The 56,128-nt window shown below is 65.6% G+C and carries 55 protein-coding genes, 1 tRNA gene and 1 pseudogene (2 of these 57 only partly in view); 29 read left to right on the forward strand and 28 right to left on the reverse strand.

Features of this window, described 5'->3' with window-relative positions; all coding sequences use genetic code 11:
• Positions 1-49: the 5' portion of an endonuclease III gene (nth, locus tag ACFFU4_RS02160; protein WP_377066588.1), read on the reverse strand. Its footprint begins 596 nt before the window's first position; the window shows 49 of its 645 coding nt (coding positions 1-49); the start codon lies at positions 47-49; its stop codon lies beyond the left edge, outside the window.
• A 97-nt stretch (positions 50-146) separates the two neighbouring features.
• Here nth and ACFFU4_RS02165 point away from each other — a divergent pair, with 97 nt between their 5' ends.
• Together ACFFU4_RS02165 and ACFFU4_RS02170 are read left to right on the forward strand one after the other, a co-directional pair.
• The gene (locus ACFFU4_RS02165) at positions 147-980 is read left to right on the forward strand and encodes a methylated-DNA--[protein]-cysteine S-methyltransferase (RefSeq protein ID WP_377066590.1); all 834 of its coding nucleotides are present in this window, start codon (positions 147-149) and stop codon (positions 978-980) included.
• 123 nt (positions 981-1,103) lie between these two features.
• Positions 1,104-1,763, forward strand: a complete 660-nt coding sequence (locus ACFFU4_RS02170) for a YiaD family glycine zipper/OmpA-like lipoprotein (RefSeq protein ID WP_377066592.1) — start codon at positions 1,104-1,106, stop codon at positions 1,761-1,763.
• A gap of 62 nt (positions 1,764-1,825) precedes the next feature.
• Here ACFFU4_RS02170 and fdhF read toward each other — a convergent pair whose 3' ends face one another.
• The 6 genes from fdhF to ACFFU4_RS02200 all read right to left on the reverse strand — a co-directional run bounded on the left by fdhF (position 1,826) and on the right by ACFFU4_RS02200 (position 10,798).
• Positions 1,826-4,600, reverse strand: coding sequence for a formate dehydrogenase subunit alpha (fdhF, locus tag ACFFU4_RS02175; RefSeq protein WP_377066594.1), 2,775 nt, complete (start codon positions 4,598-4,600; stop codon positions 1,826-1,828).
• 169 nt (positions 4,601-4,769) lie between these two features.
• Positions 4,770-6,902 (reverse strand): polyribonucleotide nucleotidyltransferase, encoded by a 2,133-nt coding sequence (gene pnp / locus ACFFU4_RS02180; protein ID WP_377066596.1) that lies wholly within the window; start codon positions 6,900-6,902, stop codon positions 4,770-4,772.
• A gap of 171 nt (positions 6,903-7,073) precedes the next feature.
• Positions 7,074-7,343, reverse strand: coding sequence for a 30S ribosomal protein S15 (rpsO, locus tag ACFFU4_RS02185; protein WP_377066598.1), 270 nt, complete (start codon positions 7,341-7,343; stop codon positions 7,074-7,076).
• A gap of 167 nt (positions 7,344-7,510) precedes the next feature.
• A complete protein-coding gene (locus ACFFU4_RS02190; protein ID WP_377066600.1) occupies positions 7,511-8,647 on the reverse strand; it encodes a calcium-binding protein in 1,137 nt (378 codons plus the stop codon).
• Positions 8,648-8,722: 75 nt separating this feature from the next.
• The gene (locus ACFFU4_RS02195) at positions 8,723-9,691 is read right to left on the reverse strand and encodes an NAD(P)-dependent oxidoreductase (protein ID WP_377066602.1); all 969 of its coding nucleotides are present in this window, start codon (positions 9,689-9,691) and stop codon (positions 8,723-8,725) included.
• 81 nt (positions 9,692-9,772) lie between these two features.
• Positions 9,773-10,798: a LacI family DNA-binding transcriptional regulator gene (locus tag ACFFU4_RS02200; protein ID WP_377066604.1), complete on the reverse strand. Its 1,026-nt coding sequence runs from the start codon at positions 10,796-10,798 to the stop codon at positions 9,773-9,775.
• Between the two features lie 119 nt (positions 10,799-10,917).
• Between ACFFU4_RS02200 and ACFFU4_RS02205 the strand changes: the two genes are divergently transcribed.
• Positions 10,918-10,994 (forward strand) — tRNA-Arg (locus ACFFU4_RS02205).
• 216 nt (positions 10,995-11,210) lie between these two features.
• Here the strand turns inward: ACFFU4_RS02205 and ACFFU4_RS02210 are convergent.
• From ACFFU4_RS02210 to ACFFU4_RS02235, 6 genes are all read right to left on the reverse strand, one after another.
• A complete protein-coding gene (locus tag ACFFU4_RS02210) occupies positions 11,211-11,414 on the reverse strand; it encodes a hypothetical protein (RefSeq protein WP_377066606.1) in 204 nt (67 codons plus the stop codon).
• Positions 11,415-11,419: 5 nt separating this feature from the next.
• Complete coding sequence (locus tag ACFFU4_RS02215) at positions 11,420-13,141, reverse strand: SulP family inorganic anion transporter (protein WP_377066608.1); 1,722 nt, start codon at positions 13,139-13,141, stop codon at positions 11,420-11,422.
• Between the two features lie 90 nt (positions 13,142-13,231).
• On the reverse strand, positions 13,232-14,908 hold the full coding sequence (locus tag ACFFU4_RS02220; RefSeq protein WP_377066610.1) for a bifunctional protein tyrosine phosphatase family protein/NAD(P)/FAD-dependent oxidoreductase: 1,677 nt from the start codon (positions 14,906-14,908) through the stop codon (positions 13,232-13,234).
• A gap of 37 nt (positions 14,909-14,945) precedes the next feature.
• Complete coding sequence (locus ACFFU4_RS02225; RefSeq protein ID WP_377066612.1) at positions 14,946-15,830, reverse strand: MBL fold metallo-hydrolase; 885 nt, start codon at positions 15,828-15,830, stop codon at positions 14,946-14,948.
• A 27-nt stretch (positions 15,831-15,857) separates the two neighbouring features.
• The gene (locus tag ACFFU4_RS02230; RefSeq protein WP_377066614.1) at positions 15,858-16,070 is read right to left on the reverse strand and encodes a YgaP family membrane protein; all 213 of its coding nucleotides are present in this window, start codon (positions 16,068-16,070) and stop codon (positions 15,858-15,860) included.
• Positions 16,071-16,245: 175 nt separating this feature from the next.
• Entirely contained in the window at positions 16,246-16,716 is a 471-nt protein-coding gene (locus ACFFU4_RS02235) for an RrF2 family transcriptional regulator (protein ID WP_377066616.1), read from the reverse strand.
• Between the two features lie 178 nt (positions 16,717-16,894).
• Between ACFFU4_RS02235 and ACFFU4_RS02240 the strand changes: the two genes are divergently transcribed.
• The 4 genes from ACFFU4_RS02240 (at position 16,895) to ACFFU4_RS02255 (ending at position 20,335) form a co-directional block, all read left to right on the forward strand.
• Entirely contained in the window at positions 16,895-18,304 is a 1,410-nt protein-coding gene (locus tag ACFFU4_RS02240) for a cytochrome ubiquinol oxidase subunit I (RefSeq protein ID WP_377066618.1), read from the forward strand.
• A gap of 12 nt (positions 18,305-18,316) precedes the next feature.
• Complete coding sequence (gene cydB / locus ACFFU4_RS02245) at positions 18,317-19,321, forward strand: cytochrome d ubiquinol oxidase subunit II (RefSeq protein ID WP_377066620.1); 1,005 nt, start codon at positions 18,317-18,319, stop codon at positions 19,319-19,321.
• Positions 19,322-19,441: 120 nt separating this feature from the next.
• Positions 19,442-19,882: a DsrE family protein gene (locus ACFFU4_RS02250; RefSeq protein ID WP_377066622.1), complete on the forward strand. Its 441-nt coding sequence runs from the start codon at positions 19,442-19,444 to the stop codon at positions 19,880-19,882.
• 66 nt (positions 19,883-19,948) lie between these two features.
• Positions 19,949-20,335 (forward strand): rhodanese-like domain-containing protein, encoded by a 387-nt coding sequence (locus tag ACFFU4_RS02255; RefSeq protein ID WP_377066624.1) that lies wholly within the window; start codon positions 19,949-19,951, stop codon positions 20,333-20,335.
• A gap of 12 nt (positions 20,336-20,347) precedes the next feature.
• Here ACFFU4_RS02255 and ACFFU4_RS02260 read toward each other — a convergent pair whose 3' ends face one another.
• Positions 20,348-21,265, reverse strand: a complete 918-nt coding sequence (locus ACFFU4_RS02260; protein WP_377066626.1) for a hydrogen peroxide-inducible genes activator — start codon at positions 21,263-21,265, stop codon at positions 20,348-20,350.
• A 96-nt stretch (positions 21,266-21,361) separates the two neighbouring features.
• Between ACFFU4_RS02260 and ACFFU4_RS02265 the strand changes: the two genes are divergently transcribed.
• Both ACFFU4_RS02265 and ACFFU4_RS02270 read left to right on the forward strand, forming a co-directional pair.
• Entirely contained in the window at positions 21,362-21,604 is a 243-nt protein-coding gene (locus ACFFU4_RS02265; RefSeq protein ID WP_512700569.1) for a redoxin domain-containing protein, read from the forward strand.
• Positions 21,605-21,680: 76 nt separating this feature from the next.
• The gene (locus ACFFU4_RS02270) at positions 21,681-22,061 is read left to right on the forward strand and encodes an MBL fold metallo-hydrolase (protein ID WP_377066628.1); all 381 of its coding nucleotides are present in this window, start codon (positions 21,681-21,683) and stop codon (positions 22,059-22,061) included.
• A gap of 52 nt (positions 22,062-22,113) precedes the next feature.
• Here ACFFU4_RS02270 and ACFFU4_RS02275 read toward each other — a convergent pair whose 3' ends face one another.
• Positions 22,114-23,298 carry a M24 family metallopeptidase gene (locus ACFFU4_RS02275; RefSeq protein WP_377066630.1) on the reverse strand — a complete coding sequence of 395 codons (1,185 nt, stop codon included), beginning with the start codon at positions 23,296-23,298 and terminating at the stop codon, positions 22,114-22,116.
• Between the two features lie 167 nt (positions 23,299-23,465).
• Between ACFFU4_RS02275 and eutB the strand changes: the two genes are divergently transcribed.
• The 10 genes from eutB (at position 23,466) to ACFFU4_RS02325 (ending at position 36,408) form a co-directional block, all read left to right on the forward strand.
• A complete protein-coding gene (gene eutB, locus ACFFU4_RS02280) occupies positions 23,466-24,467 on the forward strand; it encodes a hydroxyectoine utilization dehydratase EutB (protein WP_377066632.1) in 1,002 nt (333 codons plus the stop codon).
• Positions 24,457-25,446 carry a cyclodeaminase gene (locus tag ACFFU4_RS02285; RefSeq protein ID WP_377066634.1) on the forward strand — a complete coding sequence of 330 codons (990 nt, stop codon included), beginning with the start codon at positions 24,457-24,459 and terminating at the stop codon, positions 25,444-25,446. The genes eutB and ACFFU4_RS02285 overlap by 11 nt, the downstream gene beginning before the upstream one ends.
• Positions 25,443-25,916, forward strand: coding sequence for an Lrp/AsnC family transcriptional regulator (locus tag ACFFU4_RS02290; protein WP_377066636.1), 474 nt, complete (start codon positions 25,443-25,445; stop codon positions 25,914-25,916). The genes ACFFU4_RS02285 and ACFFU4_RS02290 overlap by 4 nt, the downstream gene beginning before the upstream one ends.
• Before the next feature lie 108 nt (positions 25,917-26,024).
• Positions 26,025-27,500, forward strand: a complete 1,476-nt coding sequence (locus tag ACFFU4_RS02295) for an NAD-dependent succinate-semialdehyde dehydrogenase (protein ID WP_377066638.1) — start codon at positions 26,025-26,027, stop codon at positions 27,498-27,500.
• Between the two features lie 79 nt (positions 27,501-27,579).
• Entirely contained in the window at positions 27,580-28,950 is a 1,371-nt protein-coding gene (locus ACFFU4_RS02300; protein WP_377066640.1) for an aspartate aminotransferase family protein, read from the forward strand.
• Between the two features lie 231 nt (positions 28,951-29,181).
• Complete coding sequence (locus tag ACFFU4_RS02305) at positions 29,182-30,285, forward strand: ABC transporter ATP-binding protein (protein ID WP_377066642.1); 1,104 nt, start codon at positions 29,182-29,184, stop codon at positions 30,283-30,285.
• A 114-nt stretch (positions 30,286-30,399) separates the two neighbouring features.
• Positions 30,400-31,512, forward strand: a complete 1,113-nt coding sequence (locus tag ACFFU4_RS02310; RefSeq protein WP_377066644.1) for an extracellular solute-binding protein — start codon at positions 30,400-30,402, stop codon at positions 31,510-31,512.
• 104 nt (positions 31,513-31,616) lie between these two features.
• Complete coding sequence (locus ACFFU4_RS02315; protein WP_377066646.1) at positions 31,617-33,347, forward strand: ABC transporter permease; 1,731 nt, start codon at positions 31,617-31,619, stop codon at positions 33,345-33,347.
• A 3-nt stretch (positions 33,348-33,350) separates the two neighbouring features.
• Complete coding sequence (locus ACFFU4_RS02320; RefSeq protein ID WP_377066648.1) at positions 33,351-34,739, forward strand: ABC transporter permease subunit; 1,389 nt, start codon at positions 33,351-33,353, stop codon at positions 34,737-34,739.
• Positions 34,740-34,788: 49 nt separating this feature from the next.
• Positions 34,789-36,408 (forward strand): GMC family oxidoreductase, encoded by a 1,620-nt coding sequence (locus tag ACFFU4_RS02325; protein WP_377066650.1) that lies wholly within the window; start codon positions 34,789-34,791, stop codon positions 36,406-36,408.
• On the opposite strand, the gene ACFFU4_RS02330 is transcribed toward ACFFU4_RS02325, so the two are convergent.
• A complete protein-coding gene (locus ACFFU4_RS02330; protein WP_377066652.1) occupies positions 36,396-37,013 on the reverse strand; it encodes a TetR/AcrR family transcriptional regulator in 618 nt (205 codons plus the stop codon). The two genes, ACFFU4_RS02325 and ACFFU4_RS02330, sit on opposite strands and share 13 nt — an antisense overlap.
• Before the next feature lie 120 nt (positions 37,014-37,133).
• Complete coding sequence (locus ACFFU4_RS02335) at positions 37,134-37,292, reverse strand: hypothetical protein (protein WP_377066654.1); 159 nt, start codon at positions 37,290-37,292, stop codon at positions 37,134-37,136.
• 167 nt (positions 37,293-37,459) lie between these two features.
• Between ACFFU4_RS02335 and mbfA the strand changes: the two genes are divergently transcribed.
• The 7 genes from mbfA to ACFFU4_RS02370 all read left to right on the forward strand — a co-directional run bounded on the left by mbfA (position 37,460) and on the right by ACFFU4_RS02370 (position 43,331).
• On the forward strand, positions 37,460-38,437 hold the full coding sequence (gene mbfA / locus ACFFU4_RS02340; RefSeq protein ID WP_377066656.1) for an iron exporter MbfA: 978 nt from the start codon (positions 37,460-37,462) through the stop codon (positions 38,435-38,437).
• Positions 38,438-38,555: 118 nt separating this feature from the next.
• A complete protein-coding gene (locus tag ACFFU4_RS02345) occupies positions 38,556-39,290 on the forward strand; it encodes a succinate dehydrogenase/fumarate reductase iron-sulfur subunit (protein WP_377066658.1) in 735 nt (244 codons plus the stop codon).
• Positions 39,283-39,615, forward strand: coding sequence for a succinate dehydrogenase (locus tag ACFFU4_RS02350; RefSeq protein ID WP_377066660.1), 333 nt, complete (start codon positions 39,283-39,285; stop codon positions 39,613-39,615). Before ACFFU4_RS02345 ends, ACFFU4_RS02350 begins: the two co-directional genes overlap by 8 nt.
• Complete coding sequence (gene sdhC, locus ACFFU4_RS02355; protein ID WP_377066662.1) at positions 39,612-39,953, forward strand: succinate dehydrogenase, cytochrome b556 subunit; 342 nt, start codon at positions 39,612-39,614, stop codon at positions 39,951-39,953. Before ACFFU4_RS02350 ends, sdhC begins: the two co-directional genes overlap by 4 nt.
• Positions 39,953-41,707: an L-aspartate oxidase gene (locus ACFFU4_RS02360; RefSeq protein WP_377066664.1), complete on the forward strand. Its 1,755-nt coding sequence runs from the start codon at positions 39,953-39,955 to the stop codon at positions 41,705-41,707. Before sdhC ends, ACFFU4_RS02360 begins: the two co-directional genes overlap by 1 nt.
• Positions 41,704-42,663: a fumarate hydratase gene (locus ACFFU4_RS02365; protein WP_377066666.1), complete on the forward strand. Its 960-nt coding sequence runs from the start codon at positions 41,704-41,706 to the stop codon at positions 42,661-42,663. Before ACFFU4_RS02360 ends, ACFFU4_RS02365 begins: the two co-directional genes overlap by 4 nt.
• Positions 42,660-43,331 carry a fumarate hydratase C-terminal domain-containing protein gene (locus ACFFU4_RS02370; protein ID WP_377066668.1) on the forward strand — a complete coding sequence of 224 codons (672 nt, stop codon included), beginning with the start codon at positions 42,660-42,662 and terminating at the stop codon, positions 43,329-43,331. The genes ACFFU4_RS02365 and ACFFU4_RS02370 overlap by 4 nt, the downstream gene beginning before the upstream one ends.
• A gap of 30 nt (positions 43,332-43,361) precedes the next feature.
• On the opposite strand, the gene dapA is transcribed toward ACFFU4_RS02370, so the two are convergent.
• Positions 43,362-44,237, reverse strand: a complete 876-nt coding sequence (gene dapA, locus ACFFU4_RS02375; protein ID WP_377066670.1) for a 4-hydroxy-tetrahydrodipicolinate synthase — start codon at positions 44,235-44,237, stop codon at positions 43,362-43,364.
• A 116-nt stretch (positions 44,238-44,353) separates the two neighbouring features.
• On the opposite strand from dapA, the gene ACFFU4_RS02380 reads away from it, so the two are divergent.
• Positions 44,354-46,300: a lytic transglycosylase domain-containing protein gene (locus tag ACFFU4_RS02380; RefSeq protein WP_377066672.1), complete on the forward strand. Its 1,947-nt coding sequence runs from the start codon at positions 44,354-44,356 to the stop codon at positions 46,298-46,300.
• Positions 46,301-46,306: 6 nt separating this feature from the next.
• Here ACFFU4_RS02380 and ACFFU4_RS02385 read toward each other — a convergent pair whose 3' ends face one another.
• The 9 genes and pseudogenes from ACFFU4_RS02385 to ACFFU4_RS02425 all read right to left on the reverse strand — a co-directional run bounded on the left by ACFFU4_RS02385 (position 46,307) and on the right by ACFFU4_RS02425 (position 53,551).
• On the reverse strand, positions 46,307-47,422 hold the full coding sequence (locus ACFFU4_RS02385; protein WP_377066674.1) for a transporter family protein: 1,116 nt from the start codon (positions 47,420-47,422) through the stop codon (positions 46,307-46,309).
• A 290-nt stretch (positions 47,423-47,712) separates the two neighbouring features.
• A complete protein-coding gene (locus ACFFU4_RS02390) occupies positions 47,713-48,117 on the reverse strand; it encodes a hypothetical protein (protein WP_377066676.1) in 405 nt (134 codons plus the stop codon).
• Positions 48,118-48,228: 111 nt separating this feature from the next.
• Positions 48,229-49,089, reverse strand: a complete 861-nt coding sequence (locus ACFFU4_RS02395) for a substrate-binding domain-containing protein (protein WP_377066678.1) — start codon at positions 49,087-49,089, stop codon at positions 48,229-48,231.
• Positions 49,090-49,164: 75 nt separating this feature from the next.
• Positions 49,165-49,468 (reverse strand): annotated as a pseudogene (locus ACFFU4_RS02400) (MBL fold metallo-hydrolase); the annotation flags it as partial.
• A 41-nt stretch (positions 49,469-49,509) separates the two neighbouring features.
• Positions 49,510-49,935, reverse strand: coding sequence for a DUF6691 family protein (locus ACFFU4_RS02405; RefSeq protein WP_377066680.1), 426 nt, complete (start codon positions 49,933-49,935; stop codon positions 49,510-49,512).
• 3 nt (positions 49,936-49,938) lie between these two features.
• The gene (locus ACFFU4_RS02410) at positions 49,939-50,379 is read right to left on the reverse strand and encodes a YeeE/YedE family protein (RefSeq protein ID WP_377066682.1); all 441 of its coding nucleotides are present in this window, start codon (positions 50,377-50,379) and stop codon (positions 49,939-49,941) included.
• 137 nt (positions 50,380-50,516) lie between these two features.
• A complete protein-coding gene (locus tag ACFFU4_RS02415; protein ID WP_377066684.1) occupies positions 50,517-52,007 on the reverse strand; it encodes a tripartite tricarboxylate transporter permease in 1,491 nt (496 codons plus the stop codon).
• The gene (locus tag ACFFU4_RS02420) at positions 52,004-52,492 is read right to left on the reverse strand and encodes a tripartite tricarboxylate transporter TctB family protein (protein WP_377066686.1); all 489 of its coding nucleotides are present in this window, start codon (positions 52,490-52,492) and stop codon (positions 52,004-52,006) included. The genes ACFFU4_RS02415 and ACFFU4_RS02420 overlap by 4 nt, the downstream gene beginning before the upstream one ends.
• Before the next feature lie 81 nt (positions 52,493-52,573).
• Positions 52,574-53,551 (reverse strand): tripartite tricarboxylate transporter substrate binding protein, encoded by a 978-nt coding sequence (locus tag ACFFU4_RS02425; RefSeq protein ID WP_377066688.1) that lies wholly within the window; start codon positions 53,549-53,551, stop codon positions 52,574-52,576.
• 142 nt (positions 53,552-53,693) lie between these two features.
• On the opposite strand from ACFFU4_RS02425, the gene ACFFU4_RS02430 reads away from it, so the two are divergent.
• Positions 53,694-54,599 carry a LysR family transcriptional regulator gene (locus ACFFU4_RS02430; RefSeq protein ID WP_377066690.1) on the forward strand — a complete coding sequence of 302 codons (906 nt, stop codon included), beginning with the start codon at positions 53,694-53,696 and terminating at the stop codon, positions 54,597-54,599.
• A complete protein-coding gene (locus tag ACFFU4_RS02435) occupies positions 54,596-55,339 on the forward strand; it encodes a sulfite exporter TauE/SafE family protein (RefSeq protein ID WP_377066692.1) in 744 nt (247 codons plus the stop codon). The genes ACFFU4_RS02430 and ACFFU4_RS02435 overlap by 4 nt, the downstream gene beginning before the upstream one ends.
• Before the next feature lie 3 nt (positions 55,340-55,342).
• On the opposite strand, the gene aroA is transcribed toward ACFFU4_RS02435, so the two are convergent.
• Positions 55,343-56,128: the 3' portion of a 3-phosphoshikimate 1-carboxyvinyltransferase gene (aroA, locus tag ACFFU4_RS02440; RefSeq protein ID WP_377066694.1), read on the reverse strand. It continues 561 nt past the right edge of the window; the window shows 786 of its 1,347 coding nt (coding positions 562-1,347); the start codon falls outside the window, past its right edge — the gene reads right to left on this strand; its stop codon occupies positions 55,343-55,345.

The raw sequence follows: 56,128 nt of genomic DNA on the forward strand, positions 1-56,128 counted from the left end.
AACGGGTAAAGATCTCGCGGATCGCATGGTAATCGAGTTGGCGCGCCATGCCCGCTTAATGCCGGGATTTGGCGGGATGCGCAACATTCGGGTCGCGGGGCGCGCACGGCCTGCCTATCTTGTGGCAAAGCCGTCAGGACATGCCGATGACCGATCTCGAACAAAGCTATCACTACAACGTCATGCGCCGCGCCATCGAGGTGATCGACACGCGGGGCGACTCCCTCACGCTCGAGGGCCTGGCCGCCGCGATGGACATGAGCGCCGCGCATTTCCAGCGGCTCTTCTCGCAATGGGTGGGCGTCTCGCCCAAGCGCTACCGGCAATACCTGGCACTTGATCACGCGCGCCGGTTGCTCGACGAGCGGTTCACCACGCTGGAGGCGGCGCAGGCCGCCGGACTGTCGGGGACCGGGCGGCTGCACGACCTGTTCCTGCGCTGGGAAGCGATGAGCCCCGGCGAGTTCGCCCGCCGCGGCGCGGGGCTGACCATTCGCTATGGCTGGTATCAAAGCCCCTTCGGCGAGGCGCTGGCGATGGGCACCGGGCGCGGGCTGTGCGGGCTGGCCTTTGCCGCCGAGGTGGGGCGCGACGCGGCCATGCGCGACCTGCGCGCGCGCTGGCCCGAGGCGGACTATGTCGAGGACGCCGACGCCATCGCGCCGTGGGTCGCGGCGGCCTTTTCGGGGCGGGGCGAGGCGCGGCTGCACATGATCGGCCCGCCCTTCGGGATCAAGGTCTGGGAAGCGCTGCTCAATATCCCCTCGGGCCATGTCACCACCTATTCCGAGATCGCCCGCGCCATCGGCCACCCGCGCGCCGTGCGCGCCGTGGGCACCGCCGTCGGGCGCAACCCGGTGAGCCTGCTGATCCCCTGCCACCGCGCGCTGCGCAAGTCGGGGGGGCTCGGGGGCTATCACTGGGGCCTGCCGGTCAAGCGCGCGATGCTGGCGCGGGAAAGCGCGCGGGCCGACGGTTAGGCGGAATCCTGCCCGCATGCGCCCGGCTTCCGTTGCGGAAAACGACTTGGGAACGGGTGTGTTATTGCATATCGTCGCATCACGCCCGATGTAGCGGGCAGATCAACCAACGAGGCGAATATCATGATCCGGGCACGCACTCCGATCCTTCTTCTTTCAGGCACGGCGCTTCTGGCGGTGACGGCCTGCACCGATCCGGGCTATGTCACCGGCCAGGACCCCAACCAGAAGACCAAGCAGGGCGCAATTCTCGGCGGCATCCTTGGCGCGGGCACCGGGGCCATCGTCAGCGACGACAAGGGCAAGGGGGCCGTGATCGGCGGCATCCTCGGGGCCGCGGGCGGCGCGGCCATCGGCAACGCGCTCGATCGCCAGGAAGCCGAACTGCGCCAGCAGCTCGACGATGACGTGCGCATCGTCAACACCGGCGACCGCCTCATCCTGACCATGCCGCAGGACATCCTCTTTAACGTCGACAGCGCCACCGTGACGCCGGTCTTGCGCGACGACCTGTTCAAGGTGGCCGACAGCCTGCAGCGCTACCCCGACACCACGGTGCAGGTGATCGGCCATACCGACAGCGACGGTTCTGCGAGCTACAACCAGAGCCTCTCGGAACGCCGCGCCAATTCGGTGGCCGACGTGCTGACGCAGGGGGGCGTGTCCTACCGGCGTATCCAGGCCTTTGGCCGCGGCGAGGATCAGCCGGTGGCCTCGAACCTCACCCCCGAGGGCAAGCGCCAGAACCGCCGGGTCGAGATCGTGATCCTGCCGAACGCCTGAGCCGGGGAGGAATATTTCCGGCAAGATGAAGCGGGGGCGGTCCATCGGGCCGCCCCCGTTGCTTATTCCGCCGCGACCTCTGCGGGTTCGACGCGCACCGCCGAGTATTTGAACTCGGGGATCTTGCCATAGGGGTCGATGGCGGGATTGGTGAGGATATTGGCCGCCGCCTCGACATAGGCGAAGGGCAGGAACACCATGTCCGGCGCAATCGCGCGGTCAGCGCGCGCCATGATCCGGATCGAGCCGCGCTTGGTGGTCAGCCGCACCATGCCGCCCGGCTCCACCCCCATCTTGCGCAGGGTCGCGGGGTGGATCGAGCAGTTGGCCTCGGGCTCCACCGCGTCGAGCACGCTGGCACGCCGGGTCATCGAGCCGGTGTGCCAATGCTCGAGTTGCCGCCCGGTGGTGAGCACCATGGGATACTCGACGTCCGGCATATCGTCCGGCGGGATGATCGAGGCGGGGGTAAATCGCGCCCGCCCCTCGGGGCGCGGGAAACCGTCGCCAAACACCACCGCCTCGCCGGGGCCATCCGGCGTCTTGCACGGATAGGTGACGGCGTTTTCACGTTCCAGCCGCTCCCACGAGATATTGTCGAGCGAGCGCATGTTGATCTTCATCTCGGCGAACACATCCGCCGGGCTGTCATACTGCCATTGCAGGTCCATCCGGTTGGCGAGCGCCATGGTGATGCACCAATCCTCGCGCGCCTCACCCGGAGGGGGGACCGCGCGCCGCCCGATCTGCACCTGCCGGTTGGTGTTGGTGACGGTGCCGGATTTTTCATAGAACGCGCTCGCGGGCAGGATCACGTCGGCATAATTCGCCGTCTCGGTGATGAAGATGTCCTGCACCACCAGGTGTTCCAGCCTGGCCAATGCGTCGCGGGCGTGCTCCACATCCGGGTCGGACATCGCCGGGTTCTCGCCCAGGATATACATACCCTTGATCTTGTCCTCGTGCACCGCATCCATGATCTCGGTCACGGTGAGGCCCTTCTGATCCGAGAAATCGCCCGATTTCCAGACCTCGGTAAAGGCGCGGCGCACGCCATCATCGGTCACCGTCTGGTAATCCGGCAGGAACATCGGCACCAGCCCCGCGTCCGACGCGCCCTGCACGTTGTTCTGGCCCCGCAGCGGGTGCAGCCCGGTGCCGGGACGCCCGACATGGCCGCACATCAGCGCCAGCGAGATCAGACAGCGCGAATTGTCGGTGCCGTGGATATGCTGCGAAATGCCCATGCCCCAGAAGATCATGGCAGCCTTGGCCCCGGCAAACTCGCGCGCCACGTCGCGCAGTGTGTCGGCGGGAATGCCGCAGAGCGCCTCCATCTTTTCGGGCGGGAACTGCGCAAGGTGCTCTTTCTCGGCCTCCCAGTTCTCGGTGAAGGCCTCGACATATTGCTGGTCGTAGAGACCCTCTTCGACGATGACATGCATGATGGCGTTCAACATCGAGACATCCGCGCCGGGCTTGAACTGCAACATATGCGTCGCAAACCGCCGCATCCCCACGCCGCGCGGGTCCATCACGATGAGCTTGCCGCCGCGCTTGGTGAACTGCTTGAAATAGGTGGCGGCGACCGGGTGGTTCTCGATCGGGTTGGCACCGATGATGATCGCCACATCGGCATTCTCGATCTCGTTGAACGTGGCCGTCACCGCGCCCGAGCCGACATTCTCGATCAATGCGGCCACCGAGGAGGCATGGCACAGCCGCGTGCAGTGATCGACGTTGTTGTGGCCAAAGCCCTGACGGATGAACTTCTGGAAGAGATACGCCTCTTCATTGGTGCATTTGGCGCTGCCAAAGCCCGCGACGGTCGCGCCGCCATGGGCGTCCTTGAGCCGTTTGAGGCCACCGGCGGCGATATCGAGCGCCTCGTCCCACTCCGCCTCGCGGAAGAACTGATGCCAGTTGCCGGGATCGACATTGAGGCCCTTCTCGGGCGCGTCCTCACACCGGATCAGCGGCTTGGTCAGGCGGTGGGGGTGGTGGATATAGTCATAGCCGAACCGCCCCTTGACACAGAGCCGCCCCTCGTTTGCCGGGCCGTTGATCCCGTCGACATACTTGACCTTGCCATCCTTGACCTTGAGCGAGACCTGGCAGCCGACACCGCAGAACGGGCAGACGCTCTGCACCTCCTCGTCGTAATCGGCGCTGTCGCCCTGCTGTGCGTCGTCCATCACCGAGGCGGGCATCAGCGCGCCGGTGGGACACGCCTGCACGCATTCACCGCAGGCGACGCAGGTGCTCTCGCCCATCGGGTCGTCCTGATCGAAAACCGGATAGGCATCGTGGCCGCGCCCGGCCATGCCGATCACGTCATTGACCTGAACGTCGCGACAGGCGCGGACGCACAGGTTGCATTGAATGCAGGCATCGAGATTGACGCGCATCGCGACGTGGCTGTCGTCGAGCAGCGGCACGCGGTCACGCTCCACCTTGGGAAAGCGGCTGTGGGTGACGCCATTGGCGTCGGCCATGTCCCACAGGTGGCTGGAGGCATCGTGCGAGGTATCCCGCTCCGGCTGATCGGCAAGCAGCATTTCGACCACCATCTTGCGCGCGCTTGTCGCCCGCGCGGAATCGGTCGTCACCACCATGCCGTCGCGCGCCTCGCGGATGCACGACGCGACCAGCACGCGCTCGCCCTCGACCTCGACCATGCAGGCGCGGCAATTGCCGTCGGGGCGGTATCCGGGCGCCGGTTTGTGGCACAGGTGCGGGATCACCAGGCCGCGGCCATTGGCCACTTCCCAGATGGTCTGGCCGGCCTCGGCCTCGACCTCGCGGCCATCGAGCGTCAATCGGATCGTCTGGGCCATGGCGCGCCTCCCTTGCCTCGCAGCTTATAAAACATGGGTGCGGCAAACCGGGGCTGTCAATCCCGACACAAGCGTGCGGTTTTGCGCCACGGCATCGCGGGACCGCCAAAGCAAAACGCGCCACGGTCTCCCGCGGCGCGCTCTTGCTTTCAGGTTCGGGACGGGCGGCTCAGTCCGCCGCTTCCTCGCTCTTGGCTTCCTCGCCGGTCTCCTGGTCCACGACCTTCATCGACAGGCGCACCTTGCCGCGGTCGTCGAAGCCCATCAGCTTGACCCAGACCTCCTGCCCCTCCTTGAGCACGTCGGAAGGGTGGTTCAGGCGGCGGTTCTCGATCTGGCTCACATGCACCAGACCGTCGCGCTTGCCAAAGAAGTTCACGAAGGCACCGAAATCGACGATCTTGACGACGGTGCCCTTGTAGATCTTGCCCTCTTCCGGCTCGGCCACGATCGAGTGGATCATGTCATAGGCTTTCTGGATGGCATCGCCGTTGGGCGAGGCGATCTTGATGATGCCCTCGTCGTTGATATCGACCTTGGCGCCCGAGACCTCGACGATCTCGCGGATCACCTTGCCGCCCGAGCCGATCACTTCGCGGATCTTGTCGGTCGGGATCTGCATGGTCTCGATGCGCGGCGCGTGGACGCTGAACTCGTTGGCACCCGAGAGCGCCTTGTCCATCTCGCCGAGGATGTGCATCCGGCCCTCGCGCGCCTGCGCCAGCGCGACGCGCATGATCTCGGGGGTGATCCCGGCGACCTTGATATCCATCTGCAAGGACGTGATGCCGTCATGGGTGCCCGCGACCTTGAAATCCATGTCGCCGAGATGGTCCTCGTCACCGAGGATGTCCGACAGCACCGCGTAAGAGCCGTCTTCCTCCAGCACGAGGCCCATCGCCACGCCGGCAACGGAGGTCTTGAGCGGCACGCCCGCATCCATCATCGACAGCGACCCGCCGCAGACCGACGCCATCGACGACGACCCGTTCGATTCCGTGATCTCCGAGACCAGCCGGATCGTATAGGGGAAATCCGTCGCCGCCGGCAGCACCGCCTGAAGCGCGCGCCACGCCAACTTGCCATGACCGATCTCGCGCCGCCCCGGAGGACCGACGCGCCCCGCCTCGCCCACCGAATAGGGGGGGAAGTTGTAATGCAGCAGAAAGTTGGACTTGAAGTTGCCGTGCAGCGCATCGACGAACTGCTCGTCATCGCCGGTGCCCAGCGTCGTGACCACCAGGCCCTGCGTCTCGCCGCGGGTGAAAAGCGCCGAGCCATGGGTGCGCGGCAGCAGGCCGGTCTCGCAGGCGATGGGGCGGATTTCATCCAGACGGCGGCCGTCGATGCGGTTGCCGTTCTTCACCACGTCGCCACGCAGCACCACCGATTCGAGCTTCTTGAGCGCCGCGCCAAGATTGGCATCCTCAAGCTGTTCCTCGCTCAGTTGCGCCTTGATCGCCTCTTTCGCGGCGGAAATCGCATGGGTGCGCTCCTGCTTGTCGCGGATGGCGAATGCGGCGCGCATCTGCTCCTCGCCGGCAGCCTTCACCGCCTCGAAAAGCGCGCTGTAATCCGGCGGGGTAAAGTCATACGGTTCCTTGGCGCATTCCTCGGCAAACTCCACGATCAGGTCACAGACCGGCTTGATCTGCTCATGGGCAAAGGTCACGGCGCCGAGCATTTCCTCCTCCGACAGCTCATAGGCCTCGGATTCGACCATCATCACCGCGTCGCGCGTGGCCGCGACCACCAGATCGAGCCGCTGCTCGGGGTTGTTGCGCAGATCGTGCATGTCGTCGATCTCGGGGTTGAGGATGTATTCGCCATCCGCAAACCCGACGCGGCAGCCGCCGATCGGGCCGCGGAACGGCGCGCCGGAGATCGTCAGCGCGGCCGACGCGGCGATCATCGCCACCATGTCGGGATCGTTGACCAGATCGTGGCTCAGCACGGTGCACATCACCAGCGTCTCGTGCTTGAAGCCGGGAACGAAGAGCGGGCGGATCGGCCGGTCGATCAGGCGCGCGGTCAGCGTCTCCTTCTCCGACGGGCGCGCCTCGCGCTTGAAGAAACCGCCGGGCACCTTGCCCGCGGCATAATATTTTTCCTGATAATGGACGGTCAGCGGGAAGAAATCCAGACCCGGCTTGGGTTCCTTGGCAAACGTCACGTTGGCCATGACCGACGTCTCGCCGAGGGTGGCAACCACAGACCCGTCGGCCTGACGGGCGATCTTGCCGGTTTCCAGGGTGAGGGTTTCCTCGCCCCACTGCATCGTTTTTTTCGTCTCAGTAAACATCATGTTTCCTAGCTTGGCCGCGGCGGGCGTATCCCGCGCGGCCCGTTTCGTGCGGGGCCCCATGCCCCACGGCCTTCCCGGTCTCATCCTGCGGCACCGGCGAAGGCCGGTCCGGGCCGCAATCGGATCATGCGAAAACCGCGCCCCCTCGGGGGCGCGGCGTCTTTGGTGTCAGCGGCGGATGCCGAGGCGCTTGATAAGGTCGCGGTAGCGGCCCTCGTCCTTGCCGCGCAGGTAATCCAGCAGCTTGCGGCGCTGCGCGACCATCATGAGAAGGCCACGGCGCCCGTGGTTGTCCTTCTTGTGGGTCTTGAAATGCTCGGTCAGCGTGGCGATCCGCGAGGTCAGGATCGCGACCTGCACTTCCGGAGAGCCGGTGTCGCCCTCCTTGGTCGCGAATTCCTTGATGACGCGGGCTTTCTCTTCGACGGTGATCGACATCGGTCTCTCCTTAAGTCCGGGGGTTGCGGGCACAAGCCGGGATGTCGTCCAGCAAGGTCCGTTGCCCCGCCGCGCAGGCGCGCCGGGGATTGCGCGCGTATAGGGCAGATGCGCAAAAAAGAAAAGCCTGAATCCATGCCCGGCGCGGACCCGCGCTCAGCGGTGCCTCATGCCCCGGTCAGCCCCGGCATCTGCGCCTGCGAGACAAGCGCGACATGATCGAGCGTCAGCCCCCCGGCGTTGGCGATATGCGCGATCTCGATCCCGTCCAGCAGCAGGCGCTGCGCCGTCGGGTCCTCGGCGTCGGGTTCGAGCGCGACTTCGGGCTCTTCCCCCTCCGGCGCGTCATGGAACACCATGAGCATGTCCTCCGCCGTCGAGAAATCGAGGATTTCCGCCTGATGCCCGGCGTCGAGCCAATCGCCCAGGCCGACAATGTCCGCACCGCTGCCGGTGGTGACGATATCGCCGCGCCCGGCCACGATCACGTCGTCGCCGCCGCCGCCGTTCAGGTAATCCCGCCCGGTGTCGATATCGTCGATGCCATCGGTCGCGGGGTTATCCACGATCCCGCTCAGCGTGTCGTCGCCATGCCCGCCAAAGAGCGTGTCCGACCCGCGCCCGCCCTCCAGCCGGTCATCGTCGAGATCGCCGTGCAGCGCGTCGTCGCCCGCGCCGCCATGGAGCGTATCGTTCCCGGCGCTGCCCACGAGGCTGTCATCGCCGTCGTCCCCCGACAGCATGTCATCGCCGTTATGGCCGAAGAGCCGATCCTCGCCCGCCCCGCCGGTCAGCGTGTCGGCCCCGTCCTCGCCGTGCAGCGTGTCATCGCCAGCGCCGCCCGAGAGCGCGTCATCGCCATCGCCGCCGCGCAACTCGTCCGTGCCGCCGCCGCCGTCGATCACGTCCGCGCCGCCGCGCCCGGCGATCCTCTCGGCGGCATCCTCGCCGTGGATCGTCTCGCCATGCTCCGCGCCATCCACGATCTGCCAGCCCGACGGGATATCCGCGCCGTCTGTCCCGCTGTCGATATCGGCCCCGGTATATGCTGCTGTCGCGTCGTCGGCCCCCGCCTCCGGTTCGGTCACGCGACCGTCGGCATCGCCGCCTTCTCCCGCATCCGCCACCGCGTCGAGCGCCGCGCGCACCAGATCGGGGCCATCGCCCGCCCCGGCCGCATCCGCATCCTCCGGCGCGCCGCCGTCGCCGGAGCCGCCCGTCGTTTCATCCTCTTCGATGCCGAGACCGACAAAGGTCGACGCCCCGACGGCCGCAATCCCCAGAACACTCGCCAGAAACAACATCGCACACCCCTGCGCACCATCGCCGGAGAATGCCACATGCCTGCGGTGAACGGCAAGCGCAGGTTGGGAGTATGGTTAAGGCTCACCGGCCGCTGCGGCCCGGCCCGGCGGGCAGACCTCGTATCCCGGCTCCTCGGGTTCGTCATCGACCAGGTCCGCCGGAAAGCCCGGCGCCGTGATGCTCAGCCCGGTGGCCTCCTCCAGCCGCCGGATGATATCGTCGGACTGCGCCCGCGCACCATAGCGCGCCATGCCGTCGCGAAAGATGTCGATCATCATCGGCGACACCTCCAGCGGCACGCCCGCGCGCTCGGCGATGGACTGAAAGAGACCGATATCCTTCATCACCAGGTCCATGGTGAAATTGATGTCGCGCGAGCCGTTGAGGATCACCTGACTTTCCGTCTCGTGGACAAAGGAGGTGCCGGAACTGATGCGGATCGCCTCGTATGTGGTGGCCAGATCCATCCCCGCCGCCTTCATCGTCACCAGCGCCTCGCAGACCGACAGCAGGTTGGCGGTGGCGAGATAGTTGGTCATCACCTTGAGCACCGAGGCGCTGCCCAGATCGCCGGTATGCAGCACCCGCCGCCCCAGCGTGGTCAGCAGCGGCAGGATGCGCTCGAACGTGGCGCGGTCGCAGCCCGCAAAGATCGAGATGTTGCCGGTTGCCGCGCGGTGGCAACCGCCCGAGACCGGGCAATCCACCGCCGCGCCGCCGCGCGCGATCACCATGCCGCCAAGGCGGGTGATCTCGGTGGCGTCGGTGGTGGACATCTCCATCCAGATCTTGCCGGGGCCGACCTCGGGCAGCATCACCTCCATCACCGCCGCGCTCGCCGCCGGCGACGGCAGGCAGGTGATGACCGCCTCGCAATCGCGCATCATCTGCGCCGGGGTTGACGAAACGTTGCAGCCCCGCGCGGCAAAGCCGTCGCGAAGCTCTAGGTTCAGGTCGTGAACCTGCAGGTCGTGACCGTTGCGCAAGAGGCTCCCGGCCAGCTTGCCCCCGACATTTCCCAGCCCGATGAATCCGATCCGCATGCGCCCCTCCCGGCAAACAGGTGATTTGCCAGCCTTTCGCGATTCGCGCGTGAAAATCAAAGGGGAAATTTCATGCGCCGCTCAGCGCACCCGCAACGTATCCCCCGGCTCCAGCCGCGGCTCCAGCGCCACCCGCACCCGTTCCCGCGCCTCGGGGCCGGGCGCCTGGGCTGCGATGATCTCGGCAGCGCGGCGTCCGATCTCGAGGCGGCAGGCATCCATCGTGGCCAGCCGTCGTGGCAACCCGTCGAGCAATTCGACCCCGTTGAACCCGGCAAGCCCCACCTGATTGGGAATGTCCACGCCCTGCTCGATCAGATAGAGCAACCCGCCCGCCCCGATCATGTCATTGGAATAATACAGGAAATCGAGGTCCGGCGTGCGGCGCAGCATCTCGGCGGTCATCTCGCGCCCCTTGGCCAGCGCCGATCCGCCGGAATAGAACTCGTGGTCGGCCATCTCGATCCCGGCCTTGGCCAGCGCCTCGGTGAACCCCTCGAAGCGTTTGCGCGCGCGGTGATCGAGCGGCATCTTGGTGCCCATGAAGCCGATCCGGCGATAGCCCGCGTGGATGATCGCCTGCGCCATCTGCTGCCCGGCGCGGCGGTGCGAAATCCCCACCACCGAGTCGATCGGCGTGCCGTCCACATCCATGATCTCGACCACCGGAATACCGCTCGCGCGCAGCATGGCGCGCGAGGCATCGGAATGCTCCAGCCCCGCGATGATCACCCCGGCAGGCCGCCAGGACAGCATTTCGTAGAGAACTTTCTCTTCCTTTTCAGGACGGTAGCCCGTCAACCCCACCACCGGCTGAAGTCCGGTCTCCTCCAGCACGCCGGTGATGCCGGTCATCACCTCGGGAAACACCATGTTGGACATCGACGGGATGATGACCGCCACGAGGTTGACCCGCTGACTCGCCAGCGCACCGGCGATCTTGTTGGGCACGTACCCCAGCCGCCGCGCCGCCTCGAGCACGCGCGCCCGCGTCGCCTCGGACACGTCACGCTTGTTGCGCAGCACCCGGCTCACGGTCATCTCCGAGACACCCGCCGCCTCCGAGACGTCGCGCAGGGTCAGTGGATGGTCGTCGGGTGAGCTCAAGACCGTGGTCCGGACAGGAAAGGCATTCCCTCACTTAGCCCGATCGCGCGGCCACGTTCAAGCCGGGGCGAAATCGCCGATGACAAACCCCGCCCGACACGCTAGACCGGCCCCCGCGCGGCCCCGTGGCTCAACCGGATAGAGCAGCCCCCTCCTAAGGGGCAGGTTGCAGGTTCGAATCCTGCCGGGGTCGCCAATTCAAAAAATATTGCAATTCAAACATGTTGGAAGCTAATGGAGCCAGCTTTGTGGTGTGACGGACACCACTGAGGGACACCACCGGAGCTCCATAATGCAATACATCGAACACCCGATCACCAATCGACACCAGAAGCTCGGGCACACGCGCGTCGCCGGCATCGTAGGGTGCCGCAACGATGGCCACGTCGCCGCGCGGCATGAACCGGGCAAGTCAGACCACATCTGTCGAAAACCGCGTTTCGGCGATCTCATCCGGCATCTCGATCATTGCTCCCGAGACCATGAACACCAGAAACAACAGCATCCAGAGATTGCGTTTTTTGAACAGATGCCGCCGATCCCGCCCGGTGGGCCGCATTGTATCCGAGGCCAAGCCAAGGTCCGGCGGCAAATCGGGAGCAGCCCTGTTGGCCATTCAGGTCAGTTTTTCTTGTGCTGAGCCAGCGCCACCCAGGCATCATATTGCGACAGGAACACCTGCCCGCCCATCTCGTCGAGGAAGTGACTGCGCTTGAGGCGGTCCATTACTGGCCCCTTGACCTCGCTCAGGTGCAGGGTGATGCCCGCCGCCTTCAGCCGCTCGTTGATCGCGTGGAGGCTTTCCAGCGCGGAAAAGTCGATCTCGTTCACCGCGGAACACATCAGCACCACATGGCGCAGGTCGCAATCCTCGGCGATGCGGTCCTGGATGAGGTCTTCGAGATACCGCGCGTTGGCGAAGTATAGGCTCTGATCCACCCGCAATGTCAGCAGCGCCGGATCGGTCTCGACCTTGTGCCGCAGGATATTGCGGAAATGCTGGGTGCCGGGCACCAGCCCCACCTCGGCCACATGCGGGCGCGAGGTTTTGTAGAGATGCAGGGCAATCGAAAGGATCACCCCGGCCGAGACACCCGCCTCCACCCCCATGCCGAGGGTCAGCAGGATGGTGGCCAGCACTGCGGCGAAATCGGCCTTTGAATAGGTCCAGGATTTGCGCAGGATCGAGAAATCCACAAGGCTCAGCACCGCGACGATGATTGTGGCCGCGAGCACCGCCTTGGGGAGGAAGAAGATGAGCGGCGTCAGCGCCAAAGCTGCAATAGCCAGCCCCACGGCGGTGAAGGCCCCGGCGGCGGGCGTCTCGGCGCCCGCGTCGAAATTCACCACCGAGCGGGAAAAGCCCCCTGTCACAGGGTAGCCGCCGGTAAACGCCGCGCCGAGATTGGCGGCCCCCAGCCCGATCAGCTCTTGATTGGGGTCGATGCGCTGGCGGCGTTTGGCGGCCAGCGTCTGCGCGACCGACACGGATTCGACAAAGCCAATGATCGAGATCAGAATCGCCGGCACAAGCAGTGAGCCAAGCAATTCGGGCGAGAGATCGGGCAGGGTCAGCGGCGGCAGGCCCTGCGGCACCGCGCCCACGATGGAGACGCCGCGTGCGTCCAGCCCAAACAGCCAGACGGCCAGGGTCGAAACAGCGACCGCCGCCACCGGTCCCGCCTTGGCCAACAGGTCGGCCGTGCGGGGCCCAAGCCCCGCACGCAGCAGCAACGGTTTCAAGCCCTTGCGTACCCAGAACAGAAACCCCGTGGCCAGCCCCCCGATCACCAGCGTGGGCCAGTTCACGGCCGTCAGATGCGCGGCGAGCGAGCGCAGCATCTCGATCAGCGTATGGCCATGGGCGGGCACGCCGAGAATATGCTTGAGCTGGCTGGTGGCGATCAAAATGCCCGAGGCGGTGATGAACCCCGCGATGACCGGGTGGCTGAGGAAATTAGCGATGAAGCCAAGCCGCAACAGGCCGAGCGCCATGAGAAAGGCCCCCGACAAAAGCGCCAGCGTCAACGCGGCGGCAGCGTAGCCCATGCTGCCCGCCTCGGCGACCTGGCCAATCGCCGCTGCCGTCATCAGTGACACCACCGCCACCGGCCCCACTGCCAGCGCGCGGCTGGTGCCAAACAGCGCATAGAGCACGATCGGCACGATCGACGCGTATATCCCCGCCTGCGCCGGCAGCCCCGCCAGAAGCGCATAGGCCAGTGATTGCGGTATCAGCATGATCGTCACGATCACCGCCGCGACGAGGTCGTTGGTCAGCGTGTCACGGGTATAGCTGCGCCCCCAGTCCAAGGATGGGAAGTAACGGGAGAGAGAGGGCATGGGCAACGGTCTTTCGACTGCACGGTGGACCAAGGCGATAAGCCCCGGCGCGGAAAGCCGGGGCCGTCAAGGCTGGGTGAGCGCGCGGGCCTAGCCCCCGGCGCTGATCTTTTCGGGGCGCGCCATCCATTCGCGGCCCTTGAGCATCGCCTTCCAGTAGATCGGCGGCAGCATCTTTTCCTTGAGCAACCAGGCCAGACGGCTGGGTTTGGTGCCGTCGATGAGGAACTTGGGAAAGCTGGGTTTCATAACCCCGCCATAGCCGAACTCGGCCAGCACGATCTTGCCGCGCTCCACCGTCAGCGGGCAGGAACCGTAGCCGTCATATTGCGCCACCGGCTCGCGGCCCGCGATGTCGGCCACGATATTCTCGGCCACCACGGGGGCCTGTATCCGCGCCGCCGCCGCCGTCTTGGCATTGGGCGCGTTCATCACGTCGCCGAGGGACCAGATGTTGTCATGGATCTTGTGGCGTAGTGTTGCCTGATCCACGTCGATCCATCCGGCGGCATCTGCCAGTGGCGAAACGCGGATGAAATCCGGCGCGCATTGCGGCGGGCAGACATGGATCATGTCGAAGTCCATGGTCACGCGCTCGGGCTCGGCATCAGGCTTTTTCACCTCGAAGGTCGCGCGGCGCGCAGGCCCGTCGATGGCCACCAGATTGTGAAAGAAATTCAGCGCCGCGCCGTATTTGTCCATGTAGGATTGCAGCGCGGGCACATAGTCCTTGACCCCGAAGAGCACGCCGCCCGCATTGCAGAACCCGATCTCGATATCCTTGAGCCGCCCGGTGCGAAACCAGTGATCGCCCGAAAGATAGAGCGCCTTTTGCGGCGCGCCGGCGCATTTGATCGGCATCGGTGGTTGGGTAAAGAGCGCGCGGCCCTGTTTCAGCCCCTGCACCAATTCCCAAGTGTAAGGGGCCAGATCGTAGCGGTAATTCGAGGTGACGCCATTGCGCCCCAGCGTTTCCTCCAGACCCTCGACCGCCGCCCAGTCGAGCTTGAGCCCCGGGCAGACCACGAGGCGATCGTATTTGACCACCCGGCAGCCATCGAGGATCACGGCATTGTCCTTGGGCTCGAACGCGGCGACGGCGGATTTGATCCAATGCACGCCTCGGGGAATGAGACTGCCCATGGTCTTGGCGGTCTCGGCGGGCTCGAAGATACCGCCGCCGACCATGGTCCAGCCCGGTTGATAGTAATGGATTTCCGCCGGGTCGATCAGCGCGATCTCCAGCCCCGGCTTGCGCGCCTTGAGGCTGGCCGCCACGGCAATGCCGCCCGCGCCGCCGCCGACGATCACCACGTCGAATTTCGCATCACCCGTGTCGGTGGGCGTCTTGCCGCCATTGACGATGCGCCGGGCCACCCCGGCCATGTCGTAGCCGGCGGCCTTGGTCGCGGCGAGGATTTCGGGCACCGGGCGGCTCTTGGCCTGGCTCAGGGACCAGAGTGTGGCCGAGCGCGTGCCGGTGCGGCAATAGGCCAGGACTGGACCGGGCAGTTCCATCAACGCCGCGCCAAAGGCGTCCGCGTCGCCGTCCTGCACAATGCCCGAAGTGACTGGCAGATAGCGCGCCTCCAGTCCTGCCGCTGTCGCTGCCGCCTCGACCTCCTCAAAGGTCGGCTGGTCGGATCCTTCGCCATCGGGGCGGTTGCAGATGATGGCGCGATAACCCGCCTCGCAGATTGCGGGCATGTCATCCGCGCTGATCTGCGGGCTGACCGACAGCGCGTCGGTCACCTTGTTGAGTTGCATGCGCGTTTCCTCCCTGTTGGTGTCCTGTTGTCTCGCCTCAGAGCGCGTTGATCGGCAATTTGAGCATGGGCCGCCCATCTGGATCGGTCGGCACCTCGCCCGCGCGCATGTTGACCTGCAAGGACGGCAGGATCAGGCGCGGCATATCCAGGGTCGCGTCGCGCTCGGTGCGAAACCTGACAAAGTCTTCTTTTGTTTTGCCGCCGCCCACGTGGATGTTGTGGGCCTTTTCCTCGGCCACCGTGGTCTCCCATGCGATGTCCCGGCCGTTCGGCCCGTAATCGTGGCACATGAAGAGGCGCATTTCGTCGGGCAGCGCCAGCACCTTCTGGATGCTGTCGTAAAGCGTGGCCGCATCGCCGCCGGGGAAATCGGCCCGCGCCGAGCCGCCATCGGGCATGAAGAGCGTATCGCCAACGAACGCCGCGTCGCCCATCACATGGGTCATGCAGGCGGGCGTATGACCGGGGGTGTGCATCGCGAAACAGGTCATGCCGCCCACCTCGTAGGTGTCGCCATCCTTGAACAGCCGGTCGAACTGGCTGCCGTCGCGCTGAAACTCGGTGCCTTCGTTGAAGATTTTGCCGAAAACGTCCTGCACGATCAGGATGTTCTCACCGATCCCGATCTTGCCGCCTAGTTTTTCCTGGATATACGGCGCGGCGCTCAGGTGGTCGGCGTGGACATGGGTCTCGAGAATCCATTCCAGCGACAGCCCGCGCTCCTGCACGCGCGCGATCATCTTGTCGGCATGGTCGTAGGTGATGCGCCCGGCGGCATAGTCGATATCCATCACCGAATCGACAATCGCGCAGGCGTCTGAGCCCGGATCCTTGACGATATAGCTGATGGTGTTCGTGGCGGCGTCAAAGAACGCTTCGACCTCGGGTTTGATGTCCATGTTCACTGGATAGTCGGCCATGATGGTGTCTCCTCTCATCTGTCTCGTTCAACGCTGGCAGGTGCGGAAGCCGAAGATCCGGTACAGCGGGCAGAACCGCATGCCCGCCGTGGCCAGCATCACAACGCCTGCGGCTGCGGCGATCCATTTCGGTGCGCCAACGGCCAACGCCGGGACAAACCCGCCAATGGCAAGCGCCAGAAGGGCGATGCCAATCAGCACGCGCAGCACCCGGTCGATGGTTCCGATATTCGCTGTCATGGGGTTTCTTCCGTTCCATAAAGTTAGAAGCGTGATAAACCTTATACGCTGGACGCTCTGTGATCTGGTCACACGGGGCGCTCCAGTTATATTCGCATATCAGAATATGATGGCATATCAGATATATGAAATGTAACTTTATGTCGCAGGGTTTGCCGTGGTCGACAGACGCCTGTCAGCCCGCCGTCCGGACCGGCGCAACAATACCGTCCTGCAATGGCCCTATGCGCGCCAGAAGTGCGTCGCGGTTCGCGGCGATATCGGCGATGGTCACCCCGTCGAGCACATCGAGGAATGCTTGCGTCGCCCGTGCAAAGGTGGAGGATAGCTTGCAGATGCCGATCAGCGGGCAGGTATTGGTCTCGCGGTTAAAGCACTCCACCACGTCAAAAGGCCCCTCTGTCAGGCGTACGACCTCGCCCACGTTGATGTCTTCCGGCGCGCGGGCCAGGCGAAAGCCGCCGCCGCGCCCGCGCTGCGTCTCGATAAGCCCGGCCTTGCCCATCTCATGCACGATCTTGACGATATGCGGGCGGGCAAGGCCATGAACCTTGACCACATCGTCCACTCTCACCAGCGCGGGTGCGCGCAGCGCGGCAAGCTGAAGACACCGTAGCGCGTAGTTCGTATAGCTTGTCAGCCGCATGGGTCGTCGTCTTTCTTTTACAAAGTCAGGCCTGGGACATAGAGGTTTCATTCGGAATTTGCCACAGGGAACGCCACTGCGCCCTGCGCGGTTTCGCCACAATAAAGATATATTTTGAATATTGCATATGAGCCGATGCCACGCTAGCTCACGACCAGACCCATCGAAAGGACCGACCATGTTCGAGTCGTTCTCTGCCGAGACGTTGGCGCGGATGCAGTTCGCGTTCACTGTCTCCTTTCACATCATCCTCCCGGCTTTCACCATTGGTCTTGCAAGTTATCTTGCCGTACTGAACGGGCTCTGGCTCAAGACCCGCGACAGGACCTATCTCACGCTTTTTGACTACTGGAAGCCGATCTTTGCCGTCGCTTTCGGCATGGGGGTCGTGTCGGGCATCGTGATGTCCTATCAGTTCGGCACCAACTGGTCGGTGTTTTCCGACAGGGCCGGACCGGTGATCGGACCGCTGCTGGCCTATGAGGTGCTCTCGGCCTTCTTTCTCGAAGCGGGCTTCCTCGGCATCATGCTTTTCGGGCGCGAGCGGGTTGGCGACGCGCTACACATGTTCGCCACCGCCATGGTGGCCTTGGGCACGTTGATGTCGGCCTTCTGGATCCTCAGCGCCAATAGCTGGATGCAGACGCCGCAGGGCCACAGCGTCAACGAGGTCGGGCAATTCGTGCCCGAGGATTGGTGGGCGATCGTCTTCAACCCGTCGTTCCCCTACCGCCTCGTGCATATGGTGATGGCCGCCTACCTGACCACGGCCTTTGTCGTCGGCGGGGTCAGCGCGTTGCATCTGCTGCGCGACCGGACAAGCGCGGCAGCGCGGGTCGGCTTTTCCATGGCGATGTGGATGGCGGTAATTGTGACTCCGCTTCAAATCTATGCCGGTGACATGCACGGGCTGAACACGCTGGAGCATCAACCCGCCAAGGTCATGGCGATGGAGGGTCATTTCCAGAACCACCCCAACGGCGCACCGCTCTATCTTTTCGGCATCCCGGATCAGGAGAATCAGGAACTCGACTATGCGGTCGGCATCCCGAAGCTGTCCTCGCTCATCCTCAAGCACGACCTGAACGCGCCGCTTGACGGGCTGGAGTCTGTGCCGCGCGATGAGCAGCCCCCCGTGGGCATCGTTTTCTGGTCGTTCCGGATCATGATCGCCCTCGGCTTTGCCATGCTGGGCCTCGGTGTCTGGGCTCTTGTCCGCCGGGTGCAGGGGCGTCTCTACGACAGTCCGATGCTGCACCGCGCAGCCCTTGTGCTGGGGCCGTCCGGCTTTGTGGCGGTGCTGGCAGGCTGGGTGACCACCGAGGTCGGTCGCCAGCCCTATACCGTCTACGGCCTGCTGCGCACCGGCGACAGCCTGGCCCCCATCGACGCGCCGGCCGTCGGGGCCTCGCTCATGGCCTTCATCGTGGTGTATTTCTTCGTCTTCGGTGCGGGCTTCTTCTATCTGCTGCGCCTGATGAACCGCGCACCGGATACGGACCACGGCGACATCGACGGCCCGACGCGCAGCGCGGGCATCACTCCTGCGTCGCAACTCGACCCCGATGCCTTTGTCCCCGGCGAATAAGGAACCGATACCATGGAACTTGATCTTGCATTCATCTGGGCCAGCCTTATCGCCATTGCCGTGCTCGTCTATGTCATCCTTGACGGGTTCGACCTCGGGGTCGGCATTCTGTTCCCCTGGGCCGGGTCCAAGGCCGAGCGCGACACCGCGATGAACTCGGTCGCGCCGGTCTGGGACGGCAACGAGACATGGCTCATCCTGGGCGGCGGGGGGCTCTTTGCCGTCTTTCCACTGGCCTATGCGGTGGTGATGCCCGCGCTCTACATGCCGATTACTCTCATGCTTCTGGGGCTTGTCTTTCGCGGCGTGGCGTTCGAGTTTCGCTGGAAAACACGCCGCTGGAAACCCGTCTGGGACGTGGCATTTTTCGGCGGCTCGCTGGTGGCGGCGCTGTGTCAGGGCATCGCGCTTGGGGCGCTGGTGCAAGGGATCGAGGTCGCTGACCGCGCCTATGCGGGGGGCTGGTGGGATTGGCTAACGCCGTTTTCGGTGCTCACCGGCCTTGCAGTGGCCACGGGCTACGCCCTGCTTGGCGCGACCTGGCTGGTGATGAAAACCGAAGGCTCGCTGCAACACCGGATGCGGCGGGTGGCCTGGCCGCTGGGGGCGGCAACCCTCGGGGCCATGGGACTGGTCAGTATCCTGACACCGTTTCTCGATCCGGTCTATTTCACCCGCTGGTTCAACTTGCCCGGCAGCCTGCTCAGCGTGGTCATGCCGCTCCTTGTGCTGGTCGCGGCCTGGGCGCTCTTTACAGGGCTTGGCGACGGGCGCGACGGGCGTCCCTTTGTGGCCGCGCTGTCGCTCTTTGTGCTGGGTTTCATCGGGATCGGGATCAGCTTCTACCCGATGATGGTACCGCCCTCCCTGACCATCTGGCAGGTTGCCGCCCCCGACAAGAGCCTTGGCTTTGCGCTGGTCGGCGCGGTCGTCCTGCTGCCGCTGGTCCTCGCCTATACCGCCTATGCCTATTGGGTGTTCCGCGGCAAGGTGCGGGCCGGTGAAGGATACCACTGATGCGGCCCGCTGTGCGACGCCTCCTGTGGTTCATCGCCCTCTGGGTGCCTGGCGTCGGCGCGCTTGCCGCCGTTGCCGCAATCATCAGACTTTTCCTGTAACCGAGAAATGGATATCCCCATGAAAAAGACCCTTGTCGCGGCGGCCACGGTCGCCGGCCTCGCCACCGGCGCACAGGCGGACGGTCATGCAGCCGAGAAAAATCTCGTCACCGTCGTCACCTCCGCCGAGCCGCAAACACAGCTCATGTCGATGGTGCTGACCATGCAGGCGGTGCAGCAAGGCGCGAAAACCCGTGTTCTGCTCTGCGGTCCCGGTGGCGACATCGCCCTCAAGGATGCGCCCGACTCCGCCACCGCGCCGCAACCGCCCAAGGGGATGAGCCCGCAGGGCCTGATGACAAAGATCATTGAGGCCGGGGCCACCGTCGAGGTCTGCGCGATCTACCTGCCCGGCAAGGATGTCGGCCCCGAGGCGTTGCTTGACGGCGTGGGCGTGGCCAAGCCGCCGGCAATGGCCGGGGCCATGCTCGCCGACGATACCATCGTCTGGTCCTTCTGAACCCCACGCACGCGGCGCGGACACACCTCGCCGCGTGCCCCTTGCCCCGTCAAAAGAGGTTATCGCATGAAAACGGAAGAGACTGATCACGGCCGCCTCGAACACTGGAGCCCGCAAGATCTGGCCGAGGCATTTGCCCGGAACGAGGTGGCGATCATCGACGTGCGCACACCGCAGGAATATGCCTTCGAGCATATTCACGGCGCGCTTTTGGCGCCGCTGGCCACGTTCGAGCCGCAGAACCTGCCGTCGCAACAGGGCAAGGCGCTGGTGTTCCATTGCGGCTCGGGCGTGCGGTCGCGCAAGGTGGCCGAGGCATGTCTTGCCGCCGGCATCACCCCTGTCGCCCATCTCGAGGGCGGCTTTGGCGCGTGGAAGGCGGCCAAGCTGCCCTATGTGACCATCGACCCGGCCACGGGTGGCATCAAACGGGTCGATCCGGCCGCGGGCTGAGCGCCTCTCCGGTCACTCCGGCCGGGCCGCCCGCCGACGCAAGGCCGCCGCGAGGGTGAGAAACTCGGGCGCGCGCGGCGAACTGCGCCGCCAGACCATCGCCACCTTGCGCGGCGCGGCGCTGGGGGCCGGCACAAGGGCGATATCGTGCCCCTCGGCAATCCCGGCATCAATCGCCAACTGCGGCAAAAGGGTGATCCCCAGCCCCTCCTCGACCATCGCTACCAGCGTCGCAAGGCTGGTGGCGGCAAAGCTGCGATCCTCGCCAATATCCCCCGCCTCGAAGGCCGACAGGGCGTGGCGCTGAAGGCAATGCCCGCGTTCCAACAGCATCATCGGCCGCCCGGCGAAATCATGGCTCTCCACATGATCGCGGTTTGCCAGCGGATGCCCGCGCGCACAGGCCAACAGATAGCCATCCTCAAAAAGTGGCTCACAGGCCAGATCGCCAATGTCGAACGGCAGCGCGACGATTGCGGCATCGAGCCGCCCGTCCCTCAACCGCTCGATCAGCGGTTCGGTCAGATCCTCGCGCAGATAGAGCCTGAGCGCGGGAAACGCCTGCCGCAGATGCGGCATCGCGCGGGGCATGAGGTAAGGGCCAACCGTGGGGATGAGCCCGAGCCGCAGGTCGCCCGAAAGGACCTCGCCGCTTGCCCGGGCCAGATCGACGAGCGCTTCGGCCTCGGCAAGCGTGCGCCGCGCCCGCGCGATGATTTCTTGCCCGGTGGCGGTGATGATCACCTGTCGTTTGGTGCGCTCGGCCAGCGTCACCCCAAGCATCGCCTCAAGCTCCTGTATCGCCTTGCTCAGGGCGGACTGGCTGACATGACAACGCTCGGCGGCGCGCCCGAAATGCAACTCTTCACTGAGTGTGACGAGATATCGAAGATGACGGAGGCTGGGCAGTGTGGACACATCATATTCCATTTTGGAATTACTGCGTCAATTTTAATTCGTTTTACTCATTAAACGCAACCAAGTATCCAATCCTCACACGGCAACCGCCCATGAAAGGATCCGACCATGACCGCTGAAACACAGATTGCTTTCCCCCGGCTCAACGAGCCCGCGCCCGATTTCAACGCCCCCACCACGCACGGGCCGAAATCGCTGTCGGATTATCGTGGCAAATGGCTGGTGCTGTTTTCGCACCCGGCCGATTTCACCCCCGTCTGCACCACGGAATTCACCGCCTTCGCGGCCGAGACGCGCGCCGACGAGGGCTATGAGACAACCGACTGGTATTTCTCGACCCGCGCGCTCTGAGTTCTGCCATCTCGGACCGGCCCGGTGCGATACCGGGCCGGTCGTTCATGACCTCGCAACGAAACGAACGCCCAACATGACAAATCCAATTGTCAAAGCCTTCCACGATAGCGCCACGGGAAGCTGGCAATATGTATTCCATGATCCGCGCACGCGCACCGCGGCCATCGTCGATCCCGTGCTGGATCAGGATCCGAATACCGGGGACACGGCGACCCGCAACGCGGATAAAATCCTCGCCTGCGTCGAGGCCGCAAAGCTCGACGTGAGGTGGATCCCCCACACCCATCCCCATGCCGACCACTTTTCCGCCGCGCCCCATCTGAAGGAGCGGCTCGGGGCCCCGATCGCGATCGACGAAAGGGTCGCCGGGGGTCAGGTCCTGTGGAAGAAGCTCTGTGACCTGCCCGAGAGCTTTCCGACCGACGGCTCGCAATGGGACCGATGGACCACCTGACCCGCTTGAGAAGTTCGGTTTCCAAACGAAATCCTGCGCCGCGTGCCGCCCCTCAGTCCTTTACATACATCTTGCGCGGGCGGTTGCAGAAGGTTTCCGCCGGGCCGGTTTCCTTTATGAGGATCGACTCGGTGATTTCCAGGCCCCAGTCGGACATCCACAGCCCCGGCATGAAGTGGAAGGTCATCCCCGGCTCCAGCACGGTCTCGTCCTCGGACCGCAAGCTGATCGTGCGCTCGCCCCAATCGGGCGGGTAGCTCAGCCCGATGGGGTAGCCGCAGCGCGCGCCGCGCTCGATTCCCGCGCGTTCCAGCGGCGCGGCGAGCGCGTTGGCCACGTCGCAGGCGCGGCTACCCGCCGTCGCGGCCTCGAGCCCGGCCTCCAGCCCCTCGACCAGCGCCTTTTCCGCGTCGAGCAGGAATTGCGGAGGCTTGCCCAGAAACAGCGTTCGGCAGAACGGCGCGTGATAGCGGCGGTAGCAGCCCGAAATCTCGAAAAAGGTCGCCTCGCCGGTGGCGAACTCCCGCCCGTTCCATGTCAGGTGCGGCGCGGCGGCGTCCGAGCCCGAGGGCAGCAGCGGCACGATCGCCGGATAGTCGCCCCACGCCCCCTCGACCCCGCGAATCGCATCGCGAAAGATTTCTGCCACGACCTCGTTTTTCGGAATGCCCGGCTCGACCCGCTCGATCAGCCCGTCGGTGATCTTCTCGGAGATCGCGGCGGCCTTGCGGATGAACGCCAGCTCTTCTTCGGACTTCACGCCGCGCTGCCAGTTCACCATCGCGGTCACGTCGAGGAATGTCGCCTCGGGCAATTCCTCGCGCAGCACCTGCATCGCCTTGGCCGAGAAATAGTAATTGTCCATCTCGACGCCGATCCGCTTGTCCGCCAGCCCCATGCCGGTCAGACGTTCGGCAAGGTCCTGCATCGGGTGGCGCTCGGTGGATTGCACGTAATTGTCGGGATAGCCGATCACCCGGTCATCGGTCATCCAGACGGTTCGCACGCCGCCATTGGCGTCCTGATTGCGGCCCCACCAGATCGGATCCGCCTCGGGCAGCACGATCACCCCCTGATGCACGTAAAAGGACCAACCATCATAGCCTGTGATCCAGTGCTGGTTCGACGGATCGGTGACGAAGATCGCATCGAGATCGCGCGCGGCCATCGCCATGCGGGTTTTCTCGAGGCGGCGCTGATATTCCTGGTCGGAGAAGGGGAGGTCTTTTTCGATCATTGCGGGGCCCTTGGATTGAGTCTCTCGGTCGGCTTGGAATATTTCGTGGGGCTGCGCCCCAAGAAATACGCCACCGCATGTCGTTTTCAGGCCACGCAGTGACGCAGAGTTGACGATAGGCTGCACCCGCGCGCAGATTGCGCACAGCTTGCGAGAAGGAAATAGCGATGCGCCCGGTTCTGGCCGATGTTCACGCCGCCGCCAAGGTGATCGCCGGGGTGGCGGATGCGACGCCGCTGGTGCCCTCACCGCATATGAGCGGCGTGGCAGGCCACGACTTCCTGCTCAAGCTGGAGAACATGCAGCCCATCGGCGCGTTCAAGCTGCGCGGGGCCCTGAATGCCGTGGCGGGGGTGCAGGAGGCGGCGGGCGTCACCTGCTGCTCCACCGGCAATCACGGGCGCGGCGTGGCCTATGCCGCGCGCGAGAGGGGCATTCGCGCCGTCATCTGCATGTCCGAACTGGTGCCGCAGGCCAAGGTGGATGGCATCCGCGCCCTGGGGGCCGAGGTGCGGATTGTGGGCCGCAGTCAGGATGCCGCGCAGGCCGAGGCCGAACGGCTGGTGGCCGAGGAGGGGCTGACGCAAATCTCGCCCTTCGACGACCCGCTGGTGATCGCGGGCCAAGGCACCATCGGGCTGGAGATCATGGCAGCGCGGCCCGATATCGAGGTGCTGCTGATACCCTTGTCAGGCGGCGGGCTGGCCGCCGGTGTGGCGATGGCCGCGAAGGCGATCAAGCCGTCGCTCCGCGTGGTCGGGATCAGCATGGACCGTGGCGCCGCGATGCATGAGAGCCTGCGTGCGGGCCGCCCTGTCGAGGTCGAGGAGGTGGCGAGCCTCGCGGATTCCCTCGGTGGTGGCATCGGCATGCAGAACCGGCTGAGCTTTCCGATGTGCCGCGATCTGCTGGACGAGGTGGTGCTCGTCACCGAGGACGAAATCTACCACGCCATGCAGGTGCTCTATTACGAGGACCGGATCGTGGCAGAAGGGGCCTGCGTGGTGGGCCTCGCGGCGGTGCTGTCGGGCAAGGTGAGTGTCACAGGACGGACCGCCACCATCATCACCGGCCGCAATCTGGATATGGAGATGTTCACCCGGGTCGTCACCGGGCAGGACGTGAAACTGGGCGACACCGTGATCGAGGGCAAGCGATATGGCACATGACATCCGGATCGTGACCGAGGCGGAGTTGCGCGGGGCGGTAGGGCTGGATCTCGATACTGTGAAGGTGATCGAGCGGGCCTTTGGCGCACTTTCGGATGGCGGGGTGGTGATGCCGCCGGTGATGTCGATGGACCTCGCCGAGGCGCATGGCGAGGTGGATGTGAAAACCGCCTATATCCCCGGCTTTGACGGCTTCGCGATCAAGGTCAGCCCCGGATTTTTCGACAATCCCAAGCTGGGATTGCCCAGCCTCAACGGGCTGATGATCCTGTTTTCGGCCCAAACCGGGCTGGTCGAGGCAGTGTTTCTGGACAATGGCTACCTGACCGATCTGCGGACCGCGGCGGCGGGGGCGGTTGCGGCGCAATATCTCGCACCCGACCTCGTCCACACGGCAGGGGTGATCGGCACCGGCGTGCAGGCGCGGCTTCAGGCAAGGGCGGCGCGGCTGGTGCGGCCCTATGACCGGCTGCTGATATGGGGTCGGGATGCCGGCAAGGCGCGCGCCTGCGCCGACGACCTGGCGGACCTCGAATGCGATATCCGCGTGGTCGACGACCCCGCCGATCTGGTGCGGGCTAGCCAACTGGTGATCACCACCACACCCGCCCGGGAACCTGTGATCAAGGCCGCGTGGCTGCACCCCGAGTTGCACATCACCGCGATGGGATCGGATCAGGCGGGCAAAAACGAGATCGACCCGCAGGCGCTGGTGCAGGCCGATCTTTACGTCGCCGACCGCGCCCCGCAGGCGCAATCCCTGGGCGAATTGCGCGCGGCATTGGAGGCGGGGCTCTGGGCCGAGGATAGCCCGTTGGAACTGGGCGACGTGATCCGGGGCCGCGCGCGCGGGAGGCGCACCGCGGCGGAGGTGACGATCTGCGACCTGACCGGCACCGGCGTGCAGGACACGGCGATCGCCACCCATGTGATGGCGCACCTTGCGGGCCGCGACGTGGGCACTGTGATCCATACATGAAACTCGACGCGCGCGATCTCGAAATCCTGCGGGTGCTGGCCGACGAAGGGCGCATCACCAAGGCGCAATTGGCGGCTCGCGTCGGCCTTTCGGCGAGCCCCTGCTGGGAGCGGCTCAGGCGGCTGGAAGAGGCTGGGCTGATCGAGGGCTATCACGCCCGCATCAGCCTCAAGAAGCTGGGGCCGCATGTGACGGTCTTTGTCGCGGTGGAGTTGGCCGACCACACCCCCGCGAAATTCCGCGCCTTCGAGGACAGCGTGCAGCATTACGGCGAGGTGACGGCCTGTTGGGCGCTGGGCGGCGGGTTCGACTATCTCATGCAGATCGTGACCCGCGACATCGACGCCTATCAGCGCCTGATCGACGAGATGCTGGAAGCGCGGATCGGGCTTGCGCGGTATTTCACCTATATCGTGACCAAGCCGGTCAAATCCCCGCGCCTGCCACCGCTCGAGATGTTTTTCGGATGATTCTCCTGTTTGGTTGATAAAAATAAGAAGAAAAAACTGAAAGCCGGCACAACATCAGCCTCTCCCTCTGCCCACGCAGCATATTTTTCTGCGGGAAAGGAGGGCCACATGTCCGATTCAGCGATCTGGACCCGTAACGGGATCACCGACACGCGTCTCATGCGCAACTTTGCCTATCTGGGCGGCAAATGGGTGGCGGGCGAGGATAATGCCACCATCGCCGTCGCCAACCCCGCCGATGGCAGCGCGCTGGGCGACGTGGCGAGCCTCACCGCCGATCAGGCACGGCTGGCGGTGGATGCCGCGCAGGAAGCGTTCGAAGATTGGGCGGTGACCCTACCGCAGGACCGCTCCGCAATCCTGCGCCGCTGGTTCGACCTGATGATCGAGCACAAGGAAGATCTCGCGCGGATCATGGTGCTGGAACAGGGCAAGCCCCTGTCGGAAGCGCGCGGCGAGATCGACTATGCGGCCAGCTTCGTGGAATACTACGCCGAGGAATCCAAGCGCCCCAATATCGAGGGCGTGACCAGCCACCTGCCCGATGCAGAGGTCGAATTGTGGCTGGAGCCGGTGGGCGTCGCTGCCCTCATCACCCCGTGGAATTTCCCCGCCGCGATGCTGACGCGCAAGGCGGCGGCGGCGATGGCGGCCGGCTGCACCGTGGTGGCGCATCCGAGCGGAGAGACGCCTTATTCGGCGCTGGCGCTGGCCGAACTGGCCGAGCGCGCGGGCATCCCGGCGGGGGTGTTCAACGTGGTCACGGGCCGCGCGGCAACCGTGGTGGAGCCTTGGACCCAGGACCCCCGCGTGCGCGCGCTGAGCTTTACCGGTTCGACCAATATCGGGCAGTTGCTCTATCGCCAATGCGCGGGCACGGTGAAGAAACTGGTCATGGAACTGGGCGGCCACGCCCCGGTGATCGTGTTCAAGAACGCCGATCTGGAAACCGCGGTCACGGAATCGATCAAGGCGAAATTCGCCACCTCCGGGCAGGATTGCCTGGGAGCCAACCGCATCTATGTCGAGCGCGCGATCTATGACGAGTTCTGCCGCCGCTTTACCGACGCGACACAGACACTCAAAATCGGGCGCGGCATGGACGACCCCGATATCGGGCCGCTGATGAACGAGCAAGCAGTGCAGAAGCAGGAAGAGCATGTGGCGGACGCGCTCAAGCACGGCGCAAAACTGGCCTGCGGCGGCAAGCGTGACGATCTCGGGCCGCTCTTCTACCAACCCACTGTGCTGACCGATGTGCCGGATACGGCGGCGATCATGTGCGACGAGACCTTCGGCCCGGTGGCCGCAATCACGCCGTTCGACACCGAGGACGAGGTGGTGCGCCGCGCCAATGCGACCGAATTCGGCCTCATCGCCTATCTGCACAGCCATGACCCACGCCGCATCTACCGCATGACGCGGGCGCTGCAATTCGGAATGGTGGCGGTCAACCGCACCAAGGTCACCGGCGCGCCCATTCCCTTTGGCGGGGTCAAGCAGTCGGGGCTGGGCCGCGAAGGCGCAAGGCGCGGCATGGAGGAATTCATGGAGATCAAGTATGTCTGCCGCGATTGGGCGTGAGCAGACCAAATCCTGAAAAGATTTCAGCCCGGAATTTTTTGAAAAATTCCGGGCCCCAGAACAAGCGAAAGGAACAAAGATGCTGCGAAACGACCAACTCGATCAATGGGATCGCGAAAACTTCTTCCACCCCTCGACGCATCTCGCGCAATTCGCGCGCGGTGAGGCCCCGAACCGGATCATCACCGGCGGCACCGGCAGCCATATCGAGGATCGCGAAGGCAATCGGCTGCTCGATGCCTTCGCCGGACTCTACTGCGTCAACGTCGGCTACGGCCGTCAGGACATCGCCGATGCGATCGCCGAGCAGGCCAAGGAACTGGCCTATTACCACGCCTATGTCGGCCACGGCACCGAGGCGTCGATCACACTGTCGAAGATGATCCTCGACCGCGCACCCGATCATATGTCCAAGGTCTATTTCGGCCTCTCGGGCAGTGACGCCAACGAGACCAACATCAAGCTGATCTGGTATTACAACAACATCCTCGGCCGGCCCGAGAAGAAGAAGATCATTTCGCGCTGGCGCGGCTATCACGGCTCTGGCCTGATGACCGGCTCGCTCACGGGGTTGCACCTTTTCCACCAGAAATTCGACCTGCCGCTGAGCCAAGTGATCCACACCGAGGCGCCCTATTACTATCGCCGCGACGATGTGAGCATGTCCGAGGACCAGTTCGTCGCCCATTGCGCGGCGGAACTTGAAGCGATGATCGAGCGCGAGGGAGCCGACACCATCGCCGCCTTTATCGGCGAGCCGGTTCTGGGAACGGGGGGCATCGTGCCGCCGCCCGCCGGATACTGGGAGGCGATCCAGCCGATCCTCGAGAAACACGACATCCTGCTCATCGCCGACGAGGTCGTCACCGGTTTTGGCCGTCTCGGCACGATGTTCGGCTCCGAGCATTACGGGCTCAAGCCTGACCTCATCACCATCGCCAAGGGACTGACCTCGGCCTATGCACCGCTCTCGGGCAGCATTGTCAGCGACAAGATGTGGAAGGTGCTGGAACAGGGCACCGACGAGAATGGCCCCATCGGCCACGGCTGGACCTATTCGGCGCATCCCATCGGGGCGGCGGCAGGAGTGGCGAACCTCAAGCTGCTGGATGATCTGAACCTGATCGCCAATAACCGCGAGGTCGGCGGCTATCTCAACAAGACCATGACCGAGGCGCTCGGGCATCACCCCAATGTCGGCGAGGTTCGCGGCGAGGGCATGCTCTGTGCCGTGGAATTCGTCAAGGACAAGGACAGCCGCACTTTCTTTGACGCCGCCGACAAGATCGGTCCGCAGATCGCGAGTGCGCTGGTGGCCGATAACGTCATTGGCCGGGCGATGCCGCAGGGCGACATCCTGGGATTTGCCCCGCCTTTCTGCCTGACCAGGGCGGAGGCCGACGAGGTGGTCGAAAAGACCTGCCGCGCGGTGCGGGCAGTGCTGGGATAAAGTCCTCCGCCGGACCCGGATCAGATTAAAATTGGTGTGGCCCCGAGGCAGGGCTACACCGCAAATTGCAGGACAATCGCCCGGAATCGCTCAACATGCAGTCGGTTTGGCCTGCAACGGCGCGAATTCTCAAGAATTCGCCGCTTGATGCTTGCAACAGATGGCGTTTGTCGGTTTAGACTGCACGCAAAGCGGGGCACACCGCAGCGAAATAAACACAGGGAGCCGCAATTGGCCGATACCGCGATCAACGATGCGTTCGTTGCTTTCGAGCGCGTGCAAAAGAGCTACGATGGCGAGCTGCTCGTCGTCAAAGACCTTAACCTGAGCATGCCGAAGGGCGAGTTCCTGACCATGCTGGGACCGTCGGGCTCTGGCAAGACCACCTGCCTGATGATGCTGGCCGGGTTCGAGACCGCCACCCACGGCGAGATCAAGCTCAAGGGCGATCCGATCAACAACATCCCGCCGCACAAGCGCGGCATCGGCATGGTGTTCCAGAATTACGCCCTGTTCCCGCACATGACGGTGGCCGAGAACCTGTCCTTTCCGCTGGAGGTGCGCAAGATCGGCAAGTCCGAGCGCGAGGGAAAGGTCAAGCGCGCGCTGGACATGGTGCAGATGGGCGATTTTGGCGGGCGCCGCCCGGCGCAGCTCTCGGGCGGGCAGCAGCAGCGCATCGCATTGGCCCGCGCGCTGGTGTTCGAGCCCGAGCTGGTGCTGATGGACGAGCCGCTGGGCGCGCTCGACAAACAGTTGCGCGAACACATGCAGTTCGAAATCACCAACCTGGCGCACGAACTGGGCATCACCGTGGTCTATGTGACCCACGATCAGACCGAGGCGCTGACCATGTCCGACCGTGTGGCGGTGTTTGACGATGGCCGCATTCAGCAGCTTGCCCCGCCCGACGAGCTCTACGAAAGCCCGCAGAACAGCTTCGTGGCGCAGTTCATCGGCGAGAACAACACGCTGGGCGGTGCAGTCAAGGAGGTCAAGGACGGCTTTGCCCTGGTCGAATTGGACGGCGGCGGATTGATCGACTGCAAGGCCGTCAATGTCGAGAAGCCCGGGGACCGCACCCTCATCTCGATCCGCCCGGAGCGGGTGGAAACCAACATGGACCGGCTCAACACCGACGCCCACACGCTTGATGCCGAGGTGCTGGAATTCATCTACATGGGCGATGTGTTCCGCACCCGTCTGCGTGTGGCCGGGCGCGATGATTTCATCATCAAGACTCGCAACTCGGCGGACCAGACGCGGCTCACGCCGGGCTCCAAGATCAAGATCGGCTGGCAGCCCGAGGATTGTCGCGCGCTGGATGCCGTCTAGGTCTTGACGTGTTCGCGCCCGCCGGAAACGCGGGCGTGTGACCCCAGAGGTTCCGCTGTTCAACCCGTAGCACGGAGCCCGACAAGTGAAACGGGACTTACTTGGGAGAATGACATGAAACTCACGACGACCCTAATGACCTCGACCGCGCTTACCGTCGCGGCCGGGGTTGCCTCCGCGCAGGATATGGCCGACGACATGACGCTGGTCTCCTGGGGCGGCGCCTACCAGGCAAGCCAGCAGAACGCCTATGCCGAACCCTACAAGGAGAACAACCCGGAGGTGTCGATCACCTGGGACGAAAGCTCCAACGAGGCGGTGGCCAAGCTGCGCGCCATGAACGAGGCCGGCAACATCACCTGGGACCTCGTGGACGTGGTAGCGGCCGACGCGATGCGCCTGTGCGACGAGGGCCTCGCGATGGAGATCGACCATGACGAGGCGCTCGCCGCCGCACCCGACGGCACCGAGGCCAGCGACGATTTCGGCGACCTGATCGTCAGCGATTGCTTCGTGCCGCAGATCGTCTATTCCACCACCTTCGGCTATCGCACCGACATGGTGCCCGAAGGAGCCGAGGCCCCGAACGACATCTGCGACGTCTGGGACACCGAGACCTATCCCGGCAAGCGCAGCCTCGAGAAGCGCCCGATCAACAACATGGAATGGGCCCTGCTCTGCGATGGCGTGGCCAAGGGCGAGGTCTATGACGTGCTGGCCACCGACGAGGGCCAGCAGCGCGCGCTCGACAAGCTGGACGAGATCAAGGACGACGTGATCTGGTGGTCGGCCGGCGCGGACACGCCGCAGCTTCTGGCCGATGGCGAGGTCGTCATGGGGTCGACCTATAACGGCCGCCTGTTCTCGGCGATCGTGGAGCAGGATCAGCCGATCGCGATGATGTGGGACGCGCAGGTGTTCGACCTCGACGGCTGGATCGTTCCGGCCGGCCTGCCGGAGGACCGTCTCGCCCGCGTGATGGACTTCCTGCGTTTCGCCACGGACACGCAGCGTCTGGCCGACCAGGCCAAGTACATCAGCTACGGCCCCGCGCGTGAATCCTCGGCTCCGCTGGTCGGCGAGCATGCCGAGCTCGGCATCGAGATGGCGCCGCACATGCCGACCGATCCGGGTAACGCCGCGAACACGTTCCTCTACAACTACGAGTTCTGGGCGGACTACCGCGACGACATCGACGCCAAGTTCCAGGCGTGGCTGGCCCAGTAAGGGCCCGTCTTCCGGAAGGGGCCGCAATGGCCCCTTCCACCCTTTCATTGGTTTGATCCTTTCTTGATCCTTTGAAGACCCAGATAAAGACCGGCGGGGACGATATGAGCAATGTGACAGACGCCACTGCGGGTGCAAGCGGGCCGGTGCCGGGCAATGGCCGCGCCGGAGCCGTGCAAGACGATGACGGCCCGGTTCTGGCCGCCGACGGACGCCCGCTGAAACAGACGCTGCGGCGCACGCTCCGCCGCGAGAAGATGCGCGCGCTCGCACTGATCGCGCCGCTGCTGTTTTTCGTGGTCATCACGTTCATCATCCCGATTCTGTCGATGCTCATGCGCTCGGTCGAGAACGAGATCGTGCAGAGCACCATTCCCGAGACGGTGCAGGCATTGCAGTCCTGGGACGAACAGGGCACCGAGCCGCCGGGCGAAGCTGTGTTCGCCCACCTGTATTTCGACCTGTTCAAGGCCGCCGAGGCCAAGGAACACACCAAACTCGGCAGCAGGCTCAATTACGAACAGCCGGGCCTGTCCTCCATGTTCCGCGGCACCGGGCGCGACCTCGACGACATGGGCGAGGAATTCCAGGACGTTTTGGAAGAGATCGACCCGGCTTTCGAAGAGGCGGCGTTCTGGTATGAGCTGCTCTCGGGCGAGGGCGGCGGCGCATATCTGGACAGGCGGCGCGCGCTATATGCAGAGTTGACAGGCGAGGACATGGACGGCGAGGTGGGTTTCACCCCATCGGCGGACATGGTGGAGATGCTGCCCTGGACCACCAAGGCCTATACCGATTTCGCCATCTGGACCGCGGTCGAGGCAGGGGACGTGGTGGCCGAGGAAGAGCCGTGGGAGGCCGTTTATGCCGGCCTCGGCCAGGACCTGCGCAACCCCGACACGGTGGCCGCGATTGAGGCCTATTCCGGCCCTTGGTCCACCACCCTCAAGGCCGCGGCAGAGAACCGCGACCGTCTCCCGCAACAGAGCTTTCATGACATGTTCGTGGCCTCGGACAAGGACTGGGGCAAACTGCAGGAGTGGCGTACCATCGCGCTCTATAGCCCGCCGGTCACCGCCGGATACTTCCTCAATGCGGTGGACATGACCAAAACCGTGGACGGGATCAAGGCACGTCCCGAAACCCAGCAAATCTACCTGACGCTGTTCCAGCGCACGCTGATCATGTCGCTGATCATCACCGGGTCCTGCATCCTGCTGGGCTATCCGGTGGCATGGCTGCTGGCCAACCTGCCGCTGCGCACGGCAAACGTGCTGATGATCCTCGTGCTGCTGCCGTTCTGGACCTCGCTGCTGGTGCGCACCTCCGCATGGAAGGTACTGTTGCAGCAACAGGGGGTGATCAACGAGATCCTTGTCTGGCTGGGCTTCGTCGATGATGCGAACCGGCTCATCCTGATGAACAACGCCACCGGCACGGTCATCGCGATGACGCATATCCTGCTGCCGTTCATGATCCTGCCTCTCTACTCGGTGATGAAGACCGTCCCGCCCAGCTACCTGCGCGCGGCCAAGTCGCTGGGTGCCACCAACTGGACGGCATTCTGGCGGGTCTATTTCCCGCAATCGGTGCCGGGCATCGGTGCGGGCTCGATCCTCGTCTTCATCCTGTCCATCGGCTACTATATCACGCCGGAAATCGTGGGCGGCACCAGCGGTGTCTTCATCTCGAACCGGATCGCCTATCACATCTCGTCGTCGCTCAACTGGGGGCTGGCCGCAGCGCTGGGCAGCATCCTGCTGATCGTGGTTCTGGCGCTCTACTGGTGCTACGACCGGATCGTGGGCATCGACAACGTGAAACTGGGAGGCTGACGCATGTCCAACCTGACCGTCGATATCCCGCGCCCGCCGTTCAACAGCTTCACGCTGCCGCTGATGGCGGCCTTTGCCGGATGCTTCGGCTTTGTGGTGGGCAATGTCTTTGCCCAGCCCCTGATCGGCTTCCTCGTCGGGGCGGTGATCGGGACGGGGGTGGCGTTTCTCGCGCACACAATGCCTGACAGCCGCCGCAACGTCCGCCTCGGGCTGATCGCCGCCTTCGGGCTAATTGGTCTTGTTCTCGTCGGGCCCGGCGCTCTGGTTGCGGGGCTGCTGATCGGAGCGATCCTGAGCTGGGCCGCCTACTGGCTGAACAGTGGCAGATACCGCAGCACCGTGCCGATCTACTACACCGCCGGGCAGACGCTGTGGCACAACACCTTCCTGTTCATCTGCGGGCTGGTGTTCTTCTTCCTGATCGCGCCGCTGATGCCGGTGATGTGGCTGAGCTTCAACGCGGAAAACTTCTTTACCTTCACGCCCGAGATGCTGAACTTCCAGCCCGAAGGATACAGCCTCAAGCACTACCGTGACTTCTTCAGCGGCGGCGGCCACCCGCTGAACGGCCTGCTTTACGGCGCGGTGATCGGCGCTGCGCTGGGTGCGGCGGTGCAATTTCTGCCCAATGCCCAACGCAGCCTGGCGAAGATCGCGGTCTATGGCATTGTCGGCACGCTGATCGGCGTCGTCGTGGGCAAGATGTGGGGCGTAGAGGGGGCCGAGTGGATGACCCCGCTCAAGAATTCGTTGATCATCGCGCCTTTCGCCACGCTGATCTCGGTCAGCCTCGGCACACTGGCGGCCATCGGGCTGAGCCAGAGCCACGTCCCCGGTCGGCAGGCGATCATGGCGATCCTGATCTCGCCGATGATCGTGCCGCTGATCATCTCGGCCACCGGCATGTTCTTCTTCTACGCACCGCTGGGCAACTGGCTCGAGGCCAATCTCGGGCTGAACCAGGCGTTCGTGGGCTATGTCAAGGTTATCCTCGCCCATGCCGCACTCGGGGTGCCCTTTGTCATTATCACGGTGACGGCCACGCTCGTGGGCTTCGACAAGTCGCTCACGCGCGCCGCGGCCAACATGGGCGCTGACCCGGTGACGACGTTCTTCCGGGTGCAAATGCCGCTCATCCTGCCGGGGGTGATCTCGGGCGGGCTGTTCGCCTTCATCACCTCCTTCGACGAGGTGGTGGTGGTTCTCTTCGTGGGCTCTGCCCAGCAGCAGACGCTGCCATGGCAGATGTTCACCGGCCTGCGCGAACAGATCAGCCCGACGATCCTCGCGGCGGCCACGATCCTCGTCACCATCTCCATCTGCCTCCTGACCACGGTGGAATTGCTGCGCCGCCGGTCGGAACGGCTGCGGGGGATCAGCCCGGGATGACGCGACGTCCTGCTTGGCCCGCCAATCAAGGCGGGCCTAGCGTGGTCGCATGGCTTATGACTACATCATCGTCGGCGGTGGCTCTGCAGGCTGTGTCATGGCGGCGCGACTGAGCGAGGACGCGGCCACAAGCGTTTGCCTGATCGAGGCGGGCGGCGGCGGGCGCGACATCTTCGTGCGTGCCCCCGCACTGGTGGCGGCGATGGTCTCGGGCCGCCCGCGCATCAACAACTGGGCCTTTCACACAGTACCCCAACCGGGGCTCGACGGGCGGCGCGGATTCCAGCCCCGAGGTCGCGCCCTGGGCGGGTCGAGCGCGATCAACGCCATGCTCTATACGCGCGGCCATTCGCGCGATTACGACGAATGGGCCGAACTCGGCTGCGACGGCTGGGACTGGCAAAGCGTGCTGCCGTGGTTTCGCCGCGCCGAAGGGAACGCCACGCTGGGCGGCGAGTTGCACGGGCGCGACGGACCGCTCAAGGTCCGCGAACAGGATACGCCGCGCGTCATTTCCAGTGCCTTCATCGACGCCTGCGAAGCCTTGCAAATCCCGCGCAACCCCGATTTCAACGGGCCGCAGCAGGAGGGGGCGGGACTCTATCAGGTCACGCAATTCGCCGATGGCCCACACAAGGGCGAGCGCTGCTCGGCCGCTGCCGCCTATCTCTTTCCGGCCATGGCGCGGCCCAATCTCACGGTGATTCCGCGCGCGCGGGCCGAGCGCATCCTCTTTGACGACGGCCGCGCCACCGGTCTGCGCTACCACCGCCGGGGCCGCAGCCACCTGGTTCGTGCGCGGCGCGAAGTGATCCTCTCGGCCGGTACATTCGGCTCGCCACACCTGCTCAAGCTCTCGGGCATCGGCCCGGGCGCGGAGCTCGCCCGGCACAGCATCGGCGTCGTGCACGACCTGCCCGGCGTGGGCGAGAACCTTCAGGACCACCTCGACTACATCCTCGCCGAGACATCGCGGCGCGACGACGTGGTCAGCCTCGGGCCGAGGGGGCTGTGGCACCTGGGCAAGGCGGCGCTGCGCTGGCGGCGGACCGGTGCGGGCCATTTCGCCACTCCCTATGCCGAGGCCGGGGCCTTCCTGCGTTCCACGCCCGGCCTCGACCGGCCCGACCTGCAATTGCATTTCGTCATCGGAATCGTCGAGAACCACATGCGCACCCTGCATTTCCGGCCCGGGTACTCCTGCCATGTGTGTGTGTTGCGGCCCCACAGCCGGGGCCGGGTGACACTCGCCTCGCTCCGGCCCGCCGACGCACCGCTGATCGACCCTGGCTTTCTCAGCGATTCGCGCGATCTGTCGCTGATGATGACCGGCGCGCGGCGGATGGACGCGATCCTTTCTGCACCGCCTCTCGCGCCGTGGCGCAAGGCCCGCCTCCACGACCATGACCGGAGCGACGCCGCGCTGGAACGCGATATCCGCGCCCGCGCCGACACGATCTATCACCCTGTGGGCACCTGCGCGATGGGGCGCGGCGAGATGGCTGTGGTCGACGCCCAAGGCCGCGTGCACGGCGTGGCAGGGCTGCGCGTGGCCGATGCCTCGATCATGCCGCGCCTTGTGGGAGGCAACACCAACGCCCCCACCATCATGATCGCGGAAAAGATCGCCGGGGAGATGACCGGGCGCGGACCGGATCAGGCGCGGTAGCGCGCGAGGAACATCTCCACCGCGCCGGTCACGACGCGCTCGATATCGGCCTCGGTCGGGTTGTCGCACATGCCGCAGAGCGACCGCACGAACAGGTCGCCCTTGCACAATTCGCCAAACTGGTTGGCGGCAAGGTCCATATCGTCGATGTGCAGTATTCCGGCGGCGACATAGGGGGCCAGAAGCCGGCTCATCCGCTCGCGCACGAGCGCCGGGCCAGAGGCGTAGAACCGACGCCCGAGCTCGGGGAAGCGGTGGGATTCGGCGACACAGATACGAAACACCTGTTGCCCGAAATCCGACAGGAAGAAGCGCACGATCCGGCTCGCGGCCTCGTGCAGGACCTCCTCGATCGGCGCACTGGAACCGATCACCTCGATCGCCTCCTCCGCCTGCCGGTTGCACTCGATCCGCGCCACCTCGGAGAACAGCAGCCGCTTGTCGGGAAAGTAGCTGTAGAGGGTCGCCTTGGAGACCTGCGCCTCACGCGCGATCTCGTCCACGCTTGCCCCCTCGAACCCATCACGCATGAACACAGCACGCGCGCCTTCGAGCACCTGATCGAACTTGCGGCCCTTCTTGATCTCGGCGGCGGGTGCCGACATGCGCTTCCTCCCGGCAGGTCCGGGCAGTCTATGCGGGCAGGGCCGGCATCCGCAAGCACATCTCCGTGTGCCCCGGCAGGAAGCGGGCCGCCTGCTTTGGGCGGGCGGCCCGTGCGCGCGTCAGCGATCCATCCCGGCAGGTCCCTGCGTCACCGGTTGCGGTGCCGGTTCGGGATAGGTGAGCGTGGGGAAAAGACTACTCATATCGACGTTGAAGGCCGCTGCCGGAGCGGCGGCAAGCGTAAGGCCAATTGCGAGGGCGGTCAGGGTGGGTTTCATTGTGCTCTCCTTTGTCTGAACTGTTCGGTTCACCTTATCTAAACTAAACAGTTCATATATCAAGGGGCATCTGAACTAATCCGTTCAGTTTCTCCGGTGCTATCTCCTTGCACCCGTGCCAATTTGCGTTAGATTAGAACACTTCTAAACAACTCACCGAGACACCCATGCTTCCCCAAATCTCGTCCCGCCGCCGTTTCGCCGACCTCTCCGAGCAGGAAATCCTCGCACTCGCCATCTCCTCCGAGGAGGACGACGCACGCATCTATCGGACCTATGCCGAGAGCCTGCGCGCCGACTATCCCGATACAGCCGCCATGTTCGAGGGTATGGCACGGGAAGAAGACAGCCACCGGCAGCGCTTGATCGAGCTGCACCAAGCCCGTTTCGGCGAGGTCATCCCGCTCATCCGGCGCGAGCATGTGGCGGGTTTTTACGCGCGCCGCCCTGTCTGGCTGGTGGAGAATCTCGGAATCGCGCGCATCCGCGACGAGGCCGAAGCGATGGAGCATGACGCCGAGGTTTTCTATCTCAAGGCCGCAAAGCGCAGCACCGACGCCGCTACCCGCAAGCTACTCGGTGACCTCGCCGCTGCCGAGGCTGGGCATCAGACCCGCGCCGGAGAACTGGAAGCCGAGCACCTCGATGATGACTCGCGCGCCGTCGAGGAGCGCACCTCGCACCGCCAATTCGTGCTGACATGGGTGCAGCCGGGGCTCGCGGGGTTGATGGACGGTTCGGTCTCGACTCTGGCACCGATTTTTGCCACCGCCTTTGCCACGCAGGACACCTGGACCACCTTTCTCGTCGGCCTCGCCGCAAGCGTCGGCGCCGGCATCTCGATGGGCTTCACCGAAGCGGCGAGCGACGATGGCGAACTTTCTGGCCGCGGCAGCCCGGTCAAGCGCGGCTTCGCCTCGGGCGTGATGACGACGGTGGGCGGCCTCGGCCACGCCCTGCCCTACCTGATCCCCGATTTCTGGACCGCGACGATCATTGCCTTTGTCGTCGTCTTCATTGAATTGTGGGCCATCGCCTGGATTCAGAACCGCTACATGGACACGCCGTTCCTGCGCGCGTCCTTTCAGGTGGTGCTGGGCGGCGCGTTGGTCTTTGCCGCCGGGGTGCTGATCGGAAGCGGGTAGCGAGGGGAAGAGCATTGAAAGCAATGCTTTCGAAAAAGATTAGAATTAATTCCTTTCGGTTAGTTACGCTGATAATTATATTCAAGGTCACAGCCCATCCAACAGTTCCGGGGGATATGTGACCACCTCATCCGACACCTTGCGCGTCACCGTGCAGCGCGGCACCGCAGCGGCGCTGCGCCGGGAAACGTTCGACGTGCCCGCCTACGAAAACCAGACCGTGCTGGACGTGGTGACATGGATTCAGCAGATGGCCGACTCGACGCTCAGCTATCGCTTTGCCTGTCGCGTCGGGATGTGCGGCTCTTGCGCGATGATGGTCAACGGCGTGCCGCGCTGGACCTGCCGGACGCATGTCAAGAAGGTTGCCGCTGACGGTGAGCTTGACATCGCGCCGCTGCGCAACCTGCCGATAATAAAGGATCTTGCCGCCGACATGGACCCGTTTTTCGACAAATGGGTCGCGGCGGAGGCGCGCTTGCATCCCTCTGCCGGGCGCGGCGACGAGTTCGACCCTGTCACCTCGCAGGAGCCCGCCCGCGCCGAGGCCGATCTCGGGATCGAGTGCATCAATTGCGGCATCTGCTATGCGGCCTGCGATACGGTGGCGGGCAATCCCGACTACCTTGGCCCCGCCGCGCTGCAACGCGCCTGGACCCTGCTCAACGACAGCCGAGACGCGGACCGCGACGGCATCCTTGCGGCGGTGTCGGGCAAGGGCGGCTGCCATAACTGTCATTCCATGGGCAGTTGCGCGCAGTATTGTCCCAATGATCTCAACCCGATGCGCGCAATTGCGGGGCTGAAGCGCGAGACGGTCCGGGCCGCGTGGGGGCGCAAGCGCGATGCTTGATCTGCGGCTCTACATGGCGCAACGGCTGAGCGCGCTGGTGATGGTGCCCCTGGTTCTGGGGCATATCGCGGTGATGATTTACGCCATTCAGGGCGGGCTCAGCACCGCCGAAATCCTCGGCCGCACGCAGGGCAGCCTGCTCTGGTTCCTGTTCTACGGCAGCTTTGTGATCGCCGTTTCGGTCCATGCCGCCATCGGTCTGCGCGTCATCGCGCATGAATGGGGCGGGCTGCGGGGGCGGGTGCTGGACTGGCTGATGTGGGGCATCGGTGCGTGTCTGTTTTACGTCGGTATTCTGGCGGTATTCGCGGTGTGTCTGCCATGAAGACACCGCCCCGCTCTCACCCCCTCTGGCTAGCCTTTTTGCTGCACCGTCTGTCGGGGCTGGCGCTAGCGCTGTTCCTGCCGGTCCACCTTTGGCTCCTGTCGCAGGCGGTCACGTCACCCGCCACCCTCGACGGCTTCCTCGCCTTCGCCGAACACCCGCTGGTGAAACTCGCCGAGTTCGGCCTCGTCTTCTTGCTCGCCGTGCACATGGGTGGTGGCCTGCGCCTTTTGGCGCTGGAATTTCTGCCGTGGTCCGACCGGCACAAGACCTATGCCGCCGCCGCCATCGGCGCGGCGCTGTTCCTGTCCGGCACATTTTTCCTGAGGGCGATCTGATGGTGCACATCGACCGGCATGACACTGATATCCTGATCATCGGCACCGGCGGCGCGGGGCTGTTTGCAGCACTCCACGCGCAGCAATCGGCGCCCGAGGGCACGCGCATCACCATCGCCGTCAAGGGCCTGATCGGCAAATGCGGCTGCACGCGGATGGTGCAGGGCGGCTATAACGTGGCCTTGGGCGGCGGTGACACGGTCGAACGGCATTTCATGGATACGATCATGGGCGGCAAATGGCTGCCCAATCAGGACATGGCGTGGAAGCTGTGCGAACAGGCGGTGGTGCGCATCCACGAGTTGGAAAACGAGATCGGCTGCTATTTCGACCGCAACCCCGATGGCACGCTGCATCAAAAGGCATTCGCCGGGCAGACCGCCGACCGCACGGTGCACAAGGGCGACCTGACCGGCATCGAGATCATCAGCCGGTTGATGGAGCAGGTTCTGGCGCGCCCGGTGGAGAAGTTGCAGGAGCATCGCGCCATCGGCCTGATCCCCACGCGGGATGGCAGCGCGCTGGCGGGGGTGCTGTTCATCGACATGCGTACCGGGGGCTTTCGCCTTGTCCGGGCCAAGACGGTGCTGATGGCCACCGGCGGCGGCCCGACCATGTACAAATACAACACCCCCTCGGGCGACAAGACGATGGATGGCCTTGCCATGGCGCTGCGCGCGGGGCTGGACCTCCGCGATATGGAAATGGTGCAGTTTCACCCTACCGGCCTCTTGGCGGGGGATCATACGCGGATGACCGGCACCGTGCTGGAGGAGGGCTTGCGCGGTGCGGGTGGGCGATTGCTCAACGGCGCGGAAAACCGCTTCATGTTCGAGTACGATCCCAAGGGCGAGCGCGCGACGCGCGACGTGGTCAGCCGCGCGATCTATGCCGAGATGCGCAAGAACAATACGACGGATAATGGCGGCGTGTTCATCTCCATGTCGCATCTCGGCCCCGACCATGTGCGCGCCAAGTTCCCCGGCATGGTCAAGCGCTGCGCCGATAGCGGGTTCGATCTGGCGGGGGGCCTCGTCGAGGTGGTGCCGACCGCGCATTACTTCATGGGCGGGGTGGTGGTGGATGCCGATACCCGCACCGCGATGGAGGGGCTTTACGTCGCCGGAGAGGATGCGGGCGGCGCGCACGGCTCAAATCGCCTCGGCGGCAACGGCGTGGCCAATTCCACCGTCTATGGCGGGGTGGCAGGCGACGTGATGGGGGCGGATATCCGCAGCATAGGCGCGCTGCGCGATCCCTGCCCGGAGGCGTTGCAGGCGGAAGTGGACCGCGCCTTGCACCCGCTCAGCCGCAAGCCGGGCCTCGTGCAGCCGATGCGCCACGCCCTGCAAGAGGCGATGTGGGAGGATGTCGGTGTGATGCGCAATGCTCCCGGCATGGAACGCGGGCTGAACCGTGTTGGCGAGATTTCCAAGGAGCTGATGGAGGTCGGCGTCGCGGGTGACGATCTCGCCTTCAACCTGACCTGGCATGACTGGCTGAATCTGCGCTCGCTTTGTGATATATCTCAGGCGATCACGCTGGCGGCCCTTGCCCGCGAAAACTCGCGCGGGGCGCATTACCGCGAGGATTTCCCCGAGACGGGCGATCTCGATGCGTCCTATTTCACCGTGGTCACGCAAAGCGGAGAGGCACTGGACGTGCGCCGTGACCCGGTTCAATTCATCAAGGTGCGCCCGGGCGAGACGATCCTGCCCGACGGCGCGCCGGAGACACTGGTGGCAGCACAATGATACCCATCGACGTGATAGAACGCACCGCCGGGACGCTGATGGACAAGGCGGCGATCGAGATCCCCGACGACTACCTCACCGGGCTGCAACACGCCGCCGAGACCGAGGACGGCGATCTGTCGTCCTTCGTCCTGCAAGCGATGCTGGAGAATTACAAGGCCGCCAAGGAGGACCGCCGCGCCATGTGCGGCGATACCGGCTGTCCGCGCTGGTACGTCAAGATGGGCAACGAGACGCAGATCGAGGGCGGGCCGGTGGCGCTTGAGGCCGCCCTCCGCCGGGCCACGGCGCAGGCCACCGACGGCGTGCCGCTGCGCCCCAACCGGGTGCATCCGCTCTGGCGCACAGACCACAATAACAACGTCGGCATCGGCGCGCCCGAGATCGAATACGGCTACGAGCCGGGAGGCGCGTGGATCGACCTCATCACCGTGCACAAGGGCGGGCTCTTTGGCACCGATTACCGGATGCTGTTCCCCTCCGACGGGATCGAGGGGATCAAGCGGTTCTATCTCGACAGTCTTGTCGCGTTCGGCAAGCGGGGGCTGGCCTGTCAGCCGGCGATCATCGGGATCGGGCTTGGCGGCTCCAAGGATACCTGCATGGTGCTGGGCAAGCGCGCCGCCTGCCTGCGCGTGGTGGGCAGCGAGAACCCGGACCCCAAGATCGCGGCGCTGGAGCAGGAGTTCAAGGATCTGGGCAATTCCATCGGCATGGGCGCGATGGGGTTTGTCGGCAAGAACATGGTCGTCGATTGCAACATCGAGGTCGGCTATTGCCACACCGGCGGCATGCAGATGTCGGTGCATGCCTTTTGCCTGTCGTCGCGGCGGGCGGTGGCGCGGGTCTACGCGGACGGCCGGGTGGAGTATCGCACCGACCCCGACTGGTTCACCCCCTATCAGCGGCGCGAGACGGTGGAGTGGCCGGGCAGCGCGCAGGAGGCGGCGGAATGACCAAACCCCGTGAAATCCGCCTCAGCACCACGCCGACGCCCGAGGCGCTGGCCGAGTTGCGCCTCGGCGATATCGTCTATCTCGACGGGCTGCTCTACACCGCGCGCGAGGGGGTTTATAAGCGCGCGCTGGAGGAACAGGCGAATATCCCGATGGAATTGCCAGGTGAAAGCGCGGCGAATTTCCATTGCTCGCCTGCGGCGGCGATCCGGTCTGACGGCAGCTTTGACATGGGGGCAGTGACGGCGACGGCGTCGTTCCGCTTTGCCAAGTGGCTGCCGGAATGGATGGAAAAGAGTGGTGCCAAGCTGATCATCGGCAAGGGCGGCATGTCGTCGAAGGACTACAAGGAGTATTTCGTGCCCAACGGTGCGATTTACCTGTCGACCGTGGGGTACGGCACCGGCGCCCTGCTCGGGCGCGGGATCGAGAAGGTCGAGGCGGTGCATTGGCGCGACGAGCTGGGGCTGGCGCAGGCGATGTGGGTGATCCGCTGCAGACGGATGGGGCCGTTCATCGTGGCGTCTGATCTGGACGGCAATTGCCTGTTCGAGCGCGAGAACGCCAAGATCGTGCAAAACCTTGACCGCGTCTATGAAGGCACCCGCCCGGCGACGCTCAAGCGCTATGGCGAGACCGATGACCGCTCGGACGAGGTGATCGGCTAGGGGCGCACAGAGGCCCTGCCGCCACGGCCCTCAGTTGATCAGCCCCGCGTGGCGCAACCCGTCCTCGACCAGCGCCTTGGTGGGATCGCTCAGCCCCACAAGCGGCAGGCGCACCTCCTCGCTGCACAGGTCCAGTCGCGACATCGCGTATTTGACGCCCACCAGCCCCGGCTCGGTAAAGATCGCGCGGTGCAGCGGCATCAGCCGGTCCTGCAACTCCAGCGCCCGGGCGTAATCGCCCGCCAGCGTCGCCTCCTGCACCTGTGCCACGAGCCGCGGTGCGACATTGGCGGTCACCGAAATGACCCCGACGCCGCCCTGAGCGTTGAACCCGTGCGCAGTGCCGTCCTCGCCGGAAATCTGGACGAACTCCTTGCCGCAGGCGATGCGCTGCGCGCTCACGCGGGCCAGATCGCCGGTGGCGTCCTTGACCCCGATGATCCGCGGCAGCCGCGCCAGTTGCCCCATCGTCTCGGGCGCCATGTCCACGACCGAACGGCCCGGAATGTTGTAGATGATGATCGGCAAATCGCAGCAATCGTGTAGCGCGGTGAAATGCGCGATCATCCCCGCCTGCGTGGGCTTGTTGTAATAGGGTGTCACCACGAGGGCGGCATCGGCACCCACCGCAGCGGCGTGGCGCATGAAGCGAATCGCCTCGAGCGTGTTGTTGGAGCCCGCCCCCGCGATCACCGGGATGCGCCCGTCCACCGCGCGCACGACCTCGGCGATCACCCGCTCATGCTCCTGATGGGTCAGCGTCGGGCTCTCGCCGGTGGTTCCCACGGGCACGAGGCCATGACTGCCCTCGCCGATATGCCATTCAACCAGCTTGCCGAGCGTGTCCCAATCCACCTCGCCGTTCCTGAACGGCGTGACGAGGGCCGGGAAGGATCCTTTGAACATGACGCGCTCCTTGTGGTCTCGGGCGGCGACCGGTCCTCCACTCGTGAGTGGACCGCGCGACCGGCACCGTCTAGGCTGGGGACGTCTATCCTGATTCAGGGCGCAAAAGGCAAGGGATGTTGCGGGTTCTGGCGGTTGTTTTGATCTGTGCGATCCCCGCAAGCGCGGTGCAGGCGACCGATCCGGCGCGTATCGCGCCCCGCCCGCTGGCAAGCGCGCTCCACGCCATGCAGGCGGACCGCTGGGAGGTGGCCGCGCGGCTCGCGGCGCGCGACGGCCCGACCGCCGCCGACCTGATCGAATGGTACCGGCTGCGGGCGGGGCGGGGCACACCCGACGAGGTTCTCGGATTCCTCGAACGCAACGGCCACTGGCCCGGACTCGACCGGCTGCGCCGCGCCAGCGAGGCGGCGATCGCGGGCGCGGATTTCGACACCGCGCTCGCCTTCTATGAGGGCTACGTGCCGCGGACCGGCACCGGCGCGCTCAATGCCGCGCGGGCACGGCTGGCACGCGGGCGGCGGGGCGAGGCCGAGGCCGGGATCGTGATGGCGTGGCGCACGCTCTCGCTCAGCACTGCGGAGCACGCCGATTTCCTGCGCGAGTTCGGCGCGGTGCTCGCGCCCCACCACGACGCGCGGCTCGACATGGCGCTGTGGCGGGGCCTCGATGCGGACGCGGCCTTGATGCTTCCCCTCGTCAGCGACGCGGCCCGCGCCCGCGCCAGGATCCGGGCGCGCGTGGCCGGGGGCGACACGGACGGGCTGAGCGAGGCGCAAACCCGCGACCCCGGCATCGCCTTCGCGTTGTTCAACCACCATCTCGACCGTTCCGCCGGGGACGCCGTTGCCGTGCTCCTGCGCCAGAGCCGGATCAAGGGCGGGCTGGGCGAGGCGGAGCGCTGGGCCGGGTGGCGGCGCGCGCTGGCGCGGCAGGCCATGCGCGACGGCGAGGCGACCCTGGCCTACGAGATCGCGGCGCTGCATCAGCTTTCCGAAGGTGCCAACTACGCCGATCTCGAATGGCTCGCGGGGTATATCGCGCTCGTTCATCTGGACGAACCGGCCCTCTCCCGCGATCATTTCCAGCGCTTCCGCACCGCCGTCGGCACGCCCATTTCGCTGGGCCGCGCTGGCTATTGGCTGGGCCGTGCGCTTGACGCGGCGGGCGATGCGGAGACCGCAAGCGATGCCTATGCCGGGGGCGCGGATCACCCGACGAGCTTTTACGGCCTGCTGGCGGCGGAAAAGCTGGGGCGCGACGTCGCCGGCGCGCTCGCAGGCACCGCGACCGCCCCGCCCTGGCGGCAGGCGGCGTTCGCGGGCACCGACCTGCACCAGATCGTCACGCTGGCGCTCGATATGGGCGAGACAGGGCTGGCCCGGCGTTTCCTGCTGCATCTGTCGGAGACGCAGGACCGGCAGGGCCTTGCGCAGATGGGCGCGATGCTTGAGGAGATCGGCACGCCCTATCTGGAGGTCATGCTGGGCAAGGCGGCGGCGGAGCGTGGCATCGTCCTGCCCGCCACCTACTACCCGCTTCACCCCGTCACCGGGATGGACCTGCCCGTGCCGATGGAATGGGCACTCGCCATCGCCCGGCGCGAGAGCGAGTTCAACCCGGTGGTGATGAGCGGCGCGGGCGCGCGCGGGCTGATGCAGCTCATGCCCGCCACCGCGCGCGAAATGGCCCGCGACACCGGCCTCGACACGGATGCCCGCCGTCTGGTGACGGACTGGCAGCACAATGCGCGGCTCGGCGCAGCCTACCTCGCGGAATTGCGGGGGCGGTACGAGGGCAACCCGCTGCTGATGGCCGCCGCCTACAATGCCGGGCCGGGGCGGGTGTCGGAGTGGGTCGAGACCTATGGCGATCCGCGCGGCATGAGCCCCGAACGGGTGATCGACTGGATCGAGCACCTGCCCTTCCGCGAGACGCGCAACTATGCGATGCGCGTCGCCGAGAGCCTGCCGGTCTATCGCGCGCGGCTTGGCCGGCCGGCGCTGCCGCGGCCCTTCTCGCAGGAGATCGGGGGCCGCGACAGTGCACGGACAAGCGACTGAGCCGCCTCAGAAGGCGTATTGCCAACCCAGCGTGGCGATCCAGTCGGTCTCGAGCTGCGGGCCGTTGAGATCGCGGTAGAGCGGCACGCCCACCTCGGCGGCGAGACGGTGCCCGCGCAGCGCGCCGGTCTGCCCCATCAGGTTGACCCCGGCCCAGAGCATCACCGTCTCACCGCCGTAATTGTCGGGATCGGCGGTCTGCACCGGGGCCGAAATCCGCGAGTCGCGCCCGGTGATGTCGCCCGCCGTCTTCGCCTCGATCCGCCCCGACAGGCTCAGCGCCGGAACCGGCTGATAGCTGGCCCAGGCAGAGAGCTTCCCCTCGTTGCCAAGGCGCCAGCCGTTGTTCCTGCCGGTGCGGATCAAACCCGCGAGTTGCGCGCCCCAGGCGAGGTTGCCGTCGCGCCCGTTATAGGTGATGCCCGGCAGCAGGTCATAGGTGCCGGAGCCGATCTGCATGGCGTAGGGCAGGCGGACCTCGGGCCGCGTGTTCATCGGCGTGAGCACAGTGCCGCGCTCGGTGGTCGAGCCGGTGGGCAGGCTCACCCCGAAATTCAGGTGCCACTTGTGGTTGCCCCGCGCCGCGAGACCGATCAGAGCCGACAGCTTCACGTCGCCCCAGCCCTCGGTCGCGGTCTGAAACCCGCCCAAGACGGTCGCCCCCATCCCGCCCTGAAACGTGATGTGGTCCATCTTCTTGTCGATATACGGCAGCATCGCCATCAGCGTGATGCGATCCGACGGCGCGTACATCGCGCCGAACATGTGCATCTGCATCTGCATGTCGGTGGGCGCCACCCGCAGCGTGGGCGGCATCCCGCCGCCGCCATTGGGGATGGTCGTGACGATGGTGGCGGGGTCGATGCTGTCATCGCCGATGCGGTTGCCGCGCATGTCCATGTACATGTAGCGATAGGACAGCATCACCTCGCCTGTCTTGTGGCGGTGATCGCCCATCACGCCGATGGGCGCATGGCCGTCCGCGCGCAAGGGCGGCGGGCCGGCCACGGCGCCCGGCGGCGGGGCATCCGGGAGCACGTCATGCGCCATCGCAGGCGCGGTGAAAAGACAAAGCGAGAGCGCCGCGCAGGCCGCAGCCGCGCGCAGGGTCGGGTGTGTCATGGGTCTGGTCTCTTGAGTTAGCGGGTGGCGTCCGCCGCGCGCGACAAGGCGTCACCTGCGGGAATGGTCCTGAAAACGGATGTGTCCAATCGCCCCGAAGGGGCTGGCATGGGCCGTCGGGTCCGCTCATCCCGGCTTTCGATAATTGCCCCGCCTGCCCGCTGGAGAGGGCGGCGGGGCCGAAACCCGGATATGAAATGCGCCCGAAAGGACACCCCGCTGGAGAGGCAGCACGCCGAAGGAGAACGACGCGCCGCACGGGGCGCGGACCCGTCAGGCACCCATGCCGGTTATCCCCGGAGCGGCGGCGGGGCGCGGGCGTTGTAGGCGGCGGCGCGGGCCTGCGCCTCGGGGCAGGCGGCGCCGGTGAGCGGCGACAGCCGCGAGAAGGCAACGATCCGCGCCGCCGGGTCGGGGGCCGCGTCGGTCAGCGCGACCGGCGACTTGAAGAAGGGACAGGGCGTGCTCAGATGCGGCCCGTCCTCCTGCTGCGCATTGTCCGACGGCGCACCGGTTGCGTAGAGGCAGAGTTCGCCTCCCAGCGCCACCACCTCGGCGAGGCGCGCCTCCTGAGTGCGCTCGGCGGCGCGGGCGGCATCTGCCAGCTCGTGCTGGCATTCGACCGCGGCAGCCGTGGCGACGCGCACGCCAAGCAGCAGGACGAGGAGGGCCGGGGCGACCCGTCCCTTTGCCATGCCTGCGAGTCGTGCGCGAATGCCCATGATCGAAATCCATTTGCCCGACCCCCCGGGCCGACAGCGAAAACGCTACCCGCCGACCCGCCCCCGGTCAAGCCTGCCGGTTCCTCAGGGCGACAGCCAGCGCACGGTGCCCATGCCGCCGGTGTCGTAGCCGCCGAGAGCCGTGGCCTTGGCGGCGACCACCTCGGATCGCATGAAGCCCGCCAGTGCCTGTACCGGTTCGGTAAACCAGGCGCGCCGGTCGATGAGCAGGTCGAACCGCTCGCGCAACAGCGGGCGGAACACCAGCCGGAACTGCCGCGCCATCGCCTCGATCCCCAGCGTCGCCTCGGCCTCGCCCGCCGCGACCGCCGCCGCCGCGTCGCTCTCGGTATGGGCGGGTGTGCCGGGGGTCTCGAGATCCGCCGGGGTCAACCCTGCCTCCGTCATCAGCCGCTGAAACAACGCGGTGGTGCCCGCCCCCTCCTGCCGCAGGATCACGCGCCGCCCGCGCAGATCGGCGAAATCGCGCACCATGTCCGCGACCTGCGGCGCGAGGATCAGGCCCCGCACCCGCGTGGCCCAGCCGATCAGCACCGCATCGCGAAGCCCCCGCGCCTCCAGCGCCGGGATGTTCCAGTCCGCCTCGCCGGGGATGTGCAGCGCCGCTACCGCCGCCTCGCCCCGGCAAAACGCGTCAAGCCCGGCGGTGCTGCCGTTCCATAGCGTCGCCAGCGCCGATCCGCTCTCGCGCAAGGCCCAGTCGAGCAACGGGTCGTGCGAGCCGGTGACGACGCCGGGGCGCACGGGCGGTTGCAGCGCGCCTTCGCCCTCGATCCAGGCGGTGATCTCGGACTGCGGGAACAACAGCTTGCCGGTGACCTTGCGATGCGGGATCTCGCCCGCTGCCACCATGTCGTAGACCTTGCGCTCGCGCACGCGCAGCAGGTCGGCGACTTCCTTGGTGGTCAGGTAGCTGGGGTCCATCGGCTCTCGGGGATCGCGGAAGGTGTTTTCCCGGTCCTAGCCGATCCGGACCGGGAAATCAGCAGGAAACCGCGGTCAGAACCGGTTGACCGGCAGCTTGAGCATCGGGATACCGTCGCGGTCGGTGCGGAAGCGCACGAATTCCTCGCGGGTCTTGCGCCACCGACATGGATGTTGTTGGCCTTCTCCTCGGCCACCGTGGTCTTCCACGCAATGTCGCGGCCGTTCGGCCCGTAATCGTGGCACATGAAGAGGTGCATTTCGTCGGACACGGCCGGCACCTTTTGGGTGCTGTCATAGAGCGTGGCCGCATCGCCGCCCGGGAAGTCGGCGCGGGCCGAGGCGCCATCGGCATGAAGAGCGTATCGCCAACGAACGCCGTGACCTGCGGGCGCACGTCCATGTTCACCGGATAATCGCTCATGCCGTGGCCCTCCGTCCCGCCTGAACGAGGCGCGCCACCCACAGCCCGACGAGCAAGGCAGCGACAAAGCCCACGACCTCGACCTTGCCCGAGCCGAGCGCCGGTACGGCAGCACCGGGGCAGAACCCGGCAATGCCCCAGCCGATGCCGAACACCGCCGAGCCGCCGACCAGCCGCGCGTCGATATTGCGCGCCGTGGGCAGTTGGAACCTCTCTTCGATTGCGGGTTTATCACGCCGCAACACAACCCGGTAGCCGATGAAGGTGGTCACCAGCGCGCCGCCCATCACGAAGATCAGGCTCGGGTCCCAGGTTCCGGCGATGTCGAAAAAGTTGAGCACCTTGGCCGGGTTGATCATGCCCGAAATGGCGATCCCCACGCCAAAGATCAGACCGACGAGGAAGGCTGACATCAGACGCATGGCTCAGCCTCCCAACGCATGGCGGATCAGGTAAACCGTGACGCCGCAGGTGATCATGAAGGTCAGCGTCGCCACCATTGAGCGGGGCGAGAGCCGCGCGTTGCCGCAGACCCCGTGCCCCGAGGTGCAGCCCGAGCCGTAGGTCACGCCGATGCCCACGATGAACCCGCCAATCAGGATCATCGGCCAACTCACGGGCACATCGACGGCGGGCATTTGCCCGCTCAGCGCCAGCACCAGAAGCGGCCCCGCGATCATGCCTGCGACCATCGCCGCGCGCCAGCCCCTGTCGCCGGGCGCGGTGCCTGTCACGAGACCCGATAGAATGCCCGTAGCCCCCATCACCCGGCCTTGCAGGAACATCAGCAAGACCGCCGATGCCCCGATCAACACGCCCCCGGCCAGTGACATGAGCGGGGTGAATTCGGTTTCGAACCCTGTCATTTGTCGTCTTCCTTCATCCGTCATGGGAGCGCCTGTCGGCGCGCCGGTACGTATTCATGACTTAATATATGAAAGAGGTGTCGCTTTTTACAGGGCTAATCCCGCGTCCACAGAAATGTGACCGGGCGCAGGCCAAGCTAGTCCTTGGGTTGTGCCGCGCGCAGGGTGCCGCGCGTGATCGCCGCGATGCTGATTACCGTCAGCGCCCAGAAAAACCAGGTGATCGGCCCGCGCAGCAGGATCTCGGGGCTGCCGCCCGACATCAGCATGGCTTGGCGGAAATTGTCCTCGAGCAGCGGCCCGAGGATGAAGGCGATGAGGAAGGGCGCGGCCGGAATGTGATAGCGCGACATCACGAAGCCGATCCAGCCCATCACGAACATCACGCCGACGTCGAAGATGTTGTTGTTGACCGCGAACACCCCGTAGATGCACAGCACCAGCACCATCGGCATCAGGATGCGCTTGGGAATATCCGCCACCGGGCGAAAGCCGCGAATCGCCAGCCCGCCGACGATGAACAGGATGCCCGAGGACAGGATCAGGCCGATGAAGAGGCCGTAGATGATATCGACATTGAGCACGAACATCATCGGCCCCGGTTGCAGCCCGTGCACCATGAAGGCCCCGATGATGATCGCGGTGATCACGTCGCCCGGCACGCCCAGCGCCAGCAGCGGGATGAGCGTTGCCCCCGCCACGCCGTTATTACCCGCCTCCGACGCCGCGACGCCCTCGATCTCGCCCTTGCCGAAATTGGCCTTGTTGGGCGATTTGCGCCGCGCCTCGGAATAGCTCAGGAACGCCGCCGGCGCCGCGCCGATGCCGGGGATGGAGCCGAGGAAGACACCGATGAAACTGCCCCGGATGATCGAGCGGAAAGAGCGCTTGTATTCCGCGAACGTCACCCATTTGCTGCCCAGCTTCTGCACCTTGCCCACATGGCCGGTGGGGTGCCAGACCATGTTGATCACCTCGGGGATGGCAAAGAGGCCGATCAGCACGGCGATGAAATTCAGCCCGCCCATCAGGTTCGGATCGCCGAAGGTGAAACGGTTGGTGCCATAAACCAGATCGAGGCCGATGGTGGCGAGCAAGAGCCCCAACAGCGCCGAAAGCGCGCCGCGCAGCAGGCTCTCGCCCGAGACGCCCGCGATGATCGTCAGCGAGAACAGGATCAACGCGAAGAATTCCGGCGGGCCAAAACTGAGTGCGAAGGAGGCGAGAAAGCCCGCAAAGAAGATCAGCGCAAGGTTCGAGACGAAATCCGCCGTGCAGGACGCCCAGAGCGCCATGCCGAGCGCGCGCCCCGCCTCGCCGCGTTCGGCCATCGGGTGGCCGTCGAGGATCGTCGCCGAGGAGGCGGGCGTGCCCGGCGTCTTGATCAGGATCGCCGGGATCGAGCCGCCGAAAATGCCGCCCTTGTAGACGCCCAAGAGCAGCAGAATGCCGTTGATCGGTTGCATCGGAAAGGTGAAGGGCAGCGCCAGTGCCACCGCCATCGTCGCCGAAATGCCGGGGATCGCGCCACCGACCACGCCGATCACGATGCCGATGGCCAGCGACAGGAACGCCTCCCAGTTACCGACGAGGTCCAGCCCTGCCATGACGCTGTCAATCAGGCTCATGGCAGTCTTACCAGTTCACCCTGCGGGATGGCCACGCTAGCCACATGCGCGAAGAAGGCATAGAGTACCAGTGGCACCAACACGGCGCAGATGAACGCCGTCGCCGGGTGGCGCGTCCTGACGAGAAAGGCGAGCGCCACGAAGGCCAGCATCGAGGTCCAGACCATGCCGAGCCAGGGCATCACCCGGAAGGTTGCCACCATCAGCACCGCCATCGCCAAGAGGCGCAGCACCCCCGCGCCGGGATCTGCGATCGACTCGTTGACAGGGCTGCCCGGTGCCAGGCGCCAGCCCGAGAGCACGAGGCCCAGCCCGACAAGTCCGGTGAGAGCGCCCAGGATATACGGCCAGAACAGCGGCGAAAGCACGATATTGCGCACATTGCTGGGCGAGGATACCCAGTTCGGAATGGCGTAGAGGATAAGAAAAAGGGCCGCGAGAATGGCCCCGATGCCAAGCTGCAACTGCATTGCCCGATGGCTCACACCTGACCCTCCCCGATCAGATAACGGCTATGATCGCCCGGGCGCATGTCAGCCGCGCCCGGGGGTTTTGTCAATCGGGCCTCAGCCTTCGATCCGCATACCCAGCTTGTCCACCAGCGCCCGGAAAGTTTCGTATTGCGTCTGGATGAAGTCGTTTGCCTCTTCCGGGCTCATCACCTCGATCACCGAGCCGCGCGCCGTCATCTGCTCCACGAATGCCTCGTTCGCGGCGGCCTCGGCCATCCATTCGCCCCACTTGGCGGCGACGTCATCGGGCAGGCCATCCGGCCCCGCAATCCCGGTCCAGCCGACAAGCTGCCGCAAATCGGGCTTGCCAAGGCTGCTCGCCGAGGGCGCGTCAAAGCCGGGCACCGGCTCGTCGGTGGTGACCATCAGCGGCTTCAACTGCCCGTTGGCCACGAAGCTCGCCAGCGCCGAGGAATTGGTACACAGGAAGGTCGCCGTGCCGTTGAGCACCGCCGTCGCCGCAGCACCCCCGCCTTTTTGCGGGATGTGGGTGGCCTTCTCCAGCGGGTTCTCCACCCCGAACTCGCTCAGCACGAACACCGCCGCGAGATGCAGGAGCGAGCCCACCCCGGACGAGCTGTAGCTGCTGCCCTCGGCCTCGGTCAGGGCGATCAGGTCCTCCATGCTGTCGATGCCGGAATCGGGCCGCACGGCGCAGGCCACCGGGTTGATCTCGTAGACGGTGACGAAGCGGTAATCGTCGAGCGTGTAGGGCAGCGTCGCCTTCATCGCCGGGTTCACCGAATGCGAGCCCACCCGCGCGAACAGCATCGTGTAGCCATCCGCCTTGGCGTTCTGCACCGCGACCGAGCCGGTGGCGCCGCCCGCCCCGGTGATATTGGACATCACCAGCGTGCCGCCCACGGCATTGCCGAGCGGCTCGGCGATGGTACGCGCCGAGATATCGGTCGCCCCGCCCGCGCCGTAGGGAATGACCATGTTGATCGGGCGTTCGGGATACTCGGCCAGCGCGGGTGCCGCTGCCAGCCCGAGGCTCATGGCGCAGAACGCGCCAAGCGTTTTCAGTCGCATCGTTTTCTCCTCCTCTGTTGTGACGGTGCCGCTTTTCGCGGATTGCACCGTCCCCCGACTCAGGTGTAACGTTAAGCCAGCCTTTAAATAAGCAATATTCCATTACAGCTTGCGTTACAAAATCTTACGTTAAGGACAGGACATGTCAATCCGCCGCCTGCGCACCCTCGTGGCCGTCCACGACCACCGGACCTTCTCTGCGGCGGCGGACGCGGTGTTCATCACCCATGCCGCCGTCAGCCAGCAGATGCGCAGCCTCGAAGAGGAATGGGGCGTGGCGCTGTTCGACCGCACCCGCCGCACACCGGAACTGACCCCGGTGGGCCGCGCGCTCGTCGCCCGCGCCCGTGAGATCCTGCGCGCCTATGACGGGCTCTTGCCCTCGGTGCTGGGCGACGAGGGCTTTGCCGGGGAAATCTCGCTCGGGGCGGTGCCGATGACGCTCACCGGGCTCACGCCGCTCTCGGTGCGGCTGTTGAAGGCGCGATACCCCGACCTGCATGTGCGCATCGTGCCCGGCATGACCACGCAACTCATCGCAGAGGTCGAGCGCGGCGCGCTCGATTGCGCGGTGCTGTCGCGGCAGGGACCGCTGCCGCCGGGGATCGACCATGCCGATATCGCCCGCGAGCCGATGGAGCTTTTGGCCCCGGCGGATGTGAGCGGCGACGACGTGCGCGCACTGCTGGTCGCGCATCCCTTCATCCGGTTCAGCCGCGACGCCGTGGTCGGCGGACTGATCGACGGCTGGCTACGCGACAACCGGATCGCCGTCGATGTCACGATGGAATTGCAGGGGCTCGAGGCGATTTCCAGCATGGTACTGGCCGGGTTGGGCGTGTCGATCGTGCCGGCGCGTTGCGTGCGCGGTCCCACCCGCCTGCCGTTGCGCCGCCTGCCCCTGCCCGAAGGCGCGCCGGTGCGGCAACTGACCCTCGCCCATCGCCGCGACAACCCCCGCCTGCGGGTGATTGAGGCCATGCACGCCGCCTTGCTCGGTGCGGTCGGGATCGGCACGTTTTCTCCGGGCGCGGGGCCTGCGCCATGAGCCCCGATGCGATCCTCGCGGTGGTCTCCGGAGCAGCGGCGGGCGGGCTCATCAACGGGCTTGCGGGCTTTGGCACCGCGCTGTTCGCGCTGGGCTTTTTCCTGAACGTCATGCCGCCGGTGCAGGCGGTGGCGGTGGTGGTGGTGATCTCGGCGCTCACGGGCCTTCAGGGCCTGTGGGTGGTGCGCCACGCCATCGGCGCGCATCGTCGGCGGCTGGCGCGGTTCCTGATCCCCGGCGTGCTCGGCATCCCGCTGGGCGTGCTGGCGCTCTCGGTGCTGGACGCGCGCAGCCTGAAGCTGATGATCGCCGGATTCCTGATCCTCTATGGCGGCTATTTCACCCTGCGGACCCGGCTGCCCCGGTTCGAACGGCCAACGCCCGTCTGGGACATGGCGGTGGGACTGTCTGGCGGCATCCTCGGGGGCGCGGCGTCGCTCTCGGGGGCGCTGCCGATGATGTGGTGCGCCCTGCGCCCGTGGCCCAAGGCCGAAACGCGCGCGGTGCTGCAACCGTTCAACGTCACCGTATTGGCGCTGACGGCGGCGGCGCTGGCGCTCAGGGGGGCCTATACGCGCGAAACGCTGCTCTACATCGCGCTGGCGCTGCCGGTCTCGGTCATCGCCGCGCAGGCGGGCATCGCGATCTTTCGCCGCCTGCCCGACGCGGCGTTCCGCCGCCTGCTGATCGCGATGACGCTGGTATCGGGGACGGTGCTGCTGCTGCGCGAGCTCCCGTAGGCGTCAGCCGCGCCGGATATCCGCGCCGAGCGTCGCCATCAGCGGCTCGAACACCGGAAAGGACGTGGCGATGGGGCTGGCGTCATCGACGGTGACGGGGCTTTGCGTGCCCATGCCCATCACCATGAAGGACATGGCGATGCGGTGGTCGAGATGGCTCTCGCAGGTCTGCCCGCCGGGCACGTTGCCGTGCCCCAGGCCATGCACGATCCACCAGTCGGGGCCATCCTCGACGGTCACGCCACCGGCGCGCAGCCCCGCCGCCATCGCCGCGATCCGGTCGCTTTCTTTGACGCGGAGTTCCCTGACGCCGCGCATCACGGTCTGGCCCGTCGCAAAACCGGCCACGACGGACAGGACAGGGTATTCGTCGATCATGCTCGCGGCGCGCTCGGGCGGCACCTCGACGCCCCGCAGATCGGGCGAAAAGCGCGCGCGCAGGTCGGCCACCGGTTCGCCGCCCTCTTCGCGCAGGTTCTCATACTCCAGATCGGCCCCCATCTCGCGCAGCGTGGTAAAGAGCCCCGCGCGCGTCGGGTTCAGCCCGATATTGGGCACCAGCACGTCAGAGCCGGGCGTGATGATCGCCGCACAGACCGGAAACGCCGCCGACGAAGGGTCGCGCGGCACGACGATGGTTTGCGGGATAAGTTCCGGCTGCCCGGTCAGGGTGATGACACGGCCCTCGTCGGTCACCTCGGTCGTGATCTCGGCGCCGAACCCGGCCAGCATCCGCTCGGTATGATCGCGGGTTGCCTCGCGCTCGATCACCACCGTCTCGCCCGGCGC

This window comes from Roseovarius ramblicola (genome assembly GCF_042430665.1).
Taxonomy (GTDB): Bacteria; Pseudomonadota; Alphaproteobacteria; order Rhodobacterales; family Rhodobacteraceae; genus Roseovarius; species Roseovarius ramblicola.

Coding starts and splice junctions, on each gene's coding strand:
- ACFFU4_RS02165 (WP_377066590.1), top strand. CDS start 147: ATGACCGATCTCGAACAAAGCTATCACTACAACGTCATGCGCCGCGCC.
- ACFFU4_RS02170 (WP_377066592.1), top strand. CDS start 1,104: ATGATCCGGGCACGCACTCCGATCCTTCTTCTTTCAGGCACGGCGCTT.
- fdhF (WP_377066594.1), bottom strand. CDS start 4,600: ATGGCCCAGACGATCCGATTGACGCTCGATGGCCGCGAGGTCGAGGCC.
- pnp (WP_377066596.1), bottom strand. CDS start 6,902: ATGTTTACTGAGACGAAAAAAACGATGCAGTGGGGCGAGGAAACCCTC.
- rpsO (WP_377066598.1), bottom strand. CDS start 7,343: ATGTCGATCACCGTCGAAGAGAAAGCCCGCGTCATCAAGGAATTCGCG.
- ACFFU4_RS02190 (WP_377066600.1), bottom strand. CDS start 8,647: ATGTTGTTTCTGGCGAGTGTTCTGGGGATTGCGGCCGTCGGGGCGTCG.
- ACFFU4_RS02195 (WP_377066602.1), bottom strand. CDS start 9,691: ATGCGGATCGGATTCATCGGGCTGGGAAATGTCGGGGGCAAGCTGGCC.
- ACFFU4_RS02210 (WP_377066606.1), bottom strand. CDS start 11,414: ATGGCCAACAGGGCTGCTCCCGATTTGCCGCCGGACCTTGGCTTGGCC.
- ACFFU4_RS02215 (WP_377066608.1), bottom strand. CDS start 13,141: ATGCCCTCTCTCTCCCGTTACTTCCCATCCTTGGACTGGGGGCGCAGC.
- ACFFU4_RS02220 (WP_377066610.1), bottom strand. CDS start 14,908: ATGCAACTCAACAAGGTGACCGACGCGCTGTCGGTCAGCCCGCAGATC.
- ACFFU4_RS02225 (WP_377066612.1), bottom strand. CDS start 15,830: ATGGCCGACTATCCAGTGAACATGGACATCAAACCCGAGGTCGAAGCG.
- ACFFU4_RS02230 (WP_377066614.1), bottom strand. CDS start 16,070: ATGACAGCGAATATCGGAACCATCGACCGGGTGCTGCGCGTGCTGATT.
- ACFFU4_RS02235 (WP_377066616.1), bottom strand. CDS start 16,716: ATGCGGCTGACAAGCTATACGAACTACGCGCTACGGTGTCTTCAGCTT.
- ACFFU4_RS02240 (WP_377066618.1), top strand. CDS start 16,895: ATGTTCGAGTCGTTCTCTGCCGAGACGTTGGCGCGGATGCAGTTCGCG.
- cydB (WP_377066620.1), top strand. CDS start 18,317: ATGGAACTTGATCTTGCATTCATCTGGGCCAGCCTTATCGCCATTGCC.
- ACFFU4_RS02250 (WP_377066622.1), top strand. CDS start 19,442: ATGAAAAAGACCCTTGTCGCGGCGGCCACGGTCGCCGGCCTCGCCACC.
- ACFFU4_RS02255 (WP_377066624.1), top strand. CDS start 19,949: ATGAAAACGGAAGAGACTGATCACGGCCGCCTCGAACACTGGAGCCCG.
- ACFFU4_RS02260 (WP_377066626.1), bottom strand. CDS start 21,265: ATGGAATATGATGTGTCCACACTGCCCAGCCTCCGTCATCTTCGATAT.
- ACFFU4_RS02265 (WP_512700569.1), top strand. CDS start 21,362: ATGACCGCTGAAACACAGATTGCTTTCCCCCGGCTCAACGAGCCCGCG.
- ACFFU4_RS02270 (WP_377066628.1), top strand. CDS start 21,681: ATGACAAATCCAATTGTCAAAGCCTTCCACGATAGCGCCACGGGAAGC.
- ACFFU4_RS02275 (WP_377066630.1), bottom strand. CDS start 23,298: ATGATCGAAAAAGACCTCCCCTTCTCCGACCAGGAATATCAGCGCCGC.
- eutB (WP_377066632.1), top strand. CDS start 23,466: ATGCGCCCGGTTCTGGCCGATGTTCACGCCGCCGCCAAGGTGATCGCC.
- ACFFU4_RS02285 (WP_377066634.1), top strand. CDS start 24,457: ATGGCACATGACATCCGGATCGTGACCGAGGCGGAGTTGCGCGGGGCG.
- ACFFU4_RS02290 (WP_377066636.1), top strand. CDS start 25,443: ATGAAACTCGACGCGCGCGATCTCGAAATCCTGCGGGTGCTGGCCGAC.
- ACFFU4_RS02295 (WP_377066638.1), top strand. CDS start 26,025: ATGTCCGATTCAGCGATCTGGACCCGTAACGGGATCACCGACACGCGT.
- ACFFU4_RS02300 (WP_377066640.1), top strand. CDS start 27,580: ATGCTGCGAAACGACCAACTCGATCAATGGGATCGCGAAAACTTCTTC.
- ACFFU4_RS02310 (WP_377066644.1), top strand. CDS start 30,400: ATGAAACTCACGACGACCCTAATGACCTCGACCGCGCTTACCGTCGCG.
- ACFFU4_RS02315 (WP_377066646.1), top strand. CDS start 31,617: ATGAGCAATGTGACAGACGCCACTGCGGGTGCAAGCGGGCCGGTGCCG.
- ACFFU4_RS02320 (WP_377066648.1), top strand. CDS start 33,351: ATGTCCAACCTGACCGTCGATATCCCGCGCCCGCCGTTCAACAGCTTC.
- ACFFU4_RS02325 (WP_377066650.1), top strand. CDS start 34,789: ATGGCTTATGACTACATCATCGTCGGCGGTGGCTCTGCAGGCTGTGTC.
- ACFFU4_RS02330 (WP_377066652.1), bottom strand. CDS start 37,013: ATGTCGGCACCCGCCGCCGAGATCAAGAAGGGCCGCAAGTTCGATCAG.
- ACFFU4_RS02335 (WP_377066654.1), bottom strand. CDS start 37,292: ATGAAACCCACCCTGACCGCCCTCGCAATTGGCCTTACGCTTGCCGCC.
- mbfA (WP_377066656.1), top strand. CDS start 37,460: ATGCTTCCCCAAATCTCGTCCCGCCGCCGTTTCGCCGACCTCTCCGAG.
- ACFFU4_RS02350 (WP_377066660.1), top strand. CDS start 39,283: ATGCTTGATCTGCGGCTCTACATGGCGCAACGGCTGAGCGCGCTGGTG.
- sdhC (WP_377066662.1), top strand. CDS start 39,612: ATGAAGACACCGCCCCGCTCTCACCCCCTCTGGCTAGCCTTTTTGCTG.
- ACFFU4_RS02360 (WP_377066664.1), top strand. CDS start 39,953: ATGGTGCACATCGACCGGCATGACACTGATATCCTGATCATCGGCACC.
- ACFFU4_RS02365 (WP_377066666.1), top strand. CDS start 41,704: ATGATACCCATCGACGTGATAGAACGCACCGCCGGGACGCTGATGGAC.
- ACFFU4_RS02370 (WP_377066668.1), top strand. CDS start 42,660: ATGACCAAACCCCGTGAAATCCGCCTCAGCACCACGCCGACGCCCGAG.
- dapA (WP_377066670.1), bottom strand. CDS start 44,237: ATGTTCAAAGGATCCTTCCCGGCCCTCGTCACGCCGTTCAGGAACGGC.
- ACFFU4_RS02380 (WP_377066672.1), top strand. CDS start 44,354: ATGTTGCGGGTTCTGGCGGTTGTTTTGATCTGTGCGATCCCCGCAAGC.
- ACFFU4_RS02385 (WP_377066674.1), bottom strand. CDS start 47,422: ATGACACACCCGACCCTGCGCGCGGCTGCGGCCTGCGCGGCGCTCTCG.
- ACFFU4_RS02390 (WP_377066676.1), bottom strand. CDS start 48,117: ATGGCAAAGGGACGGGTCGCCCCGGCCCTCCTCGTCCTGCTGCTTGGC.
- ACFFU4_RS02395 (WP_377066678.1), bottom strand. CDS start 49,089: ATGGACCCCAGCTACCTGACCACCAAGGAAGTCGCCGACCTGCTGCGC.
- ACFFU4_RS02405 (WP_377066680.1), bottom strand. CDS start 49,935: ATGCGTCTGATGTCAGCCTTCCTCGTCGGTCTGATCTTTGGCGTGGGG.
- ACFFU4_RS02410 (WP_377066682.1), bottom strand. CDS start 50,379: ATGACAGGGTTCGAAACCGAATTCACCCCGCTCATGTCACTGGCCGGG.
- ACFFU4_RS02415 (WP_377066684.1), bottom strand. CDS start 52,007: ATGAGCCTGATTGACAGCGTCATGGCAGGGCTGGACCTCGTCGGTAAC.
- ACFFU4_RS02425 (WP_377066688.1), bottom strand. CDS start 53,551: ATGCGACTGAAAACGCTTGGCGCGTTCTGCGCCATGAGCCTCGGGCTG.
- ACFFU4_RS02430 (WP_377066690.1), top strand. CDS start 53,694: ATGTCAATCCGCCGCCTGCGCACCCTCGTGGCCGTCCACGACCACCGG.
- ACFFU4_RS02435 (WP_377066692.1), top strand. CDS start 54,596: ATGAGCCCCGATGCGATCCTCGCGGTGGTCTCCGGAGCAGCGGCGGGC.